Source organism: Streptomyces sp. NPDC005799, from assembly GCF_040630525.1.
Lineage (GTDB): Bacteria > Actinomycetota > Actinomycetes > Streptomycetales > Streptomycetaceae > Streptomyces > Streptomyces griseorubiginosus_B.
Map to the genome: position 1 here is coordinate 95,271 of NZ_JBEXXQ010000013.1, position 57,671 is coordinate 152,941.

Annotated in this window: 43 protein-coding genes, 1 tRNA gene and 2 pseudogenes (2 of these 46 cut by a window edge); 21 read left to right on the top strand and 25 right to left on the bottom strand. The window is 70.9% G+C overall.

Annotation, left to right across the window (positions count from 1 at the left end):
- The 4 genes from ABZ453_RS15325 to ABZ453_RS15340 all read right to left on the bottom strand — a co-directional run.
- Positions 1–1,994: the beginning of an RHS repeat-associated core domain-containing protein gene (locus ABZ453_RS15325; RefSeq protein ID WP_359015312.1), read on the bottom strand. It extends 4,909 nt beyond the left edge of the window; 1,994 of the gene's 6,903 nt are visible here — the first part of the coding sequence; it begins with the start codon at positions 1,992–1,994; its stop codon lies beyond the left edge, outside the window.
- 92 nt (positions 1,995–2,086) lie between these two features.
- Complete coding sequence (locus ABZ453_RS15330; protein WP_359015314.1) at positions 2,087–5,704, bottom strand: LamG-like jellyroll fold domain-containing protein; 3,618 nt, start codon at positions 5,702–5,704, stop codon at positions 2,087–2,089.
- A gap of 32 nt (positions 5,705–5,736) precedes the next feature.
- Positions 5,737–7,293: a VCBS repeat-containing protein gene (locus tag ABZ453_RS15335; RefSeq protein WP_359015316.1), complete on the bottom strand. Its 1,557-nt coding sequence runs from the start codon at positions 7,291–7,293 to the stop codon at positions 5,737–5,739.
- Positions 7,294–7,878: 585 nt separating this feature from the next.
- Positions 7,879–8,751 (bottom strand): NAD(P)H-binding protein, encoded by an 873-nt coding sequence (locus ABZ453_RS15340; RefSeq protein WP_359015318.1) that lies wholly within the window; start codon positions 8,749–8,751, stop codon positions 7,879–7,881.
- Between the two features lie 181 nt (positions 8,752–8,932).
- Between ABZ453_RS15340 and ABZ453_RS15345 the strand changes: the two genes are divergently transcribed.
- Positions 8,933–9,223, top strand: a complete 291-nt coding sequence (locus ABZ453_RS15345; protein WP_359015320.1) for a DUF3303 family protein — start codon at positions 8,933–8,935, stop codon at positions 9,221–9,223.
- 3 nt (positions 9,224–9,226) lie between these two features.
- On the opposite strand, the gene ABZ453_RS15350 is transcribed toward ABZ453_RS15345, so the two are convergent.
- The 4 genes from ABZ453_RS15350 to ABZ453_RS15365 form a co-directional block, all read right to left on the bottom strand.
- Positions 9,227–9,877: a hypothetical protein gene (locus ABZ453_RS15350; protein WP_208781117.1), complete on the bottom strand. Its 651-nt coding sequence runs from the start codon at positions 9,875–9,877 to the stop codon at positions 9,227–9,229.
- 86 nt (positions 9,878–9,963) lie between these two features.
- Complete coding sequence (locus ABZ453_RS15355; RefSeq protein ID WP_359015322.1) at positions 9,964–12,417, bottom strand: dolichyl-phosphate beta-glucosyltransferase; 2,454 nt, start codon at positions 12,415–12,417, stop codon at positions 9,964–9,966.
- Complete coding sequence (locus ABZ453_RS15360) at positions 12,414–13,115, bottom strand: GntR family transcriptional regulator (RefSeq protein ID WP_356772157.1); 702 nt, start codon at positions 13,113–13,115, stop codon at positions 12,414–12,416. The genes ABZ453_RS15355 and ABZ453_RS15360 overlap by 4 nt, the downstream gene beginning before the upstream one ends.
- A gap of 140 nt (positions 13,116–13,255) precedes the next feature.
- On the bottom strand, positions 13,256–14,629 hold the full coding sequence (locus ABZ453_RS15365) for an aspartate aminotransferase family protein (RefSeq protein ID WP_359015324.1): 1,374 nt from the start codon (positions 14,627–14,629) through the stop codon (positions 13,256–13,258).
- Between the two features lie 191 nt (positions 14,630–14,820).
- Between ABZ453_RS15365 and ABZ453_RS15370 the strand changes: the two genes are divergently transcribed.
- The 4 genes and pseudogenes from ABZ453_RS15370 (at position 14,821) to ABZ453_RS15385 (ending at position 19,705) form a co-directional block, all read left to right on the top strand.
- Entirely contained in the window at positions 14,821–15,426 is a 606-nt protein-coding gene (locus tag ABZ453_RS15370; RefSeq protein ID WP_359015326.1) for a type 1 glutamine amidotransferase family protein, read from the top strand.
- Complete coding sequence (locus ABZ453_RS15375) at positions 15,423–15,881, top strand: helix-turn-helix domain-containing protein (RefSeq protein ID WP_359015328.1); 459 nt, start codon at positions 15,423–15,425, stop codon at positions 15,879–15,881. The genes ABZ453_RS15370 and ABZ453_RS15375 overlap by 4 nt, the downstream gene beginning before the upstream one ends.
- 88 nt (positions 15,882–15,969) lie before the next feature.
- The gene (locus ABZ453_RS15380; protein WP_359015330.1) at positions 15,970–18,057 is read left to right on the top strand and encodes a protein kinase; all 2,088 of its coding nucleotides are present in this window, start codon (positions 15,970–15,972) and stop codon (positions 18,055–18,057) included.
- Between the two features lie 91 nt (positions 18,058–18,148).
- A pseudogene (locus tag ABZ453_RS15385) lies at positions 18,149–19,705 on the top strand (substrate-binding domain-containing protein).
- A gap of 77 nt (positions 19,706–19,782) precedes the next feature.
- Here ABZ453_RS15385 and ABZ453_RS15390 read toward each other — a convergent pair.
- The gene (locus ABZ453_RS15390; RefSeq protein ID WP_359015332.1) at positions 19,783–20,535 is read right to left on the bottom strand and encodes an SLATT domain-containing protein; all 753 of its coding nucleotides are present in this window, start codon (positions 20,533–20,535) and stop codon (positions 19,783–19,785) included.
- Positions 20,536–20,809: 274 nt separating this feature from the next.
- Here ABZ453_RS15390 and ABZ453_RS15395 point away from each other — a divergent pair, with 274 nt between their 5' ends.
- The 3 genes from ABZ453_RS15395 to ABZ453_RS15405 all read left to right on the top strand — a co-directional run bounded on the left by ABZ453_RS15395 (position 20,810) and on the right by ABZ453_RS15405 (position 22,498).
- Positions 20,810–21,154: a YbaB/EbfC family nucleoid-associated protein gene (locus ABZ453_RS15395; RefSeq protein ID WP_356772143.1), complete on the top strand. Its 345-nt coding sequence runs from the start codon at positions 20,810–20,812 to the stop codon at positions 21,152–21,154.
- Positions 21,155–21,246: 92 nt separating this feature from the next.
- Positions 21,247–21,846, top strand: a complete 600-nt coding sequence (gene recR / locus ABZ453_RS15400; RefSeq protein WP_009309432.1) for a recombination mediator RecR — start codon at positions 21,247–21,249, stop codon at positions 21,844–21,846.
- Positions 21,839–22,498, top strand: coding sequence for a DUF5063 domain-containing protein (locus tag ABZ453_RS15405; RefSeq protein ID WP_359015335.1), 660 nt, complete (start codon positions 21,839–21,841; stop codon positions 22,496–22,498). Before recR ends, ABZ453_RS15405 begins: the two co-directional genes overlap by 8 nt.
- On the opposite strand, the gene ABZ453_RS15410 is transcribed toward ABZ453_RS15405, so the two are convergent.
- The 3 genes and pseudogenes from ABZ453_RS15410 to ABZ453_RS15420 form a co-directional block, all read right to left on the bottom strand.
- Positions 22,482–23,339 carry a PhzF family phenazine biosynthesis isomerase gene (locus ABZ453_RS15410; protein WP_359015337.1) on the bottom strand — a complete coding sequence of 286 codons (858 nt, stop codon included), beginning with the start codon at positions 23,337–23,339 and terminating at the stop codon, positions 22,482–22,484. The two genes, ABZ453_RS15405 and ABZ453_RS15410, sit on opposite strands and share 17 nt — an antisense overlap.
- Positions 23,340–23,737: 398 nt before the next feature.
- Entirely contained in the window at positions 23,738–24,457 is a 720-nt protein-coding gene (locus ABZ453_RS15415; RefSeq protein WP_359015339.1) for a sulfite exporter TauE/SafE family protein, read from the bottom strand.
- A gap of 302 nt (positions 24,458–24,759) precedes the next feature.
- Positions 24,760–25,312, bottom strand: a pseudogene (locus ABZ453_RS15420) (response regulator); the annotation flags it as partial.
- A 187-nt stretch (positions 25,313–25,499) separates the two neighbouring features.
- Here ABZ453_RS15420 and ABZ453_RS15425 point away from each other — a divergent pair.
- From ABZ453_RS15425 to ABZ453_RS15440, 4 genes are all read left to right on the top strand, one after another.
- Positions 25,500–26,771, top strand: a complete 1,272-nt coding sequence (locus ABZ453_RS15425; protein ID WP_359015341.1) for an aspartate kinase — start codon at positions 25,500–25,502, stop codon at positions 26,769–26,771.
- A 40-nt stretch (positions 26,772–26,811) separates the two neighbouring features.
- The gene (locus ABZ453_RS15430; protein WP_359015343.1) at positions 26,812–27,870 is read left to right on the top strand and encodes an aspartate-semialdehyde dehydrogenase; all 1,059 of its coding nucleotides are present in this window, start codon (positions 26,812–26,814) and stop codon (positions 27,868–27,870) included.
- Between the two features lie 446 nt (positions 27,871–28,316).
- Positions 28,317–28,892 (top strand): SigE family RNA polymerase sigma factor, encoded by a 576-nt coding sequence (locus tag ABZ453_RS15435; RefSeq protein WP_133044365.1) that lies wholly within the window; start codon positions 28,317–28,319, stop codon positions 28,890–28,892.
- 113 nt (positions 28,893–29,005) lie between these two features.
- Positions 29,006–30,052, top strand: coding sequence for a hypothetical protein (locus ABZ453_RS15440; RefSeq protein ID WP_359015345.1), 1,047 nt, complete (start codon positions 29,006–29,008; stop codon positions 30,050–30,052).
- 39 nt (positions 30,053–30,091) lie between these two features.
- Here ABZ453_RS15440 and ABZ453_RS15445 read toward each other — a convergent pair whose 3' ends face one another.
- The 3 genes from ABZ453_RS15445 to ABZ453_RS15455 form a co-directional block, all read right to left on the bottom strand.
- A complete protein-coding gene (locus ABZ453_RS15445) occupies positions 30,092–30,889 on the bottom strand; it encodes an SURF1 family protein (RefSeq protein WP_359015347.1) in 798 nt (265 codons plus the stop codon).
- Positions 30,890–31,033: 144 nt separating this feature from the next.
- The gene (locus tag ABZ453_RS15450; protein WP_359015349.1) at positions 31,034–31,408 is read right to left on the bottom strand and encodes a nuclear transport factor 2 family protein; all 375 of its coding nucleotides are present in this window, start codon (positions 31,406–31,408) and stop codon (positions 31,034–31,036) included.
- Positions 31,409–31,438: 30 nt separating this feature from the next.
- The gene (locus tag ABZ453_RS15455; RefSeq protein WP_359015351.1) at positions 31,439–32,278 is read right to left on the bottom strand and encodes a class I SAM-dependent methyltransferase; all 840 of its coding nucleotides are present in this window, start codon (positions 32,276–32,278) and stop codon (positions 31,439–31,441) included.
- Between the two features lie 114 nt (positions 32,279–32,392).
- On the opposite strand from ABZ453_RS15455, the gene ABZ453_RS15460 reads away from it, so the two are divergent.
- Positions 32,393–34,213, top strand: a complete 1,821-nt coding sequence (locus ABZ453_RS15460) for a prolyl oligopeptidase family serine peptidase (protein ID WP_359015353.1) — start codon at positions 32,393–32,395, stop codon at positions 34,211–34,213.
- A 63-nt stretch (positions 34,214–34,276) separates the two neighbouring features.
- Here ABZ453_RS15460 and ABZ453_RS15465 read toward each other — a convergent pair whose 3' ends face one another.
- Complete coding sequence (locus ABZ453_RS15465) at positions 34,277–36,199, bottom strand: NAD(P)-binding protein (protein WP_359015452.1); 1,923 nt, start codon at positions 36,197–36,199, stop codon at positions 34,277–34,279.
- Between the two features lie 557 nt (positions 36,200–36,756).
- On the opposite strand from ABZ453_RS15465, the gene ABZ453_RS15470 reads away from it, so the two are divergent.
- The 4 genes from ABZ453_RS15470 to ABZ453_RS15485 all read left to right on the top strand — a co-directional run bounded on the left by ABZ453_RS15470 (position 36,757) and on the right by ABZ453_RS15485 (position 41,803).
- A complete protein-coding gene (locus tag ABZ453_RS15470; protein ID WP_359015454.1) occupies positions 36,757–37,758 on the top strand; it encodes a permease in 1,002 nt (333 codons plus the stop codon).
- Positions 37,755–38,531 (top strand): TIGR03943 family protein, encoded by a 777-nt coding sequence (locus ABZ453_RS15475; protein WP_359015355.1) that lies wholly within the window; start codon positions 37,755–37,757, stop codon positions 38,529–38,531. The genes ABZ453_RS15470 and ABZ453_RS15475 overlap by 4 nt, the downstream gene beginning before the upstream one ends.
- Positions 38,532–38,659: 128 nt before the next feature.
- A complete protein-coding gene (locus ABZ453_RS15480; protein WP_359015357.1) occupies positions 38,660–40,009 on the top strand; it encodes a hypothetical protein in 1,350 nt (449 codons plus the stop codon).
- Positions 40,010–40,153: 144 nt separating this feature from the next.
- A complete protein-coding gene (locus ABZ453_RS15485) occupies positions 40,154–41,803 on the top strand; it encodes a hypothetical protein (protein ID WP_359015358.1) in 1,650 nt (549 codons plus the stop codon).
- A 384-nt stretch (positions 41,804–42,187) separates the two neighbouring features.
- Here the strand turns inward: ABZ453_RS15485 and ABZ453_RS15490 are convergent, their stop codons facing one another.
- From ABZ453_RS15490 to ABZ453_RS15500, 3 genes are read right to left on the bottom strand one after another with little or no spacing between them, the layout of a single operon-like run.
- Complete coding sequence (locus tag ABZ453_RS15490; protein ID WP_359015360.1) at positions 42,188–43,459, bottom strand: sugar ABC transporter permease; 1,272 nt, start codon at positions 43,457–43,459, stop codon at positions 42,188–42,190.
- 5 nt (positions 43,460–43,464) lie between these two features.
- Entirely contained in the window at positions 43,465–44,247 is a 783-nt protein-coding gene (locus ABZ453_RS15495) for an ATP-binding cassette domain-containing protein (protein ID WP_359015362.1), read from the bottom strand.
- 17 nt (positions 44,248–44,264) lie between these two features.
- On the bottom strand, positions 44,265–45,353 hold the full coding sequence (locus ABZ453_RS15500; protein ID WP_359015364.1) for a substrate-binding domain-containing protein: 1,089 nt from the start codon (positions 45,351–45,353) through the stop codon (positions 44,265–44,267).
- 448 nt (positions 45,354–45,801) lie between these two features.
- On the opposite strand from ABZ453_RS15500, the gene ABZ453_RS15505 reads away from it, so the two are divergent.
- Both ABZ453_RS15505 and ABZ453_RS15510 read left to right on the top strand, forming a co-directional pair.
- Positions 45,802–48,315, top strand: a complete 2,514-nt coding sequence (locus ABZ453_RS15505; RefSeq protein ID WP_359015366.1) for a SpoIIE family protein phosphatase — start codon at positions 45,802–45,804, stop codon at positions 48,313–48,315.
- Positions 48,316–48,326: 11 nt separating this feature from the next.
- On the top strand, positions 48,327–49,409 hold the full coding sequence (locus ABZ453_RS15510) for a substrate-binding domain-containing protein (protein ID WP_359015367.1): 1,083 nt from the start codon (positions 48,327–48,329) through the stop codon (positions 49,407–49,409).
- Positions 49,410–49,688: 279 nt separating this feature from the next.
- Here the strand turns inward: ABZ453_RS15510 and ABZ453_RS15515 are convergent.
- The 3 genes from ABZ453_RS15515 to ABZ453_RS15525 all read right to left on the bottom strand — a co-directional run bounded on the left by ABZ453_RS15515 (position 49,689) and on the right by ABZ453_RS15525 (position 51,653).
- Positions 49,689–49,762 (bottom strand) — tRNA-Pro (locus ABZ453_RS15515).
- Positions 49,763–49,803: 41 nt separating this feature from the next.
- Positions 49,804–50,589 carry a Pr6Pr family membrane protein gene (locus ABZ453_RS15520; RefSeq protein ID WP_359015369.1) on the bottom strand — a complete coding sequence of 262 codons (786 nt, stop codon included), beginning with the start codon at positions 50,587–50,589 and terminating at the stop codon, positions 49,804–49,806.
- 137 nt (positions 50,590–50,726) lie between these two features.
- A complete protein-coding gene (locus ABZ453_RS15525) occupies positions 50,727–51,653 on the bottom strand; it encodes a metallophosphoesterase (protein ID WP_359015371.1) in 927 nt (308 codons plus the stop codon).
- 143 nt (positions 51,654–51,796) lie between these two features.
- On the opposite strand from ABZ453_RS15525, the gene ABZ453_RS15530 reads away from it, so the two are divergent.
- Positions 51,797–52,261: a GatB/YqeY domain-containing protein gene (locus ABZ453_RS15530; RefSeq protein WP_359015373.1), complete on the top strand. Its 465-nt coding sequence runs from the start codon at positions 51,797–51,799 to the stop codon at positions 52,259–52,261.
- A gap of 118 nt (positions 52,262–52,379) precedes the next feature.
- On the opposite strand, the gene ABZ453_RS15535 is transcribed toward ABZ453_RS15530, so the two are convergent.
- Positions 52,380–54,638 (bottom strand): transglycosylase domain-containing protein, encoded by a 2,259-nt coding sequence (locus ABZ453_RS15535; RefSeq protein WP_359015375.1) that lies wholly within the window; start codon positions 54,636–54,638, stop codon positions 52,380–52,382.
- Positions 54,639–55,046: 408 nt separating this feature from the next.
- Between ABZ453_RS15535 and wblA the strand changes: the two genes are divergently transcribed.
- Positions 55,047–55,385 (top strand): transcriptional regulator WblA, encoded by a 339-nt coding sequence (gene wblA, locus ABZ453_RS15540; RefSeq protein WP_058924101.1) that lies wholly within the window; start codon positions 55,047–55,049, stop codon positions 55,383–55,385.
- A 14-nt stretch (positions 55,386–55,399) separates the two neighbouring features.
- Here the strand turns inward: wblA and ABZ453_RS15545 are convergent, their stop codons facing one another.
- Positions 55,400–56,788: an ArsA family ATPase gene (locus ABZ453_RS15545; RefSeq protein WP_359015377.1), complete on the bottom strand. Its 1,389-nt coding sequence runs from the start codon at positions 56,786–56,788 to the stop codon at positions 55,400–55,402.
- Positions 56,789–57,028: 240 nt separating this feature from the next.
- Positions 57,029–57,671 carry the 3' portion of an ArsA-related P-loop ATPase gene (locus ABZ453_RS15550; RefSeq protein ID WP_359015378.1) on the bottom strand. 335 nt of this gene lie beyond the right edge of the window, so only the last 643 of its 978 coding nucleotides appear in the window; its start codon lies beyond the right edge, outside the window; the stop codon is at positions 57,029–57,031.

Consider the following 57,671-nt stretch of genomic DNA (forward strand, 5'->3'; position numbering starts at 1 on the left):
AAGCGGTAGAAGGGCTGAAGGTTGTCGCCGGTCTGGTCGACGCGGTTGGGCAGTTGCTTGCCGTACAGCTCGACGGACGGGACCGAGGCGTCGGTGCCGACCTTGCCCGTGTGGTCGATCTTGCTCAGCCACAGCGACTTGGAGCCGTCGCCGTTGTCGGTGAAGACGTGGGTGAGGCTCCACACGTCGACCGGGGTGTAGGCCGTGTCACCGGTGCGAATCTGCGTGGTGATCTTCGTGAGCTTCTTGCGGGTCCAGAACGTGGGCGAGTTCTGGCCCGGGCACTTGCTGTCCGCCTTGCAGTTCTGGTCCCACGGCACGTCCGGCCAGTCGGCGGCGGTGGAGTCCGTGAGCGCGCCCGCGGAACAGTCCGTCAGGGAGCCCACGCACCGCTCCGCGGTGGTGAAGACGACCTGGGCGGCCGGCTTGGTGGAGTACACCTTGCCGTCGCGCTGGCCGTAGTCGACGCGCTTGAGGTAGCCGCCGCGGACGTAGGCCTTGCCGTTCTCCGTGGTCTTCAGGCCCTGCGTGTAGTAGTTCGTCTCCGTGCCGTAGAAGTACGACATGGCGTTGCCGTGCGGATCCACGACGTAGTCGAGGTTCCAGCGCCAGGCCTGGGTGCAGTAGGCGCTCGCGAAGGTGGCGTTGTAGCAGGGCTCGCCGGAGTCGTCGCCGTAGACCGGTTCGGTCCAGGTCGAATTGGTCTCCTCGTTGCCGCTCGCGTAGCCGGTGAGGCGGTTGAGACCGAAGTAGTACTGGGTGCCGTCGGCGGTGGTGATCTTCCAGTACTCGCCGTTGTTGTCGCCGTTGGTGGTGCCGGTCAGATGCTCGACCTTGGCGTTGTCGTCGGAGCCGACCCGCCACTGGCCGGTGGTGTCGTCCTTGATCAGCTGACCGGAGGTGCCGCCGGTCAGGGACAGCGTGGCGTTGTCGAACGCCCAGCACTCGTCGCCGTTGTTCGCGTCGTGACCGTCGTCGGCGCACGCCTTGTAGCTGCGCTCGATGTAGCCCGGGTCGTAGGAGAAGCCCTGGCCGATCCACGAGCCCTGGTTGTTGGTCGCCGCCGTCTGGCCGTCGATGGACTGGGAGTTGTAGCTCAGGCCGACGGTCGGCTGGAGGCCGCCGGGGACGGGCGGCGTGGTCAGCGGGTAGTTCCAGGTGAAGGCACCGGAACTGGTGTCGACGCCCCACTGCGAGGACTGCGACAGGCTGGTCGCCTTGTAGTCACCGCCGTCACCGCTGCTGCCGGACGTGGCGGCTACGACGGTGGCCGAGGCGGTGCTCGCACCTGCCTCGAGGAGCTGGCTGGAGGGCCCGGAGGTGTCCGCGGCGGCGGTCACGGTCCCGGTCAGCGTCTGCTTCGCCGGGTTGTTGGTGCTCTTCAGGTATGTCGGGGTGGAACAGGCCTTCTTCTCCGGCGTCGTCAGCACACAGGCCGGGTAGGTGGCGAGGCGCAGCCGTGAGCCGTAGCCGCCGCCGTAGGCGTCGGCGAAGTCGGAGTAGTCCAGAGTGACTTGGGCCGGACCGCCGGTGGTTGCGCCGTCGGTGCGGGCGACGGTGAAGAGCACCCCGTCGACACCGGCGTCCTTCGCGGCCTTGCGGCCGAGCATCTCGACGCGTACGGACTCGGCCCCCTTCTTCCCGGCGGCCTTGGCGGTCATCGGGAGCCCTGCGGCGCGGATGGCCCTGTTGGTGAGGTCGACGTCCGCGCTGCCCGCCTTCGGCCAGTGCGCCTTGGCGGTCTTCTTCACCGCGGCCTTCTTGGCCTGGTCGGTCTTCTTGAAGGTCTTGGCGGTGGCGTTCCTGCCGCGCACCGGGTCATCGAGGTTGGTCTGGGTCTTCGGCCGGGTCAGACCGCCGTCGGAGGCGGTGGCCGCCGGGGCGTACTGCGGGAGCAGTCCTATGGACAGCGCCAGTCCGAGGACCACCGCGGCGCGTCTGCGGCCGCTTCGCCAGGCCGGTCGCACCGACCGGAACCAGGGAGGCGATGACATCAACTCTCCTATGGGTAGGGGTGTTTCGGGGGCGGCACGCATGCCGAGAAGGGCGGGCGGCACAGTGGCCGCCCGCCTGGGTGGGGAAGGGACTACGAGGTCTCGTCGATGCTGGCGCCGCCCGGCAGGACCGCCACGGTCGCCACCAGGGAGGCGTCCAGCGGCCCCTGGTACATGCGCACCTCGTCGACGGCACCGGAGAAGTACTCGCTCGCCGTCTTGCCGGTCAGCGTGCGGCCGACCTGGAGGCTCGTCGTGCTGAAGTCCCAGGTGTTGTCCCAGGCCGCGTCGGCGACGGCGGTGCCGTTGACGTAGAGCAGAACGTCACCGAAGACCGCGTTGTAGACCAGCGCCAGGTGATCGCCGTCGCCCTCCGAGCTCGGCGGGTCGGCGGCATCGAGGAGCGTGGTCGTCACCGGGGCGGCCGAGTCCGTACCGGTCACCACCAGCTGCCAACGACCGCTGGACGCCTGGTACTTGACCTTGATCGCGGAGTTGTTGGCGCCGGTGAGTGACAGCACCGTCTCGTCCGTCGTCGGGTTCGCCGAGGCGAGCCGGGCACGCGCCGTCAGGGTGAAGCTGTCCTGGGCGGTGAGCGGTCCGGTGGCGGCTCGGGTGGCGTAGGCGTTGGTGCCGTTGAGGGCGAGGTGCCCGTCGCCCCACAGCGGCGCGGCCGGAGTGGTGCAGTCGGGGTCGGCCTCGGGGTCGCAGGACTCGTCCGGTACGTAGATCGAGGCGCCGCCGCCGAGGGTCAGTCCGGTACCGCCGCCCGTCTCCGGGGAGATGCCGGACGTCGCCCCGTCGAGCTGCCAGTAGGCCAGCTGGTGCGGCTGGATGCCGCCGAGCTCCTGGCCCTCGGTGGGCGGGATGACCCGGTCGTGGATCTTGACGTCGGCGACGCTGCCCTTGAGGTTTCCGGTGTAACCGTCGAGGTCGAGCCGACGGCCGATCTGGACGGCCCCGGTGGCGCTCCATGTGGTGTGCCGCGCCTGTACGTCGCCGGCGACGAGCACGCCGTTGACGTACAGCATCATCTTGCCGAGCTCGGCGTCGTACACCCCGATCAGGTGGGTCCAGCTGCCGGCGACGGCCGCCGCGCCGGAGACCTTCCAAGTGCCGAGCGACTCCATGTCGCTGATCGGGATGCGGAAGGTCCAGGAGGCGGAGTCGACGTCGTAGCCGAGCTCGAAGCCGGGCTGTGCGGTGCCGTCCTGGCTGACCACGGTCATGCTCTGGGTGGGCAGCGTCGGCAACATCACCCAGGCGCTGACCGAGAACGTCTTGCCGGTGTCGACCGTCGCCGTGCCCGAGTCGAGGTAGGCGTTGTCGGTGCCGTCGAAGGAGGCCGCGGTGTCGGTGGACCCGAGCGGGCCCCCGGCGCCGAACGCCACCCCGGAACCGGCGCTCGCCGCGGGCGTGCCGCTCGCGCCGGCCGCCTTCGTCGAGCCCTTGGCGTCGCCGAGCGTCCACGCGGCCTTCGGGGCGCGCCCGTCACTGACCAGGAAGACATGGACGGTCGGTGTCTTCTGCGCGTTTCCGGCCCCGTCGACCGCGGTCACGTGGAGGGTGTAGGTGCCCTCGCTCGGCGGCATCCAGCGGATGGTCGCCGGACCGCCGGTGGACTCGGCGGCCACCGTCTTCTTGCCGTTGTCGGCCTGCGGACCGGTGAAGTAGTACGTGTACTTCGTGACGTCGGTCGACGGCGAGTCCATGGTGAAGTCGCCGTAGTCGCCGACGCCCGTGTGCCAGGTCTCGTCGTCGGGGTACTGGGCCGAGGTGATGGTGGCCGACTTGGGCTTGCTGGTGTCGTAGATGAACTCGCAGCGGGTCTGGTTCCCGTCGCTGGACCAGGCGCCGTACGACTGCTGGTCGTAGCCGCGGACGGCCCAGCCGATGGTGGTGTTCTGCGGGATGCTGAAGCCCGGCTCGCCGTCCCCGGCGACATCGCTGCCGACGGTGTAGAAGAACGTGGCCACGCCGGTCTGGTCGCTCCAACTGGAGTCCACCGTGGTCTTCTTGGGGGTGGTCGCGTAGTGCGTGACCGTGGTGCCGCCGGAGGTCCACCAGACCTTGAACTGGGCCTGCAGCGTCTCGGAGTTGGAGCCGGTGTCGCCGTGGTCGTAGTCCCGGATCACCGCGGACAGGCGTGGGGCGTCGGTGACGTAGTGCTCGGTGGCACTGCCGTATTCGCAGGTGCCGCCCGGCTTCATCTGCAGGTCACTCTGGACGGGCTCCAACGGCGGCCGGTTGTACGTCACTTCGAGGTGCGCGTTGCCGCAGAACCGCTTCCAGTACGACGTGTCGGACTCGCTGCCCGCCTTGAGGCGGAAGGTGGTGGTGTCCCAGCCGTTGTCGGCGGCCTTCTGGATGGTGCCCGTCACGCCGAAGCGCACGTTCTGGTTGGTGGACGTGCACGAACCCGCGGTTTCCGTGGGGGACTTGGTGGCGATGGTCTCCTTGGAGGAGGGCTGGTTCGACCAGTTCGTGCCGGAGCTGATCGCGCTCGCGCCGGTGCTGTTGACCCGGGCGAGCTGCACCTCGCGCGCGGCGGAGCTGTAGGTGAAGACCTGGGTCACCGCGAACTCGGCGCTGACGATGTCCTTCCCCTCGAAGCTCCCCGTGGGGATCGCGAAGAACTGCCGCTTGACGTCGTCGGAGCTGGAGCAGCGGTACGACACGTCGGACGGGCAGCGGCCCACGCCCTCGTCGTCGTCGAACTTCCAGAACTCGGCGGTCGAGTAGTGCGAGGACACCATGGTCCAGGAACTGCGGTTGGCGGTCTTGACCACCGGGTCGATGTAGACCGGGTAGACGGTGTCCTGGTCGTTGAGCAGGCCCGTGTCGGGGCTGAGGGTCATCCTGCCCGGCCCGAGGTCCACACCGACGTCCGCGACCTGTGCGCCCTCGGGTGGTGTCTGGGTGCTCTCCTCGGCTGCCTTCTCACCGTCCGCCGTCGCGTGGCTGGAGTCCCACATCACCGGCTGGGGCGCCTCGAAGACCGTGCCGCCGGAGCCGGTGTCGGTGGCGGTCAGCCCGCCGTCCCCCGTCTCCTTCAGCTTCACCGAGGAAGTGTCGAGCGGGAGTTGCAGCTTGGCCAGCTCGGGGTTGGCGGCGGCCTTCGCGTCCTTGACGACCAGCACGTGCGAGAAGCCGTCGGCGCTCGCGGTGACCTTGAGGTCGACGCCGTCGAGGACGTTCGCGTAGGTGGCGGTGGAGCCGTCGACCCTGGGCTTCGGCAGCTTGTCCGGCCAGTCGAGGGAGAGCGAGCGCCCGTCCTTCTCGATCTCGGCGAAGGTCGTGTCACCGCCACCGGAGAAGGACATGGCGGCCAGGGCCGCCTTCGGGGCGAGCGTGCCGTTCTTCCGCCTGACCAGCGTGGTGTCGATGTCCGTCCACTTCCCGTCGACACGGGTGCGGACGGGCTGGACGTACTCGCTGGTGGTGAAGGTACCGTCGGGGTTGGCGACGGTGGTGCTGCGCTCGTCGCGCAGGCTCTGGATCTCGACCGGCTTGCCGGACTTCTTCGCCTTGATCTGGGCGCCGTTCGGCGAGAGCGAGGCGCTGCTGCCGTCGCTCGTGCTCTTCTCCCCCTTCACCTGCTCGGCGGCCGGCGCGGGGGCGACGCTCATTCCGGTCGTCAGCAGGGCCGCGACGGCGGCGGCCGCGACGAGGGAACGGCGGCGGGGTCTCGTTTGCGTACGACTGTGCATGACGCTGTGTCTTCTTCTCCTCGGCCCGCCGCTCATCCGATTGCTCCGAAGGCCGAGCCCGCGTCGGGCAGACCGCCGGCTCCGGGCCGGTAGGTGGTGGTGCCGGTGCTCGTGGTGCCGTCGACGTCCGTCCACGGCTGGACGTAGAGGACGCCCTTGTTGGTGGCCGGTTCCTTGCTGTAGGGGATGCCTACGTAGAGGTTGGTGGAGCCGGCGACGAGCGAGACTCCGGTGTAGTCACGGGCGGTCGCTGTGCCGGGCAGCCCCGAACCTCGTGTCAGCTCTTTGTCGTTGGTGCCGAGGGCGGCGTCGAGCGGCCGGAAGATGTGCACGGCGCCGGCGTCCTTGACCGTCGCCGTGTCCTTGCCGGGTTCGCCGACCGCGAGGCGGACGTTGGCGGAAGTGGTCACGACGTTGGCGTCGGTGTTGGTGATCGCGACGCGCTGGCCCATGAAGTCGTCGGCCACCGCGCCACCCTCGACACCCGCGACGCTGTTGTCGAACGCCGCGATCTGGGTGTACGCGCCGGACGGCTGGATACGGATGACGGCGACGCCACCCGCGTCCGGAATGCTGCCGATGTCCTCACCGGGGATGCCGACGGCCAGCAGTACGTCGGAGTTGTACGTCTGGTCGCTGGGCCGGTAGCCGGTCATGGAGACCGAGAAGCCGAAGCGGTCGCCCGCCTCCGACGCGCCGCCGATGCCGTCCGTGTCCTGCGCCAGCCCCACGAGTGGCGTGGGCATGCCACCGGAGAGGATGTGGCTGAAGACCGTGACCCCGCCCGCGAACTCCTTGTCCCCGATGGCCTCGCCCGGGGTGCCCACGGCGAAGTAGCGGTTGGTGCCGGCGAGCGAGTACCCGAAGCGGTCGTTCACCTCGGGGTCGCCCGGGACGCCGGTGGAGTACTGGCTCACGGAGACCTTGGTGCTGCCCTGCACATACTCGATGCAGCCGGCGTCGGCGTACGTCGTCCCCCCGAAGGTGACTCCCTCACCGGGCACCCCGATCACCAGGTACGGCGTTCCGCTCGCGGTCGTGCCCGCCTTCAGCGCGAAGCCGAACCAGTCGTACGCCTCGGTTGTGGAGTTGGAGTCGAACCCCGCCTGGCTGTATCCGTCGATCGCGGAGCCCGTGCCGATGCCGGTCGGCGTGCCGTGGACGATGTGGATCACCCCGGCGTCGACGAGGTTCTTGCCGTCCTTGACGACGTCCTCGTACGGCGTACCGACCACCAGGTCGCTGCAGCCGTCGCCGTCGGCGTCGTAGGCGGCGTAGGAGGTGCCGAAGCCGTCACCCGCCTCGGGCGCGGCGTTCATGCCCGCGGTGGCCTGGGAGATCTCGGTGACCCCCTTCCCGCCGCCGAGGACCACTCGCACGAGCCCGGCCCGCTTGGCCCCGTTCACCGTGGCGTTCGGGTCCGCGATCACCGTGTCCTGCACACCGTCGCCGTTGAAGTCGTTCGCCGTTCCCGCCGTGCAGGTGGCTGCCGCCGCCTGCGGTGACGTCAGCGTCACGCCCCCCGTAGTGGCCAGGAAAAGGCCGGCCAACATGGCGAGCCCCCCGGCCAGATGTGTACGCGTACGCACACCCACCCCTTGTTGTCTCTTCGGGTGCACCAGGTAAGTCCACCCTATGAATGACGTAAGGGAAAACTAAATACGAGCCCATTGGAAGACGTCAAGGCTGAGGTGGATAATTCGCCGCACCAGGTCATCTTCGACTTTACGGGTTGTAATGAACGAGAAGAGGATGGTTAGTGCATTAACCAGGCAAAACGGCCACACCTTCACTGGACCCTCACATGACAGGTGCGGGAAGCACGTGCTAAGTTCATGAAAAGCAGAGGATTTGTTGGCGCTGACTTTAACTTCGATGGGGCGGTCGATTGAATCCTTGGCGCCCTCGGGGTGGTCGCGCTCGCTAAATAGCATGGTAAGAGCTCCGTGCTGGCTGGACCGTCCAGTTCCGCTAATGAATAGCCCGATCGCTGTATGTGTGTGGGGTCCCTGGAATAACGAGAATTAAAGTCGGCGTCATTTATCTACCCCGATCGTCTACGCCGTCGTCCGCAACGACGCCCTCCTCTGACTGGAGGCCCCGCCTACGAGGCGACCACCGGCTGCCGCCGTTCGTGGCTCAGCAAGGGTGAGCGCGCGGTTCCGGCATCCGGGTCACCCCTCGAACGCCCCCGTATGGGCCCTCGCCCATTCGCCGAACGTCCGCGCCGGGCGTCCCAGCACCTTCTCCACCGTCGGCAGTACCTCCGCGCCCCGGTCGCTCTCCAGGGTGCGGTGCATGATCGCGTTGATGACCTCGGGCGGGAAGCCGTAGCGCCGCATGCTGGACCGGGCGGCTTCTGGGGGGAGGCCGACAGCGTGCAGGTCGCGGCCCAGTGTCTCGCCCAGGAGCGCCAGTTCATCGAGCGGTGTGAGGGACTGGGGCCCGCTCAACTCGTAGGTCCCGCCCGCGTGTTCGGTGGAGTGGGTGGTCAGGGCGCGGGCCGCGATCTCCGCCACGTCCGCCGGGTCGATGCTCGCCGCCGGGCGGTCGGCGAAGGGGAGGGACACCGTGTCGCCCGACCGCAACTGCGCCGTCCACTGCAGCGCGTTGGACATGAAGCGGCCGGGGCGCAGGAGGGTCCACGTCCAGTCGTGGGACGTCACCGCGGCCTCCGCCGCCGCGTGCCAGCGGGCGATCACGTCCGTGCCCGTGCCGCCGTCCAGGACCGACAGCTTCACCACGCGCCGGACCCCGGCTCGCGCCGCCGCCTCCGCGAGGGCGAGGGCGAGGGCGAGGTCGGGGGTCGGGCCGGGCGGGGTCGTGCCGACGCCCTGTGCCGACATCAGGAAGGCCCCGGAGGCGTCCGTGAACGCCGCCGAAAGGGTCGAGGGGTCGTCCGCGTCGCCGTACACCGCCTCCGCCCCGGACGGCAGCCGGGCCTCGGACGGGCGGCGGGTCGTCGCCCGGACGGGATGGCCGGCGGCCGTCAGTCGCCGTACCAGCTCGCCGCCCACGTGGCCCGTCGCACCGGTCACCAGGATCATCGCCGCCTCCTCTCGTCGGTGGTCCCAGCCTGCGCGGGCCGGTCGACCGGCGCGTCGCCCCCGTGGAGGTACCGGCCCTGCTCCCCCGGGAGTAGCGAAGGTCCACGAGAGGGCGATCTGTATATATCGGGCATACCGTGGACTCGTGCAGCTGTGCGTCGATCAGAAGAAGGTGAGTGCGATGCGCGTACTGCTCAAGGCGTCCATGAACACGGAGAAGACGAACGAGGCCATCCGGAACGGCACCATGGCCAAGCTGGTCCAGGAGGCCGTCGAGCACGTCAGGCCCGAGGCGGCCTACTTCACCACCGACCACGGCAAGCGCACCATGTTCCTGGTCTTCGACATGCAGGACAGCGCGCAGATGCCGGCGATCGCCGAGCCGTTCTTCCTCGACATGGAGGCCGAGATCAGCTACACCCCGGTCATGAACGCCGAGGACCTGAAGCGGGGCCTGGCGCAGCTCGGCTGAGCCTCAGCTGAAGACGATCATCGACCCCTGCGCCAGACTCCGCGTCGCCGCCGCGTGCAGGCCGAGCCACACGTGCCGCTCCCGGGCGAAGGGGCTCGGGTCGTACGGCGCCGGGACGGCCGGCTCCTCCAACTCCGTGGGGGCGCGTGGCGGTTCCGGCGCCGCAGGGGGGTTGGCCGGGTCGATGCCGATGGCCGGGGCGACGTACTCCAGCTCGCGGAGCAGGGCCTGGGAGGAGCCCAGGGGGCCGCCGCCGGCCAGCAGGTCGTCGTTGGAGAGGGGGTGGGGGAAGTCGACGGGGACGTAGGCGCCGGCGTGGTCGTAGTGCCACACCAGGTGCGACTGCTGGGCCGTCGACTCGAACATCTCCAGCAACTGCTCGTAGTCGCCGCCCAGTTCGTCGACGGGCGTCATCGGCAGGCCGCAGACCTGCAGCAGATAGACACGGCGCAGGAAGTGCAGGGCGTCGTAGTCGAAGCCGGCCACCGGGGCGACCTCGCCGGACAGGCCCGGCATGTACTGGTACACCGGAACCGGGGGAAGCCCGGCCGCGGCGAGCACGCTGTTGTACTGCGCGAGCTCGTCGGCGAAGGGATTGTCGGGGGTGTGGCACAAAACGTCGACGAGCGGTACCAGCCACAGGTCACAGGCCAAAGAGGGCTCCCTAGCGAGGTGGTCAGTCATGGCAGGGTAGTCGGTGCGGCTCGGGGAGTGCCCCGTTCGGACAGTTCGGCTCAGGGTCAGCTCCCCTTGTGCAGGTCCCATACCCATACGCCGTCCACCCACTTCCCGCCATGGCCGACCAGTTCGGTGACGGCCGTGCGCAGGGCGCCGTCGTTGGGCTGCGGGGCCACCACCAGCGCTCCCGCCTTCCAGAAGGCGAAGTCGCGCCGGGCCTGGGCCCGCCAGTTCTTGCCGATCGTGGGGATCTGCCCGCTGTAGCGGACGTCACGGAGCATGTTGGAGGTGTAGCGGGGGGACGCGGTGTAGATGCCGATACGGTCCGGGCCGTAGGGGCCGTTGAAGTAGCCGCCGGGCATTCTGAAGCCGAGACCCGCCTCGACCTGCCAGTGCAGCTGCTCGGCGTACCCGGAGTCGGGCAGCGGGACGATCACCAGGGACTCGTCCCTGCCCACGTACGCCTTCCACGCCCCGTCGGTGAAGAAGGCCGGTGTCTGCGGGCGCTCCACCGCCTTGAGCGGGGCCGCGATCAGCGGGATCAGGGCGAGGCTGATCCCGAGCAGACCGATGTACTGGGTGCCGATCTTCTTCGTCGCCGCCAGCCGTTCCAGCGCCAGGGCGAGCAGCATGCCGAGCACGGGCGCGCAGATCATCGCGACCCGGCCCTCGATCACCGACTCGAACAGCGGCATCTTGGCGAGCAGCGCCCACGGGCCCGGATAGACGTCGTCCGTCATCGGAATGCGGATCTTCGGGCCGAGGGAGAGAAGCGCCGCGCCCACCGCGGTGAACGCCAGCACTCTGACCAGGGCCCGCTCCCACAGTCGTACGACGATCGCGAACGCCGCCAGGACCAGTGGCCAGCCGTAGAAGGCGTTCTGCTCGGTCGGATTCAGGGACAGGGAGTTCGCCCGCAGCTCGTCGCCCGCGACCAGCGAGCGCTCCGCGAAGGAGAGCAGGGAGAGGGGGCTGTTGCCCGCGTTGTCGCCGTGCAGGATGCTCTTGTAGCTCTGCGGACCGGCGAACTGCCAGGTCAGCGCATAGGCGACCAGGGGGAGACAGACCGCGCCCGCGATCGCCAGTCCCGTCAGCAGCGGCCGCCAGGCGTTCCGGGCCACGTCCGGCCGGGCGACGGCGTAGGCACCCGCGAACAGGAGCATGCCGAGCGCCGCGAGCAGCAGTGGCTCCTCGCCGAGGAAGATCTGGTACGTCGCCATCAGGCCCAGCACCACGCCGTCCCGCCCGACCCGGGTGCCCTCGCACAGACGCAGGGCGCGCTCCACGATCAGCGGGATCATGAACAGGATCACGAAGTTGGGGTGCGCGTTGGCATGGCTGATCATGGGCGGTGCGAAGGCGGCCAGTGAGGCGCCGACGAAGGCCGCGGGGCGGTGCCGTACGACCCGCTTCACGATCAGCCGGTACCAGGCGACCGCGGTCGCGGCGAGGCCCAGGGCCATGCAGACGCTGAGGGAGACCGCCGGGCCGGCCAGCAGGGTGAGGGGCGCGAAGGGGACGGTGAGGCCCAGCATGACCGTGTTGGCCATGAGGTTGACGCCGTCGGGGAAGCCCTGCAGGTCGGAGAAGAACGGGTTGTCCAGGTGGGCGAGGTTGTGAGCGGTGACCGCGAAGAACCACTCCCACTGGTTCTGGTCCTGGAGGGAGTCGGGGAGATAGCGGTGGTTCGGGTCGAAGAGACGGCCCGAGTACAGGGCCGCCGACATCAGCAGGAAGACGAGGGCGACGAACAGGTCCGCCGGGCGCACCGTGCGGGCACGCAGCCGGGCCAGTTCGGTCAGGACCCGGGCGTAGTCGAGGGTGCGGACCTTGGAGCCGGGCTGGTGGGACCAGCGGACGGGGACCTCGGCGATCCGCCAGTCGGCGCGGTGGAAGTGGCGCAGGACCTCGACGTCGATGCCCCAGCCGTTGAGCCGGGAGGCGGCGAAGGCCTCGCGGACCCGGTCGCCGTCGAAGAGCTTGAAGCCGCACTGGGTGTCGCGTATCCCCGGCACGGCGATCCCGCGTATGAGTAAGTTTCCGGCGCGGCCGAGGAGTTCACGTATGCGGTGCTGGCGGCCCTCGATCGTGGCGCCGGGCACGGAACGCGAGCCGATCGCCGCCGAGCCGCCCTCGCCGAGCGCCTTGTCGAGCTGCTCCAGCTCCTCTATCGGCGCCGCCAGGTCGGCGTCCGTGACCAGCACCCGGCGGCCGCGGGTGGCGGCGACCCCCAGGCGCAGGGCGTTGCCCTTGCCGCGGTTGCGGGGGCTGGTGACCAGCTGGATCCGGGGGTCCTGGCGGGCGGTGACCAGCGCGCCGGTGCCGTCGGTGGATCCGTCGTCGGCGACGACCACCTCCCACGTGCCCCAGCGGCCCTCGTTGTCGCGCAGATAGCCGGTGACCGCGTCCAGGGTGGGGCCGAGCCGCAGTTCCTCGTTGAAGGCCGGTATGACGACGGAGAGGTTCACCGGCGGGCCGACGGGGAGGCCCACGGCCTCCGTGTCCAGGGCGCTCACCGGTCGGCCAGCCCCTCGATGAGGGCCAGCGCGTGGTCGTTGTACCCGGCGACGATCGACCGCGCCGCCTTGGTGTCCCGGCGGGCGAGGGCGTCGACCAGATCGGTGTGGCCGGACCACAGGGCGCCGCGCAGATCCTTCAGCCGCCGTAGATGCTGCACCGCGCACACCCAGGACTGCACGCGCAGCCGGTGCAGGAAGTCGGCGAGATAGGGGTTGCCGAACATGACGCCGAGCTCGTGCCAGAAGCGCAGGTCGTAACCGATGAGCACGGTGAGATCACCGGCCAGCGAGGCCCGCCGCGCCTCCTCGCCGCGCCGCCGGACCCCGGCGAGGGAGGCGTTGGCGCGGGCGTCGTCGGGGGGTGGGAGCCGGTCGGCGCCGGTCTCCAGGGCGTGGAACATGCCGTCGGTGATCAGGCTGCGGGCCTCGACGATGCCCCGGAAGTCGGCGGTCGAGTACTCGTGGACGTGGAAGCCGCGGTGCTGGTCGGCGTCGAGCAGCCCCTGCGCGGACAGGTCGACCAGCGCCTCGCGCACGGGGGTCGCGGAGACGCCGTACTGCTCGGCGATCTCCTTGACGGTGAACTCCTGGCCCGGTTGGAGCCGGCCCGCCAGCACCTCGTCGCGAAGCGCGTCGGCGATCTGCTGCCGCAGGGTGCTGCGGGTCACGGAGCCGTTGCCGCTGCTGCCGGGCATGGTCGGGGCGTCTCCTCGAAAACGTCGGATGGCGTACTCGTCCCTATCTACGAGCACGCCACCTTACGCGTTCGGGTTCCCTCGGTGTTTACCCGCGTAGCTGTACGCGGCCGGTGCGGCACCTGAGGGCGAGCGATCGACTACCCGCGGTAACTCGCCTGCGCGGTGTACTCGTCGGCGACCGACAGCGCCGCGTCCAGTGCCGCGAAGCCCTCCTTCAGTTCCGCCTCGCTGACGTTGCACGGCGGGACCACATGGGTGCGGTTCATGTTCACGAAGGGCCACAGACCGTGCTTCTTGGCGGCGGCGGCGAAGGCGGCCATCGGCGCGTTGGCCTCGCCGGTCGCGTTGTACGGCACCAGCGGTTCGCGCGTCTCGCGGTCCTTCACCAGCTCCAGCGCCCAGAACATGCCGACCCCGCGCACCTCGCCGACGCTGGGGTGCCGCTCGGCCAGCTCGCGCAGCGCGGGCGCCACGACGCCCTCGCCGAGCCGCCGCGCGTTGTCGACGACCCCTTCCTCCGCCATCACGTTGATCGTCGCGACGGCGGCGGCGCAGGCGAGCGGGTGCCCGGAATAGGTCAGTCCGCCGGGGTAGGGCCGCCGGGCGAAGGTCTCGGCGATCGCCCCCGAGATCGCGACACCGCCGAGCGGCACATACCCGCTGTTCACGCCCTTGGCGAAGGTCATCAGGTCCGGCGTGACACCGGTCAGGCCGGCCGCGAACCACTCACCGGTGCGCCCGAACCCGGCCATGACCTCGTCCAGGACGAAGACGATCCCGTGCCGGTCGCAGATCTCCCGCACCCCGGCGAGATACCCCGGCGGCGGAACCATGATCCCGGCCGTTCCCGGCACGGTCTCCAGGACGATCGCGGCGACCGTGCCTGGCCCCTCGAAGGCGATGGTCGTCTCCAGGTGCTCCAGCGCCCGCGCGCACTCCTGCTCCTCGGTCTCGGCGTAGAAGCGGGAGCGGTAGAGGTACGGCGCCCAGAAGTGCACGACCCCGGCGGCGGCGCTGTCGGAGGCCCAACGGCGCGGATCCCCGGTGATGTTGACGGCCTGCTGGGTACCGCCGTGGTACGACCGGTACGCCGAGAGGACCTTGGGGCGCCCGGTGTGCAGCCGGGCCATCCGCACCGCGTGCTCGACGGCGTCGGCGCCGCCGTTGGTGAAGAAGATCTTGTCCAGGTCGCCCGGGGTCCGCTCGGCGATCAGCCGTGCCGCCTCCGAACGGGCCTCGATCGCGAAGGCCGGCGCGAAGGTGGACAGGTGTGCGGCCTGTTCCTGGATCGCGGCGACGACCTTCGGGTGCTGGTAGCCGATGTTGGTGTAGACGAGCCCGCTGCTGAAGTCGAGATACCGCTTCCCGTCGTAGTCCCAGAAGTACGACCCCTCCGCACCGGCGACGGCGAGCGGGTCGATGAGCTCCTGCGCGGACCAGGAGTGGAAGACGTGCGCACGGTCCGCGGCCTTCACGGCGGCGCCGGCCTCGGGGTTTGGCTGAGGGGTCATGGCGGCGAGCGTAGGGGCGGGTTGGGAGGGGGCGATATCGGCGACCTGTCTGCGGTGCGGAGGTTTCCACGACAGGTTGTCGACGGTGGGGCGGCGACGGGGCCGGCGATGGGGTCGACGACGGGAGACATTGACGGGGTGCTGTCGAAGTGACAGCCTGCTGTCATATGGCCTCGCTCGGAGGAGACGTCATGAGCCGCAAGCCAGTGCATCTCGCCGTCTACGACACGCTCGCCGACTGGGAGACGGGACACACCACCGCGTACCTCGCCCGCGCCGGGTACGAGATCCGGACGGTGGGCCCGACACGCGAGCCCGTCCGGTCCATCGGGGGACTGCGCGTCCAGCCGGACCTCGCACTCGAGGACGTACGCCCCGAGGACAGCTCCCTGCTGATCCTCCCGGGCGCCGACGCCTGGGACGAAGGCGACGAGCTCGCGCCCTTCGCCCGCAAGGCGCGGGAGTTCCTGGCCGCCGGGACGCCCGTCGCCGCGATCTGCGGGGCCACCGCCGGGCTCGCGCGGGAGGGTCTGCTCGACGACCGCGACCACACCAGCGCGGTCTCCTTCTACCTCGCCGCGACCGGCTACCGGGGCGGCGAGCGGTACGTCGACGCGGACGCCGTCACCGACGGGCACCTGGTCACCGCCGGACCCACCGAGCCCGTCGCCTTCGCCCGGGAGGTCTTCCGGCTGCTCGGGGTGTACGAGGGCGAGGTGCTCGACGCCTGGTACCGGCTCCACCACGACTCGGACGCCGAGGCGTTCGCCGTGCTGCAGCAGGCGGCCGCGGGGTGAGCCGGGAGCGACAGGACCTGCTCAGCCGCGGCGCCCTCGGGGTCTTCCGGCTCAACGGTCAGTTCCTCGGGGTGGCCGAGGAGTTGGCCAGGCCCTCCGGGCTCACCGCGGCCTGGTGGCAGGTGCTCGGCGCGGTGCTGGGGGAGCCGCTGACCGTCGCCGGGATCGCACGGGCGATGGGCATCACCCGGCAGAGCGTGCAGCGCATCGCCGACCTGCTGGTGGAGCGCGGGCTCGCCGAGTACCGGCCCAACCCGGCCCACCGCCGTGCCAAACTCCTCGCGCCGACGGAGGAGGGACGCGCGGCGAACCACCGGATCAACCCCGGTCACGCCGCCTTCGCCGACCGGCTCGCGGAGGCCTTCGGAGAAGCCGAACTGGCGCAGGCCGTGCAGGCCCTGGAACGGCTGTCCAAGGTGCTGGAGGAGCTGGGACCCCCCGTTACGGAACCGTAGACACCGCTCCCGTCCTCCTCCCCCCGTGCCCGCACTATCGTGGGGCTGTCGTACAGGGGCGTATCGGGGGATTTCGGGGGGACCTGCGATGGAGAAGCTCGGGGCCGGGGATCCGCAGCGGATCGGGGCGTACCGGCTGCTGGCGCGGCTCGGGGCCGGCGGGATGGGGTTCGTGTACCTCGCCCGGTCGGACCGGGGGCGGACCGTCGCGGTCAAGCTGGTGCGGCGGGAGCTGGCCGCGCAGGAGGAGTTCCGGGCGCGGTTCCGGCAGGAGGTGCGGGCCGCGCGGCAGGTCGGCGGGTACTGGACGGCACCGGTCCTGGACGCCGACACGGAGGCCGCGGTGCCATGGGTCGCCACCGGGTACGTCGCCGGGCCGACCCTGCAGCAGGTCGTGGGGCACGACCACGGCGCGCTGCCGGAGCGTTCCGTGCGCATCCTGGCCGCGGGGCTCGCGCAGGCTCTCAAGGACATCCACGCCGCCGGGATCATCCACCGCGACCTCAAGCCGTCCAACGTCCTCGTCACCATCGACGGGCCCCGGGTCATCGACTTCGGCATCGCGCGGGCGCTGGAGACGGTGACGGACGGGGGACTGACGCGCACCGGAGCGCTGGTCGGCTCGCCGGGGTTCATGGCGCCGGAACAGGTGCGCGGCGACCGGATCACCCCGGCCTGCGACGTCTTCTGCCTGGGCTCCGTGCTGGCGTACGCCGCCACGGGCGCCCTGCCCTTCGGCACCGCGAACAGCGGTGTGCACGCGCTGATGTTCCGCATCGCCCAGGAGGAACCCGACCTCGAGGGCGTGCCGGAGGGGATCGCCGACCTCGTACGCGACTGCCTGAGGAAGGACCCGGCCGCCCGCCCGACGCTGGACCAGGTCCTGGAACGCACGGGCGCCGAGGACACCGTCCAGGACGGCCGCTCCCGGGACCCGTGGCTGCCGAGCGCCCTGGTGGCCCAACTGGGGCGGCACGCCGTGCGGTTGCTGGACACGGAGGATCCGGAGCGGACGGCGGGGGAGGGGATCGCGACGGGCGGCGGCTCCGGCGGGGGTGTCGGGGCCGGAACGTCCGGAGAGCCGGCCGGGGCGTTCGGGGCGCCCGCCGGGGCCGGAGGATCGGCGGGGCCGTCGTTCGAGAAGCGCGGGGCATCGCCCGAGCATGCGGCGGCCGCCGATGACACCTCGCGGGGACCGCACGCCGGTCCGGGGGCGGGGCCCGGCGCCGGTGGCGGCGTGGGTGCCGGAGTCGGTTCGGGTGCCGACCCGGGTGCGCGGACGCCCGTCCCCCCTGCGCCTCCCGGTCAGCCGGGCGGCGGCGCGCCGCTGAATCATCTGCCGACCGTCGTCGGGGGGCAGGGCGGTGCCCAGACGCCCCCGCCGAGCCATGGCCAGACCCCGCCGCCCGGCCACCCCGCCTACGGGTACCCGCAGCAGCATCCTCAGCCGCAGCCCGGGTACGGGTACCCCCAGCAGCAGGCCGCCTACGGGTACCCCCAGGCCGGTCCCTACGGCGCCCTCGGTTCCACCCCGCCGTACGGTCCCTCCTCCTACGCCGGACCGGTCACCGCGCCGCCCGACCCGCCCGGCAGGAACGGCCGTTCCACGGCGCTGCTGGTCGGTGTCGCCCTCGTCGTCGCGCTCGGTGCCGGCGGTTCCGTGTACGCGCTCATGAACGGCGGCGGCAGCGACCAGGGCGACGACAAGCCGAGCCCGGGCCCCACCACCAGCGCACCCCCGAGCCCCGGCCCGACCACCGGGCAGCCGTCCCCGACCACCGCCTCCCCGACCACCGCCTCCCCGACGACCTCCGCGCCGACGGACGGAGCGGTCCCGGCCGGCTACCTCGGTACCTGGACCGCCACCATCACCAACAAGGACGGCGAGAACACCCGCCAACTCACCATCCGACAGGGGCAGGTGGGCGACGCCGTACTGACCCTCACCGCGGACGGCCCCACCACCAGCGGCGACTACCACTGCGTCTTCCAGGCCCAGCTCACCGCCGCCCCGAGCGGCAACGGCCCGCTGGAGATCGGCCCGTCCAACGTCACCGAGGGCGACTCGGGTTACTGCAAACCGGGCGGCGCCACCGAGATCGCCCTGCTCCCCGACGGCACCCTCCAGCGCGTCAACACCAGCAACGGCGAGAAGCTGGACTACACCCGACAGTAACCTCAAGTACCGGTGCTCTTAAGGAAGTTGAACTCGCACGGACGTACGGTGACCTCCCTGATCCGGCTCGGGGAGTTGCGGGGGCACCCAAGTGCAGTGGTTCAGCCCGGAGAACGTCGTCGCGGTCGGCACGGCCGTGCTCGGCATCGCCGCGTCCGGCGTCATGGTCTGGTACGAGCGCCGGGTGCCGCGCCGCTGGGGGCACCGCCCACGCCATTAAGGCAGTGGGGGAGGATCGGCTACCGCGTCCAAATGGACAACCCCATCGGCGACGACGTACGCCTGGGCAGAGCCAACGTCAGACTCGGCCTCTTCGACGAGGCCCCCGAAATGCGCCACCCTGGTGCTGATCCGGGTCGAGAACGACGGCTCCCAGGGCATCGACCGTGACGACTACACCAGCCCCGAGGTCCACGGCCTGACCGCGGTGTTCAACGACCGCACCATCCGCGGTGTCTCGGTCACCCAGCCCTCCGACACCGACCATCTGATGGACCACTTCACCCCGGCCCGGGGCTTCGGTTACGAGGGCAACACCCTGCGGATCCCGCGCGTCCCGCTCAACCGGGGCGACCACTACAAGCTGCTGGTGCTGCTCTCCGGCGGCGACGTCGGCCGCGAGATCCGGCTGTTCGGCGGCATCCGGGAAGGCGAGGTGCACCCCAACCGCAGCGCCACGCCCGACGAGAAACCGCCCCTGTTCAGCCGTGCCGCCCGGCTGATCACCATCATGCTGACGGTCAGTGTCCTCACCCTCGCGGTGATCGTCGTGGCCCGCGACGACCACCCGGTCCCGATCGGCTGCGAGAAGGGCCGTCTCACGGTCACCGGCTCGACCGCCTTCGCGCCCGTCGTACGGGAGCTGGCGAAGGACTACCAGCGCAAGTGCCCGGACTCCGCCATCACCGTGGACGCGCGTGGCAGCTCCGCGGGCGTCAACGCGCTCTTCGCGGACAGCCGTTCGGTCGTCGCCTTCTCCGACGGCCCGGCGATCGGCGGACCGGACAAACTGGTCGGCCGGCGCATCGCCCTGTCCGTCTTCACCCTCGTCGTCAACGACGGCGTCCGGCTGCCGGCCAAGGGCCTGTCGGTGCAGGACGTGCGCCGCGTCTACCGGGGCGAGGTGACCCGCTGGAAGCAGCTGGACGCCTCGCTGCCCGACCTGCCCATCGTCCTGGTCAGCCGCAACGCCGACTCCGGGACCCGGCAGATCTTCCAGCGCCGGGTGCTCGGCACCTGGGAGCGGGTGCCCAGCACCTCCCTGGACTGCGTGCACAAGGACGACACGTCCGCGCCGGTCATGCGCTGCGAACTCGACTCCACCGAGGACGTGCTGGCCACCGTGGCCCGGATCCCGGGCGCGCTCGGCTACTCCGAGTTCACCCTGGCCTCCTCCGGACACCGCGGACTGCGCACCGTCCCGCTCGACGGCGCCGCCCCTTCCGTGGAGGACATCGAGTACGGCAGGAGCGAGTACCCCTACCGGGGCGTGGAGTACGCCTACACCTACGGCACCCCCTCCTCCGGCTCCCTGGCCGCCGCCTTCCTCGCCTACATCGGCGATACCGCCAACGAGAACGTCATCCGCGCCCACGGCCATCTCCCGTGCTCGGCGACGGTGGCCACGGGGCTGTGCTCCGCGGACTGACCGCGGACTGACCGGGGATTGACTGAGGACTGACGGGAGACTGACGGGAGTCCTCGTCCTGCCGTGCGGCCGCGAGGTCACCTGGGCTCGGGCGGGCGCTGACGGGGCATGTTGGGGCGGGAGTTGGGTCCCGGGGGCAGGGGGAAACGGCCGTTGAGGCCGGCGCCGTCCGTGCCGCGCGCCGGGGACGCCACCGCCGACTGGATCCCCATCGGCGCCGACCCGGTCCGGAACTCCACCATCCAGTCGGCCGTCTCGGTCCGCACCAGCTCGGTCACGTCCTCCGAGAACCGCCGCAGCACCCCGAGGCACCGCTCGGCGGCCTCCCCGGCCGTCCCCTCCGCCGGCCCCAGGACCTCCCGCACGCTCTCCGACGCCCAGTCGAACTGCAGCGCCTGCAGCCGCCGCTGCACGGCCTGCGCGGTGGCCACGTCCCTTATCCAGCCGGACGTCACCCCGAAGAACCGGTCCACCGCCACACACGCGACGGCGAGCAGCAGCGCCAGATACCCCCAGGCCGCCGCCCCGCCGAGCACCCCGGTCAGGTCCAGCAACGGCATCGCGGCCCCGGTGACCGCCCCTGCGGCGGCCCCGGCCCGCAGCGCCCGCGCGCCCCGCCGCTTCCACACCCGGTCCGCGAGATACCAGGCCGCCGTCTCCAGCGCCCCGCGCTCCACCCACCGGTACAGCTCGTGCAGCCGCTCGGCCGGCTCGCCCCAGTCCCCGAGCGGAAAGGACCGCCCGGCCAGATCCCCCGGCCGCAGTCCGGCCGCGCCCTCGCCCCGCTCGTCCTGAGGGGGACCCTCGGGCTGCATCTCCGGCTGACCCACCCGGCACTCCCTACTGATCACGGCCGCTCACGTTGCGTGACATCGCATGCCGACGCGGACCCCTTCCTACCGCTCAGCGGGACCCTTCCTACCGCCCAATGGGTGGCGCGGGCGTGCCTTTCGCCGCTTTTCCGCCCGCAAGAGGGCCTTGATCAGGTATGGCAGTCACGGCGATGTCACTCGAAAGAGTGGCGGGGCGATGGCTGCGCGGACCACGTAGGCTCGTGCCCAACGGAAACACAACGGATGAAACGACGAATCCAGGAGCTGAATCGTGATTCCCGGTGGTGGCCAGCCCAATATGCAGCAGCTGCTCCAGCAGGCCCAGAAGATGCAGCAGGACCTGCAGAAGGCGCAGGAGGAGCTGGCGCGGACGGAGGTCGACGGGCAGGCGGGCGGAGGCCTGGTCAGGGCGACCGTCACCGGCGCCGGTGAGCTGCGCGCCCTGCGGATCGACCCCAAGGCGGTGGACCCCGAGGACACCGAGACCCTCGCCGACCTGATCGTCGCGGCCGTCCAGGCGGCCAACGAGAACGCCCAGAACCTCCAGCAGCAGAAGCTCGGCCCGCTGGCCCAGGGCCTCGGCGGCGGCAGCGGCATCCCGGGCCTGCCCTTCTGAGCCGTTGTCGAGACCCGGCCCGCCTTTCTAAGAGGGGCGTCCGCCAACTACCGTACGTACGTGTAAGGAACCCCCGGGAAGGACGGCAGTCCGTGTACGAAGGCGTGGTGCAGGACCTCATCGACGAGCTGGGGCGGCTGCCCGGCGTCGGTCCCAAGAGCGCCCAGCGGATCGCCTTCCACATCCTGCAGGCGGAACCGACGGACGTACGACGCCTCGCCCAGGCCCTGATGGAGGTCAAGGCGAAGGTCCGCTTCTGCGCGACGTGCGGCAACATCGCGCAGGAGGAGCTGTGCAACATCTGCCGTGACACCCGCCGCGACCCCTCGGTCATCTGCGTGGTGGAGGAGCCGAAGGACGTCGTGGCGATCGAGCGGACCCGGGAGTTCCGGGGCCGCTACCACGTCCTCGGCGGCGCCATCAGCCCGATCGAGGGTGTCGGCCCCGACGACCTGCGTATACGAGAACTTCTCGCGCGGTTGGCCGACGGGACGGTCACGGAACTGATCCTGGCCACGGACCCGAATCTGGAGGGCGAGGCGACGGCGACGTACCTCGCCCGGATGATCAAGCCCATGGGCCTCAAGGTCACCCGCCTGGCCAGCGGCCTCCCGGTGGGCGGCGACCTGGAATACGCGGACGAGGTCACCCTCGGCCGCGCCTTCGAGGGGAGACGACTCCTAGATGTCTGACGCCACGCTGCATGCCACGACGCGGGACCCGGACGACTTCGCGGTCCAGATCGCGGACCAGGTGGAGAGCTTCCTGGTGGCGGTGACGGAGGTCGCGAAGGGCGACGAGCCGGGTTCCGCCGTGCCCTTCCTGCTGCTGGAGGTCTCCCAGCTCCTCCTGGCCGGCGGCCGGCTCGGCGCGCACGAGGACTTCGTCCCCGACGAGCGCTACGAGCCGGACACGGGCCCGGACGCCGACGTCGACGAACTGCGCGAGAACCTCGCCCGTCTGCTGGACCCGGTCGACGTCTACTCGGAGGTCTTCGACCCCTACGAGCCGCGTACGGCCCCGGTTCCGGCCCGGCTCTCCGACGACATCGCCGACGTCGTCACCGACCTCCGCCACGGCATGGCCCACTACCGCGCCGGCCGGGTGACGGAGGCCCTGTGGTGGTGGCAGTTCTCCTACTTCTCCAACTGGGGTCCCACCGCCTCCGCCGCCCTGCGCGCCCTGCAGTCCGTCCTCATCCACGTCCGCCTCAACCAGCCCCTGGAGGAGCTGGACGGGCTGGACACGGACCAGAGCATGGGCGACGAGACGCTGGAGTTCGAGGCGGGCAAGGTGATGGCGCAGGAGATCGCCGGACCGCTCGGGATCAGGCGGGGTCAGTAGCCGGCCGGATCGGTACGGCCGCTCCGGCCACGCCGATCCCGGTGTCCGCTCCTTCCGGAACGGTCACGGTGATCGTGCTCGGCCGCCCCATGTCCGCGCCCTGGTGGACGGTCACGGTGGCGGGTGTCGCCACGAGGCCCAGCTCCCGCAGGTAGCCGCCGAGAGCGGCCGCCGCCGCGCCGGTCGCCGGGTCCTCGACGACCCCGCCGGGCGGGAACGGGTCGCGGGCGTGGAAGACGGTCGGGGACTCCCGCCAGACCAGGTCGACGGTGGTCCAGCCCCTGCGGTCCATGAGGGCGCCGAGCGCGTCCATGTCGTAGTCCAGGTCGGCCAGCCGTTCCCGGGTCGCGGCGGCGATCACCGGATGCCAGGCGCCCGCGAAGGCCGCGCGCGGCGGCAGCGCCGGGTCCAGGTCGGTGTCGGACCAGCGCAGGGCGGCCAGCAGCTCGGCGAGGTCGGCCTCGGGGAGCGGTGCGGTGCGCGGGGGGACACTCACCAGGGTCGCCATGACCGTGCCGTCCGCCGTCCGTTCGGTGCTCACCGTGACCGGGCCCGCCTGGGTGCGCAGCAGCAGCCGTCCGGTGCCGTGCCGCTCCGCGTGCGCGACCGCCGTCGCGATCGTCGCGTGCCCGCAGAACGGCACCTCGGCGAGTGGGCTGAAGTAGCGGACGTCCAGGGCGCCGTCCGCCGACGGCACCACGAACGCCGTCTCCGAGTAGCCGACCTCGGCCGCCGTCGCCAGCATCGTCGCGTCGTCGGCCCCGGTGGCGTCGAGCACCACGCCCGCGGGGTTGCCTCCCGCCGGGTCGGTGCTGAAGGCCACGTAGCGCAGAATCTCCATCCGCCGACCGTATCCGAACCGCCGCACACCGACCGCAGTCCCAGCACCCGCAGACTCTCGGTCTGCTGTCGTCGCGGTGCCCGCGGGTTGTTCGCCCGCTGTCGTTGCGGTGCCCGCGGGTTGTTCGTCCGCCCCCGTCGCGGTGCCTGCGGGCTCTTCGTCCGCTGTCGTCACAGTGCCCGCGGCGCCTTGTCCGCCCCTGTCGCGGTGCTTGCGGGTTGTTGGCTGCGGTCGTCGCGGTGCCCGCGGGCTCTTCGTCCGCCCCCGTCGCGGTGCCTGCGGGCTCTTCGTCCGCTGTCGTCACAGTGCCCGCGGCGCCTTGTCCGCCCCCGTCGCGGTGCCCGCAGGCTCTTCGGCCGCCGTCGTCACCGTGCCCGCGGGCTCTTCGTCCGCCCCCGTCACAGCCCCCACAGCCCCTTCGTCACCGCTGTCACCCCGCCCGCCAGGGCCAGTACCAGCACCAGCAGCCGGGCCCGCTTCTCGGGTATCCGGGCGGCGAGTGCCCGGCCGGCGAGGGCGCCCGCCAGCATGGCCCCGGCGACGGCGCCCCACTGGTCCGCGCTCAGTCGCGGCACCCCGTTCACCGCGACCGAGAAGGCGTTGACGACGACGCCGTAGAACTGGGCGTTGGGCACGAACTCCCGTACCGTCCAGCCCGCGTTGAGCGCGTACAGGGAGACCGGCGGACCGCCCACCCCCGCCGCCGAGTTCATGAACCCGCCCACCGCACCGGCGGCCACCGCGCCCCTCGTGCCCCGCAGCGCCGGCACCTTCAGGCCCCGCATCACCAGCAGCACCGCGACGGTCACGAGAGAGCCCATCACCAAGAGCAGGGCCGGTTCGGGGAGTTGGCGGGTCACCCAGGCACCGGCCGGGACCGTGCAGGCCGCGGCCACGCACAGCGGCACCATCGCGGCGGGCCGCACCCGCCGCCACCCGCCCGCCAGCCCCACGACACTGATGGCCCCCGCGGCGCAGTTGGCGAGCACCACCCCGTCCACCGGCCCCAGCAGCAACACCAGCGCAGGCACGGCCACCAGAGCGAAGCCCATGCCGGTGAGCCACTGCACCGACGAGCCGAGCAGCACGGTGCCGGCCAGCAGAACCTCTGTGAACACGCGGGCACTCCCCGTGAATTGGACGTGTCCTGGATCTGCGTTGTACATCGCCTGCACGGGCCCTAACCAGTGAACAGCGATTCTTGAGTCATCCCGACAGGCACCAGCCGCACAGGAGTTGCGATGACCCGAAAGACCCGTCTGCGCGCCGCCCTCGTCACCGCCACCGCCGTTGTCACCGCCGCCACCGTGACGGCCGGGGTCAGTGCGGCCGGACCCGAGAAGAGTGCAGATCGCCCAGCTCTTCGACCGCTGGAACGCCGCGCTGCGGACCGGCGACCCGGAGAAGGTCGCCGACCTGTCGCGTCCCAGACGGCCTCCATGGTCTGCTTCCGGGACATCAGCGCGCCCGGCTCCTCGGTGAGGAAGGCCGGCAGGTCGTACTCCTTGTTGGGCGAGCGCCACTTCCTCGCCGTCCAGCCGGACCCGCGCCGCCTTGCGGTCGACGGTGAGCCGGGGGGCCGTAGCGGTCGGGGCCGGGCGGCGGGACGGCGAGACCGGCGGGCTGGACACGCCGCATCACCGCCCGTATCCGCGCGATGACCTCCCGCACCCCGAACGGCTTGGAGACGTAGTCGTCCGCGCCGAGCTCCAGACCGACCACCCGGTCCGTCTCGTCGCTGCGTGCGCTGATCACGATGATCGGCACGTCACCGCGCCCGCGCAGCGCCTTGCAGACGTCCAGGCCATCGGCGTCGGGCAGCCCGAGATCGAGGAGTACGACGTCGTAGGGGCCCTCGTGGGCGAGGGCCGCGCCGCCCGTGGTGACCCACTCCACCTCGAAGCCGTGGTGGATCAGGCCGCGGCGCAGGGACTCGGCGACCGGCTCACGTCGTCCGCCAGCAGTACGCGCACGCGACGAACACTAGTGCTTGAACTTTAATTCACAGCCGTCCCTTGTGACGCGCTGCACTTTTCCCCGGACGGTTCTGTGGGCATGCGCTGACCTGGGCGCGCGAATCTCACCATGCGATACCGCGGGGGCGGATTTCGGGCGCTCGTTAAACTGAGCCGACACACACGGACTGAGCGAGGAGCGCACGTGGGCCTTGTCGTGCAGAAGTACGGAGGCTCCTCCGTAGCCGATGCCGAGGGCATCAAGCGCGTCGCCAAGCGGATCGTGGAAGCGAAGAAGAACGGCAACCAGGTGGTTGTCGTCGTTTCCGCGATGGGCGACACGACGGACGAGCTGATCGATCTCGCCGAGCAGGTATCCCCGATGCCTGCCGGGCGTGAGTTCGACATGCTGCTGACCGCCGGAGAGCGTATCTCCATGGCGCTGCTGGCCATGGCGATCAAAAACCTGGGCCACGAGGCCCAGTCCTTCACCGGCAGCCAGGCCGGCGTCATCACCGACTCGGTCCACAACAAAGCCCGGATCATCGACGTGACGCCGGGGCGGATCCGGACGGCGCTGGACGAGGGCAACATCGCCATCGTCGCCGGGTTCCAGGGTGTCTCGCAGGACAAGAAGGACATCACCACGCTGGGGCGCGGTGGGTCCGACACGACCGCCGTCGCGCTGGCCGCCGCCCTCGACGCCGAGGTGTGCGAGATCTACACCGACGTCGACGGTGTGTTCACCGCCGACCCGCGGGTGGTCAAGAAGGCCAGGAAGATCGACTGGATCTCGTTCGAGGACATGCTGGAACTCGCCTCGTCCGGGTCCAAGGTGCTGCTCCACCGGTGCGTGGAGTACGCCCGCCGCTACGACATCCCGATCCATGTCCGGTCCAGCTTCAGCGGGCTGCAGGGCACCTGGGTCAGCAGTGAGCCGATTGGGGACCAGAAGGTGGAGCAGGCCATCATCTCCGGTGTCGCACACGACACCTCCGAGGCCAAGATCACGGTCGTCGGCGTGCCGGACAAGCCGGGCGAGGCCGCCGTCATCTTCCGCGCGATCGCCGACGCCGAGATCAACATCGACATGGTCGTGCAGAACGTGTCGGCCGCGTCCACGGGGCTGACCGACATCTCCTTCACCCTCCCGAAGTCCGAGGGCCGCAAGGCCATCGACGCCCTGGAGAAGGCGAAGGGCGGCATCGGCTTCGACTCGCTGCGCTACGACGACCAGATCGGCAAGATCTCCCTGGTCGGCGCCGGCATGAAGACCAACCCGGGCGTCACCGCGTCCTTCTTCGAGGCGTTGTCCGACGCGGGCGTGAACATCGAGCTGATCTCGACCTCCGAGATCCGTATCTCGGTCGTCACCCGCGCCGACGACGTCACGGAGGCGGTCCGCGCCGTCCACTCCGCCTTCGGCCTCGACTCCGACACCGCCGAGGCGGTCGTCTACGGGGGCACCGGGCGATGACGAGGCCGTGCCTGCCGGGCGTCGCGCGGCAGGCGGGAAAGTGACGGCAAGGCCTGGTCCGACGCTCGCGGTCGTGGGGGCGACCGGGGCCGTCGGTACCGTCATGCTGCAGATCCTGTCCCAGCACGCGGACATCTGGGGCGAGATCCGGCTCATCGCCTCCCCGCGCTCGGCCGGCCGCAAGCTGGCCGTGCGCGGCACGGAGACCGAGGTGGTGGCCCTGTCGGAGGAGGCCTTCGACGGGGTCGACGTCGCCATGTTCGACGTGCCGGACGAGGTCTCCGCGCACTGGGCGCCGATCGCCGCCGCCAAGGGCGCGGTCGTGGTGGACAACTCGGGCGCCTTCCGGATGGACCCGGAGGTGCCGCTGGTGGTGCCCGAGGTCAATCCGCACTGCGTGCGCCGCCGGCCGCGCGGGATCATCGCCAACCCCAACTGCACCACGCTGTCGATGATCGTCGCGCTGGGCGCGCTGCACGCCGAGTTCGGGCTGCGCGAGCTGGTGGTCTCCTCGTACCAGGCGGTGAGCGGTGCCGGGCGGGCCGGTGTCGACACGCTCAGGCGCCAGCTCGAACTGGTCGCCGGCACCGAGCTCGGGACCAGCCCCGGTGATCTGCGCCGGGCCGTGGGCGACAACACCGGACCGTTCCCGGAGCCGGTCGCGCTGAACGTCGTCCCGTGGGCCGGGTCGCTGCGCGAGGACGGCTGGTCCTCGGAGGAGATGAAGGTACGGGACGAGACCCGCAAGATCCTCGGGCTGCCCGATCTCCCGGTCGCCGTCACCTGCGTCCGGGTGCCGGTCGTCACCACGCACTCCCTGACCGTCCACGCCCGTTTCCAGGGCGAGGTCAGTGTGGACGGCGCCCGCGAGATCCTCGCCACCGCGCCCGGGGTGGTCCTGTTCGACAACCCGGCCGCCGGTGAGTTCCCCACCCCCGCCGACGTGGTGGGCACCGACCCGACCTGGGTGGGCCGGGTGCGGCGCGCGCTCGACGACCCCACGGCGCTCGAACTCTTCGTCTGCGGCGACAACCTGCGCAAGGGCGCGGCCCTCAACACCGCCCAGATCGCCGAGCTGCTGGCGGCCGAGCTGGCCTGACACCTGGGTCGCTGGGCCACCGGGCCACTTCGGGGTCAGTTTGTATGATCTATAAACGAAGTGTGAGCCGGTCGATGGTCCGGACCACTTGCTGTGGACCCGCTTGGCGTCCGAAGATTTTTCTCCCCGCTCTCCGCAACCGCGCGAAGGGCGGGGAGCGTCTTTGCGAACGCCCTTCGGGGGGTCGGCGGGGATGCGGCCCGAGGCGTGGGGACGTCTCGGTCATTTCAGGACACAGGGGAAGAGCGGGTACGCATGAGGGCGTTTGACGCACGGTCAGTTGTACCGCCTGAAGCGAGACGGCCGATTGCGGCACATGACGCGAAAGTGACGGCCGGCACGTACAACCCTCCCGGGGGGAAGCGTGTCCAACTGGCGTGGCTCAGGTTCTCGACTTCTCCGCTGCGACCCGCAGCCGACCCCGGATGCCCGGCGCGCCCGGCGGCATGCCGGTGATCGCGCCCATGCCCGCGGCGCGGCCCACCCGCATACCGAACCAGCGCGACGGCGTCGAGGACGTGACGGCCGCCGGGACCACCGTCGACCACCTCACCGAGACCTACCGCGCGCACTACCGCTCGCTGCTGGGCCTCGCCGCCCTCCTGCTCGACGACACAGCCTCCTGCGAGGACGTCGTCCAGGAGGCGTTCATCCGGGTGCACTCCGCGCGCAAACGCGTCCGCGACCCCGAGAAGACACTCGCCTACCTGCGGCAGACGGTCGTCAACCTCTCCCGCTCCGCCCTGCGCCGCCGCATCCTCGGCCTCAAGCTGCTGTCCAAGCCGATGCCGGACATGGCGAGCGCCGAGGAGGGCGCGTACGACCAGCTGGAGCGCGACTCCCTCATCAAGGCGATGAAGGGGTTGCAGCGCCGCCAGCGCGAGGTCCTGGTGCTGCGCTACTTCGCGGACATGACCGAGGCGCAGGTCGCCGAGACGCTCGGCATCTCGCTGGGCTCGGTCAAGGCGTACGGCTCCCGGGGCATCGCGGCTCTCCGCCTCGCGATGGAGGCGCCGGCATGAGCAAGGACGGCGAGTCCCATGACTCCCACGAGCGCCATGAACCCTTCGCGTGGCACGAGCCGACGCGCACGAACGAGCAAGAACACAGGCAATCGCACGCTGGGAACGGAACTGTGAACGACGGCCTCGAGGACCGGAGCGCCGAAGGGCTCGACCCGGACGAACTGGCCCTGCGCAGGATGCTGCACCAGGCGGTGCAGACGGTCGAGCCGCGCGACGGCACCCTGGACCATCTGCGCCGTGCCGTGCCCGCCCGGCGGGCACGCAAGCGGCAGGCCATGGTCGGCATGGCCGCGGCGGCCCTGTTCATCGGCACCGCCGTGCCGGCCCTGGTGCACGTCTCCAACTCCACCGGCTCCGACGTCAACCCCTCCGTCGCCGGCCAGGCCTCCCAGGCGCAGGGCGGGGCGAGCCAGGGGAAGAACGCGGACGGCAGTGAGAGCACCGCGGGCGGCGGCTCCGGGACCTCCCCGGGCCACGGCAAGGGCGACACGAAGGGCGACGGCAAGGGCAAGAACAACGGCGCCGGCACGGGCGGCAGCGCCGGTACCGGCCCCTCGTCGACCAGCGCGTCCGCCGCGGTGTGCGCCGCGGCCCAGCTGGGCTCGGCCACCGGGACGACCGCCGCGCCCGACTCCACCGGCGCGGTGTACGGCACCTTCCGCGTCGTCAACGTCTCCTCCGCCTCCTGCACCGTCGGCGGCCCCGGCTCGGTGCGCACGCTCGCCCAGGGCGCGGCCGACGCCACGAAGATCACCACGGCCCGGCATGTCTCCGGGGACGCGGCGGCCGCGCTGCCCGACCCCGCGACCGAGGTCACCTCGCTGCTGCTCGCGCCGGGCGCCTCCTACGAGGTGAAGTTCGCCTGGGTGCCCACGGAGACCTGTCCCACCACCGGCACGGGCAACGGCGGCACCACGGACGGCGGTTCGACCGCGAGCCCCACGCCCACACCGGATGCGGGCACCACCTCCGGCTCCGCGTCCAGCGGCACGGACAGCGGGGTGACGACCCAGATGTTCACCGAGGACGGGGGCACGGCGGACGGGTCCGTCGTCATCTCCCACACCGCGGAGGCGGGCTCGCCGACGGTCTCGGCGACGGTGTCCGGCGCGTGCGCGGGTGTCGTCTACTACACCGGGCTACTGGCCGGGTCCTGACACTTCGCGTCAGACGCCTGGCCGTTGGACGCCTGGTCGTCAGACGCCGGACGGGCTGGCCTGGGAAACGGTCTCCTCATCGGGGACCAGACCCATCCGCGCGTCCCGCGCGAACTCGATCTCGCGGCGCAGCAGACGGAACCACATGAAGACGACGAAGCCTGCGAAGACGAACCACTCGCCGGTGTAGCCGAGGTTCTGGAAGGCCTTGAGGTCGAGACCGGAGTCCGGCGGCGCCGCCGCGGGCACGGCCCTCATCCCGGAGCCGGCCTTGTCGAGCGTGATCCACGCGTCCTCCACGCCGTACGGCACCAGGTTCACCAGCGAGGCCGCGCTGATCGCCGCGGTCTGCCCGGCAGGCAGCCCGCCCTGCGCACTGACGCCGTTGTCGCCCGGTGTCTCGGAGGCCTGCAGCGCGCCGGTGACGGTGACCTCGCCGGTGGGTGCGGCGGGTGCCTTCGCCGGATCGGCGGCGCCCGGCAGCCAGCCACGGACCACGGGCAGCGCCTCGCCGCCGTCCATCCGCAGCAGTGTCAGCACGTAGAAGCCCTGCTTGCCGTCCAGTTGGCGGTTCGGGACGAGCAGTTGCTTGTCGTACCGGCCGGTCGCGGTGGCCTGTCTGCCGGAGGTCGCCTTGTTCACCGGCAGCAGCTCGCGCAGCGGCCGGGGCGCCTCGTGCCGGTCCGTCGTGACCCGCTCGGTCGCCTCGCGGTGGTCCTGCACCCGGCCCTCGAACCGGCTCAGCTGCCAGGACCCCATGAAGATGCAGAAGGGGATGGCGAGCAGCACGAAGACGTTGATCCCCCACCACCGGGGCGTCAGCAGAAACCGGTACACGCCATCAACGGTACGGTGTCGTTCCGGTGAGCCGGGACGGGGGGTTCGCAGCTGCTCCCAGCCGACCGCGCGGGAACTGCGTTGCTGATCTTCGGGCCCTCCCGTGGCGACGCGACTCACGAGCGCTCAGTCTCCCGGCACGGTTCAGTACCGCTCGGCGAGGTGGTCCCGTCCGGCCGGAGGCTCGTACGGCTCCGGCCAGAAGTCGGTGATCGCGGATATACGGCCGTCCTCGTCCCCGGTGAAGAAGGAGATGCCGTACATCTCCTCCAGTCCCACCGCGAAGTGCGTCCAGCTGACCACCTGCCCCGGCTCGGCGACCAGGCGCTCGATCCGCAGATGCCAGTCACCCGGGTACTCCCGGTTGAACCGCACGTACCGCTCCCGGCCGCTGATCCTCTCGCGGGTCTGCGGCAGGGTGTAGACGACGTCCTCGGCGAGCGTGCCCGCGAAGGCGTCCCAGTCCCGGGCCTCGGCGGCGGCCCAGAACCTCTCGACTGTTTCGCGCAGATCGGTCATGCCGAAGAGTGTGCACGCCGCCACTGACAATCAGACTCTGCGCGCCTTCAAGGAGTACATCAGCGGGATGCCCGGGCGGGTCGGGGGGAAGCGGTAGTAGCCGTCGTCGTGGCGCTCGAACGTCTCGAAGCGCTGGAAGACGGAGACGTCGTGCTCGTGCAGGAACTCGATGCGCAGACCCGTCGCGGCCAGGGCGGAGACGACCTCGCCGAGCGGGTGCTGCCACTCCACGGTCCGGTTGTGGACGGTGTCGGTACTGTCCGCCGCGTACGTGCCGGGGTAGTCGTACACCTGCGCGGCCCGGTCGAAGTAGTCCCGCACCACCCGCGAACCGGTCTCGTCGTCGAGGACGTCGGTGAGCGGATGGAACTCGCAGAGATACAGGAATCCGCCGGGCGCGACCAGCGCGGCCGCCGTCTCGGCCCACCGCCGGATGTCCGGCAGCCAGCACAACGCTCCGACCCCGGTGTAGACGACGTCGTACGACGGCTCCGGCACCGCGCTCGCCGCGTCGTACACGTCCGCCGCCACGAACTCCGCCCGCTCCGGCCCGAACCCGAGGCCGGCGGCGAGGCCCCGGGCCACCTCGACGGCCGGTGCGGAGAAGTCGAGGCCGACGACGCGGGCCGCGCCGTGCCGGGCCCAGGAGAGGGTGTCGGTGCCGATGTGGCACTGCAGATGGAGCAGGGTCCTGCCGGTCACGTCGCCGACCTCGGCCAGTTCGAAGGAGCGCAGGGCCTCCTTGCCGGCCCGGAAACCGTCGAGGTCGTAGAAGTCGCCGGTGGCGTGCAGCGGGACCCTCTCGTCCCAGTTGGCCCGGTTGGTCTCACGCCAGTCGGAGGGGACCCCGGCGGGGACGGTGGGGGACATGATCGCGCCTTCCTGACCTGCTTGGACGGGTGTTCGGTAAGTGCCGGGTAGAAGTTATCCACAGCCTGGGTCCCGGGCCAGCGAATTGTCGGCGAGGACGGGCACTATGGGGCCATGACTGAGAGCAACGGGTCCGACGCCCCGGATCAGGTACAGAACGAGAACATGCCGGACTGGGAGAAGCGCTTCCGGGCGCCACGGGTGTCGCTGCCCGACTGGGCGGAGGACGCACCGGACCGCTCCCTGTTCGTGTCGAACGCGACGGGGACCTACGAGCTGTACGCCTGGGACCGCTCGACCGGCGTCCAGCGCCAGGTCACCGACCGGCCGAACGGCACGACGGACGGCGTGCTCTCCCCGGACGGCGCCTGGATCTGGTGGTTCGACGACAAGGACGGCGACGAGTTCGGCGTCTGGCGCAGACAACCCTTCACGGGCGGCGCGGACGAACCCGCAGCCCCGGGCCTGGACGCCTCCTATCCGGCGGGCCTGGCCCTGGGGCGCGACGGCCGCACCGCCGTCGTGGGGCGCTCCACGGACGAGGACGGTACGACGATCCACCTCGTGCGCACCGGCGAGGACCCCGTGGAGATCTACCGCCACCGCGAGTCCGCGGGCGTCGGCGACCTCTCCCACGACGGCTCGCTGATCGCGATCGAGCACACCGAGCACGGAGACGCGATGCACTCCGCGCTGCGCGTCCTGCGCCCCGACGGCACGGCGGTCGCCGAGCTCGACGACACCCGCGGCGGCACCGAGGAGCTCGGCCTGGAGGTCCTCGGCTTCGCCCCCGTCGAGGGCGACACCCGTCTGCTCGTCGGACACCAGCGCCGGGGCCGCTGGGAGCCGGCGGTGTGGGACGTGGCCACCGGCGAGGAGACCGACCTCGCCCTGGACCTGCCCGGCGACGTCAGCGCCGAGTGGTACCCGGACGGCACGGGCCTGCTCATCGCCCACAGCTTCGAGGCGCGCAGCGAACTCTTCCGGTACGACCTGGCCGAACGCGCCCTGGAGCGGATCCCGACCCCGCCCGGCACGGTCTCCGGTGCGACGGCCCGCCCCGACGGCGCCGTGGAGTACCTGTGGTCGTCGGCCGCCCAGCCGTCGGCGGTCCGCTCCACCACGGGCGAGATGGTCCTCGACCCGCCCGGCATGAAGTCCCCCGGCTCGGTCCCGGTGGAGGACGTGTGGGTGGAGGGCCCGGGCGGCCGCATCCACGCCCTGGTGCAGAAGCCGGCGGGCGCCACCAGCCCCCTGCCCACGGTGTTCGACATCCACGGCGGCCCCACCTGGCACGACAGCGACTCCTTCGCGGCGGGCCCGGCGGCCTGGGTCGACCACGGCTACGCGGTGGTCCGTGTCAACTACCGCGGCTCGACCGGTTACGGCCGCGCCTGGACGGACGCCCTCAAGCACCGGGTCGGTCTGATCGAGCTGGAGGACATCGCGGCGGTCCGCGAATGGGCGGTGACCTCGGGCCTCGCCGACCCCGCCCGGCTGATCCTCACCGGCGGCTCCTGGGGCGGCTACCTCACCCTCCTCGGCCTCGGCACCCAGCCGGACGCGTGGACGCTGGGCATCGCGGCGGTCCCCGTCGCCGACTACGTCACGGCGTACCACGACGAGATGGAGGCGCTGAAGGCCATGGACAGGACCCTCCTGGGCGGCACCCCGGAGGAGGTCCCCGACCGCTTCGAGGCGTCCTCCCCGATCACCTACGTCGACAAGGTCACGGCCCCGGTCTACATCTCGGCCGGCGTCAACGACCCGCGCTGCCCCATCCGCCAGATCGAGAACTACGTCAAACGCCTGGAGGCGAGAGGGGCGACCCACGAGGTGTACCGCTACGACGCCGGGCACGGCTCACTGGTGGTGGACGAACGGATCAAACAGGTCCGCCTGGAGCTGGACTTCGCGGACCGGCATCTGGGCTGACGGGAGGTTCCCGGCCCCGGGCGTGTGCTGTCGGCCCGTCCGGCGGTCGCGGACGAGGTCCGTTCAGGGCCGGAGCGGGCGTCCGGGGGCGGTGGCCCCCGGCACCGCTCGCTCCGGGGGACGGCGGCCCAGCAGTTCCGCCAACCCCCGCCGCGTGGCAGCGAGGACCACCCGGTCCGTCCCGCTCAGCACATACGCGTCGGGCAGGTCCCACACCAGCCCCGAGTTCCGCCCGTCCTCGTACGCCTCCTCCGCGGCCGACTCCTCCCGCCTGCCGGCGGAAGCCCCCGTGTCCAGCGCCAGCACCCGCCAGGAACCCGCCCGGAAGGCCTCCGCGACGGTCTTCCCCTCCAGCTGCGGATGCCCGGCCACCTCCACCGCGGCGAACAGCAGCACCCGCCGCTCGACCGGAATGGCGCCCAGGATCTGGCGCCCCATCATCGCCCCGGCGAACGCGGGAGCCGCCAGGTGCGACACGCTCCGGCTTCGGGTGGACGCCCGGGGATGGGCGGCCCTGAGCGTCCGGTACACGGCCGTCGAGAAGTCGTCGTCGTACAGCCGCAGTACCACCCGCAGATCCGGCCGCACGGACCGCGCGTACAGCGCGGCCTCCAGATTCGTCGTGTCGGCGCTGGTCACCGCGAGCAGCGCATGCGCCCGATGGATCTTCGCGGCCTCCAGCACCCCCTCCTGTGTGACGTCCCCGAGCACCACCGGCACCCGTAGCCGACGGGCCGTGGCCAGCCCCCGCGCCTCGGGATCGGACTCCACGCAGACCACGGGGATGCTCAGTTCCCGCAGCCGCGTCAGAACCCGCGTACCGATCTTGCCGAGCCCGAGGAGGACGACATGACCGCCCATCCCCCGAGGCGGCTTGCGCAGCGCGGAGGCGCTCCGGAAGGTGCCCAGCGCCTCGAGCACCGCGGCCAGCAGCACCGGCAGCAGCAGCAACCCGACCAGTCCGGAGAGAAGTTGGAGAATCTGCCGCCCCACGGAGGCGCCGATGGCCGGGTCGTCGATGGCGAACAGATCGAGCAGCGTCAGATAGAAGGCCTTCAGCGGATGGATCCCGGTCACCAGCCACAGGGCGACCGCGAGCGCGACCACGCAGGCGACCATCCCGGCCAGCGACCACCGCAGCCGCCGCGAGAACAGCGAGGCGAACGGCACGGCACCGCGCGCCGGCGGCAGCGAGGGGCCGGCGTAGGAGACCTGTTCCAGGACGACCGTCCCGCGCCCGGTCGCGCCGCGCACCGCCTCCGCGTCGGGCAGCAGCGACGGCCCCTCGTCGCCGGGTCCGGAGCCTTCCGGGACGCCCGAGCCGTTGCCGGTCGGGGACAGCAGCGCGAGCGTGGCCAGCCCCGGCTCGGCCATCTGCCCGGGCCGCGGCGTCCGCTCCACCGCCCGCAGCAGCAGCCCGTCGGTCTGTACGACCTTGCTGGTGCCGGCGACGGCGGTGGCGACCAGCGCCGGCGCGGCCGTGTCGGCGTCGGAGAGCACGGTCGTGGAGGCGTCGACGCCGGCTCCGTCGTCGTTGCCGTCGCCCGCGGCCAACGCGGCCGCCTGGTCGAGGAGTTCCTCGATGTGCTGGCCGAGTCGCCGGTTGTACAGGCGCAGCACGAGCCGCAGCCGGGGGTTGAGGCGGCGGGCGGTGAGCGCGGCGCGGATGTTGGTCTCGTCGTCGTCGTACACGAGCGCCAGCGCGGCGGCCCGTTCGACGCCGGCGGCGGCGAGCACCGCCTCGTTCGGCTCGGTGGCCTCCATGACGGGGGCGCCGGCGGCGGGCTCACCGTTGCCGCCCGCGCGGTTGACCGCCGCGCTCACCCGGTCGAGCAGCGCCGCCGTGGTCGCCCGGGCCCGCCCCACCACCGGCGGGCGCACACTCCGCTCGGAGGGCGGCACGACGAGCGTGACCTGTTCGCCGTACACACCGCGCAGTTCGGCGGCCAGGCGGTGTGCCAGGCCGTCGTCGCCGCAGACCACCATGTGCCCGGAGGGGTCACCACTCGGCACACCTTGACTCGGAACGCTCCCCACGAGGTCAAAGAGTGCCCCAAAGAGGCAGGTGGTTCCAGCAGCCACTGAACGTTCACCGTCCTCCCGCCGTAGTGAAGGGGAGGGAACCAGCGCCCTGCCGCAACACCGGAGGTACCTCGCCCGTGGCCATCACCGAAGAAGCCCCCAGAGGGCCGAACAGCCACGCCCCGGCTCCGCCGACAGAGACGCCGCCGAAACCCGCCGCTACGAAGTCGCCGGACACGAAGCCCGCCGACGCGAAGCCCGCTTACCGAAAGCCGCCGGACGCGAAGCCCGCCGACCCGAAGCCGTTCGATCCGAAGACACCGGACGCGAGGCCCCGGGACGCGAGGCCCCGGGACGCGAGGCCTGGGGGCACGAGGTCTGGGGGCGCGAGGTCTGCGGACGTGACGCCCGCCGACTCCGAGCCGCCGGACGCGAAGCCCGCCGACGCCAAGTCGCTGGACAAGCGACTCGCTGACCCGAAGTCGCCGGACGTGAAGTCCGCCAACGCGCAGTCGCCCGACGTGAAGGCCGTCGACGCGCAGTCGCCCGACGCGAAGGCCGCCAACGCGAAGTCTCCCGACTCGAAGTCGCCCCTAATCCTCACGCTGCTGCTGCTCTCCGTGGTGCTGTTGCAGGGGCCCATCCGTGGGGCCCTGTCCGCGCCGGTGATGCAGAGCTGGATGACGGTGTTCGTGGCCGTGCTGGTGCAGGCGCTGCCCTTCCTGGTGCTCGGTGTGCTGCTCTCGGCGGCGATCGCGGTGTTCGTGCCGCCGTCGTTCTTCGCCCGCGCGCTGCCGAGCCGCCCGGCGCTGGCGGTGCCGGTGGCCGGGATGGCGGGCGCCATGCTGCCGGGCTGTGAGTGCGCGTCGGTCCCGGTGGCCGGAGCACTGGTACGCAGGGGTGTGACCCCGGCCGCGGCTCTCGCCTTCCTGCTCTCCGCCCCGGCGATCAACCCGATCGTGCTGACGGCGACCGCGGTGGCCTTCCCCCGCAACCCCGAGATGGTCCTCGCCCGGTTCCTCGCCAGCCTGCTGGTGTCCTGCGTGATGGGCTGGCTGTGGCAGCGCCTCGGCCGCACGGACTGGCTGCGCACACCGGAGCGTTCGCACTACGAGGGTCCCAGCAAGGGCGCCGCCTTCTGGAACTCGGTGCGGCACGACGTGATGCACGCGGGCGGCTTCCTGGTCGTCGGCGCGATGGCCGCGGCGACGCTGAAGGCGCTGGCCCCGGCGAGCTGGCTGCGCACGGCCGCGGAGAACCCCCTGGTCGCGATCCTCGCCCTCGCCGTCCTCGCCGTACTGCTGTCGATCTGCTCGGAGGCGGACGCGTTCGTGGCGGCCTCGCTGACCCAGTTCTCCCTGACGGCCAAACTCGCGTTCCTGGTGGTGGGACCGATGATCGACCTCAAGCTGTTCGCGATGCAGGCCGGCACCTTCGGCCGCGGCTTCGCCCTGCGGTTCGCGCCCGCCACCTTCGCCCTGGCGATCGTCGGCGCGGTCCTGACCGGGGCGGTGCTCCTGTGAACCGACAGGCCCAGGCGGCGATCCTGTTCCTGACCGGCGCGGCCCTGCTGCACGCCGGCCTCACCAACCTCTACCTGCGCTACGTCAAGGCGGGCCTGCAACCCCTGCTGCTGGCGTCGGGAGCGCTCCTGATCCTCACCTCGCTGGCGACGGTCTGGTACGAGTGGCGGGGCCGCAGGCCCAAGGCAACGGAAGCCCACGACCACGACCACGGCCATGACCGTGAGCACACGCCGGAAGACGCCCACGACCACGAGCACACGCATCGCGAACCCCGCATCTCCTGGCTCCTGGTCCTCCCCCTCCTCGCCCTCATCCTCGTCGCCCCGCCGGCCCTCGGCTCGTACAGCGCGATGCGCACCGGTACGGCCCTGCAGCAGCCCTACGGCTACAACAAGCTGCCCGCGACCGGCCCGCTGAACCTCACCGTGGTCGACTACGCGGGCCGCGCCGTCTACGACCACGGCCGCACCCTGGCGGGCCGCCAGATACGCGTGACCGGCTTCGTCGCCCTGGACCACGCGGGCGCCCCCTACCTGGTCCGCATGGCCCTCAACTGCTGCGCCGCGGACGCCCAGCCGGTCAAGATCGCCCTGACCGGCAAGGTCCCGCCGGTCCTGGAGCCGGACAAGTGGCTGGAGGTGACCGGCACTTACACCACCCAGCAGATCAAGGACCCGGTGAACAACGGCCCGATCCCGTACCTGAAGATCACGTCGGCCAAACCGGTACCGACGCCGTCGGACCCGTACGACGAGAGCTGGAACCAGTAACCGCGCTCAACGCGCCGCACAAGGACGGATCTCCCCCCTACAACCTTCCGCGGCACCGGCCCGTCCAATGTGTGTCCGGCGCCGGTCCGTGCGCCGGAGTCCGCTTTCCTGTCCACCTGGGGGATGTCATGAGTCCTGTCTCCGTCGGGCGCGTGCTGCGCCGCGGGGCATGTGCCGCAGCCGTGGGCGCGCTGGTCGTCGCCGGTCTGGGGAGCGGGGTCGCGCTCGCCGACGACACAGCGCAGTCCGACCAGCTGTGGATCCAGGCACCGTACGACCAGTCGGTCACCGTCGCGCCGGACGGCGGCACGGCGCAGTACCGGTCACTCGCGCTCGGCCTCTACCACGACAACGACAACTTCACCGTGACCGACGGCCGGCTGACGGTCGACGTCTCCGGGCTCGCCGGGGTCGCGGACGTGTCCTGGCCCGACAACTGCACGCCGAACGACGCGGGCACCGTCGCGGTGTGCGACACCGGGGACGTGCCGACCCGCTACAGCGCGCAGGTCCGGCTGAGGGTACGGGCCGCGGTGGGCGCCGTGGTCGGAGCACAGGGCGCGATCGAGTACTCGGCCACGGCGACCGGCGGCCCCGACGGCACGCTCACCGCGCCGGAGGGCTCGGCGGAAACCTTCGTCACGGTTGGCTCCGGCCCGGACCTGGGCATCAGCGCCCCGACGGACGTCAGCGGCATCGCACCCGGAACCACCCTGACCGTGCCGTCCGCCGTCACCAACACCGGCAACGAGACCGCGCACGGCTTCACGGTCAAGATGTGGGCGACATACGGCCTTCGCATCACCACCCGCTACCCGCAGTGCACCTACACGGAGCCGGACCCGAACGGCGAGTACACGCCGATGACGGTGGCGAGCTGCACCTTCAACACGGAGGTGCCCCCGGGTGCGACAGTGAACCTCCCCGAGCCCCTCCGCCTCACCCTGACCCGCCACGCCCTCTACGAGCGCTTCGACTACGAGGTAGAGCCCGCAGGCGACACCGCCGACCTCGACACCTCGGACAACGGCCGCTCCTGGCACATCAACGCCGACAACACGGCCGACTTCGCCGTCCACGGCACCGCGGCGACGGGCGCCGCCGGCGACACGGTCACCGCCGGCTTCCGCTTCGTCAACCACGGCCCGGCCTGGGTCGGCAACGTCGCCTCGGGCGACCCGGTGGCGGTGATCGACTACTACCTCCCCGAGGGCACGACCGCCACGTCGGTCCCCAGCACCTGCCACCTCACCTCGACGTCCGGCGACGACCCGACGATCGGCCACTACGCCTGCACGCTCCCCCTGTGGGCCAAGCCGAACCTGAAAGTGGCCTTCCCCTTCAAACTCCACATCGACCGTTTCGTCCCCAACGCGACGGGCCACGTCACGGTCCACCCCCACTCCGACACGTCCTCGAACTTCGACCCGAAGCCGAAGAACAACACGACGAGGGTGGTACTGAACCCGACGACCTGACACGAGATCCCGCCGGACCTTCCTTACCGGGCAAGGCCGCACAATGTTCACGGATCGGTAATCGGAGTGACACCGATCCAGCCATCCTGTGACGGTGGCTGTGTCTTGACTGTGTGCCCTCGCTCACCTGGAAGGTGCTGGCACATGGTCAAGAAGAGACGTCTCAGAGTTGTCGCGATATCGGTGGCGGCGTGTGGGATCGGGATCGGCCTCGCGCTGTCCGCCGGCGCGGCCGACGCCAGTGGCGGCGTCGCCGCGTGGTCGTCGGTGCCGGCGGTCACCGACGCCCGCGGCGTCACCGCCCCGAACGTCCTGTCGCCCGGGCTCGCCGAGCACCCCGTCGCGCAGGGCTCCCTGAAGCTGGAGAACCCGACCGTCGAGGTCCCGTACTACGGCTACCTCGGCGACGGCACGCTGCTGCCCGACCCCGCCGTCAAGCAGGCCCCGGGCGTGAAGATCGAGGCGAGCAAGACCGAGCCCGACAAGAACACCTACCTGCGGATGTCCGGCCTGCACGGCGCCGACCCGTCGTACCCGTACGGCAAGCACTTCCTCTTCCAGGGCCACGAGGGCGGCGAGGCCGGGTACATCACCCGCGTCAACCTCGACGCCGACCAGGCCCACCGTGTGACCCTGCTGGCCACCAAGGAGACCGACGGCACGAGCATTCCCGCCATCGACGGCTCCACCTGGGACCCCTGGGCCAAGCGGCTGCTGTTCACCTCCGAGGAGGGCGCCGAGGGCGCCGTGCTCCAGGCCACCCCGGACATCGACTCGAAGGTCGAGGACATCTCCTCCGTCACCGGGCGGGCCGGCTTCGAGGGCGTGCAGAACGACTCCGCCGGCAACATCTGGCTGGTCGAGGACAGCGGCGGAGCCACGGTCGCCACCAAGGCGAAGATCCCCAACAGCTTCGTCTACCGGCTGATCCCCTACGACAAGCACGACCTCACCAAGGGCGGCAGGCTCCAGGCTCTGCAGGTGGTCTCCCGCCGCAGCGGCTCGCCCATCGCGTACCAGGGCGTCGACAGCGCGCACCCCACCGGCGGAGCGTTCACCGACGACGAGAAGGACCTGACCAACTACGGCCCGGCCCTGAGCACCCACTGGGTGACCATCCACGACACCAGGACCGACACCAGCGGCAAGGCGTTCGACGCGAACGCCCTGGCGAAGGCGGCCAAGGCCACCCCGTTCAAGCGTCCGGAGAACGGACAGTTCCGCCCCGGCACGGACTTCCGCGAGTTCTACTTCGACGCCACCGGCGACACCAACACCACCAGCACCGCCAACGACGGCTACGGCGGCTGGGGCACCCTCTACAAGCTCACCCAGAGCGACCCGCGCTCCGACAACGGCAAGCTCAGCGTCTTCTACACCGGCGACCAGGCGCACACCGGCATCGACAACGTCACCTTCCTCGACCGCACGCACGTCGCCTTCGTCGAGGACGCCAGCGACACCGTGCACACCCAGCGGGGCGCCTTCGACTCCGGGTACGTCTTCGCCACCACGACCGACTACTCGCGCGGCGAGCAGCCGGTGCGCTTCCTCGCCGAGGGCCGCGACCCCTCGGCGACCCTGGACAACATGCTGTCCTCGGTGAACGGCGGCATCCAGAACGACGGTGACAACGAGATCACCGGCATCCACGCCTCCGACGGCGACCCGGGCACGCACGGCATCCTCGGCGCCAAGGTGCCGACACTGTTCCGCGACGGCTGGCGGCTGTTCTGGACCCAGCAGCACGGCGACAACACCACCTGGGAGATCACCACTCAGGCCGCCAAGTAGCACCGGCCGCCTGAGCGAGCCGGCAACACTCCTCATCCAGGACCCCACCGGCCACCTCGAGGCCGGGCCGCGGAGGGTACATCCCGTCGCCGGCCCGGCCTTCAGGGGCGAGCACGCATGATGATCAGGAAGAGGGAGCCGGGGAGGGCGGTCACTCGAAGAAGTAACGAGGACAGCCTTTCGTACGGAACGCCTGGAAGCGGTGCTCGCAGCCACGGGGGGTATCAGCGAGTGGCGCGTCGGTGAATCATTGGCCGAGTATCACCTCACGAGCCGGCATTCATGCGTTTTCCCTTGGCCGTCCGGCCGTGATCTGAAGAATTTCAGTCGGCTTCACTGGCTCTTGGTGAAGTGAAAGCAGGTGTGACGGACTGGCAACGGCCGTCAGGCACGTCCGTGTGCCTCCTGTGAGCGTCGTGCCAGGGCGTCGATGAGTACGGCGACGAACAGGACGCCGCCCGTGATGACGAACTGGATCGCGGTGGGGGTGTCCGTGATCGCCATGCCCGAGGCGATGGACTGGATGACCAGCATTCCGAGCACCGCGGACCAGGTCGTACCGCGCCCGCCGAACAGGCTCGTGCCGCCGATGACCGCCGCCGCGATGGCGTTGAGGAGCAGCACGCCGGAGCCCGAGCTCTGGCTCACCGAAGTGATACGCGAGGCCAGGAACAGGCCGCCGACCGCGGCCATGGTGCCCGACACCGCGAGCACCGCCGTCTGGACCCCGGTCACGTTGAGGCTGGCGCGCCGGGCCGCCTCGACGCCGCCGCCGAGGGCGTACACCTGCCGTCCGTAGTGTGTGCGGCGCAGCAGGATGTCGAGCCCCGTCACCACCACGAGGAAGATCAGCAGGGCCAGCGGCAGCCCCTGGAACCGGTTGAGCAGATACGCCGAGGCGAACGCGACCACCGCGAGTGCCCCCGTGCGTACGGCGATCTCGCTCAGCGAGCGGTGCGGCATGTTCGCCGCCGTGCGGCGGCGCAGGTCCAGGTACGACACCAGGAAGACCGAGCCCGCCGCGAGCGCCGCCAAGCTGTAGGCGACGGCGTCGTTGGTGAAGTAGTAGCTGGTCAGATTGGCGAGGAAGCCGTTCTCGGCGAGGTTGATCGTGCCGCTGGTGCCGAGGATGTAGAGCATCAGTCCGTTCCAGGTGAGCAGTCCCGCGAGCGAGACGACGAACACCGGCACCCGGGTCTTGGCGCAGGAGAAGCCCTGCACGGCTCCCGCCGCCGTGCCGGTGAGCACCGCGAGGATCAGGGCCAGCCATTCGGGCACACCGTTGTTCACGTTCAGCACCGCGAAGACGGCCGCCGCGAGGCCGCTGATCGAGCCGACCGACAGGTCGAGTTCACCGATCAGCAGCACGAAGACGATGCCGACCGCGATCAGCCCCGTGCCCACGATGTCCACGCTGAGGTTGGACAGGTTCCGCGGCGAGAGGAAGTTCGTGTTGAGGGACTGGAAGATGATCCACACCGTGGCGAGCACGAGGACCACGGGGAGCGAGCCCGTCTCCCCGGCCCGCAGCCTGCTCCGGAAGGAGGCCGCGCCTCCCTTCGCGGCGTGGGCGACGGCATGGCGCAGCCGCGGCCGGCGCGTCGTGGCGGCGGGTGCGGCGGACTCCGCCGGCTGGTTGTCCTCCATACGGCGCATCCCCCTCACCATCCCGCCTCGTGAGCGGGCGGCCGGCGCGGCATGTTCTCCGTGGCGCCCGTGATGGACGAGATGATCTGTTCCTGGGAGGTGGTGTTGACGTTGAAGAAGCCGTTGTTGCGGCCGAGCCGCAGCACCGCGGCCCGGTCCGCCAGCGCCTTCACGTCACCCATGTTGTGGCTGATCAGCAGCACGCCCATACCGCGGTCGCGCAGCGCGTCGACGAGATCCAGGACCTCGGTGGTCTGCTCGAATCCCAGCGCCGCGGTCGGTTCGTCCAGCAGCAGCACCCGGGGCTCGCCGAGCAGCGAGCGGGCGATGGCGACCGTCTGCCGCTGGCCGCTGGAGAGCGACACCACCGGGGCGCGCAGATTGGGGACGGTCCTGGTCAGGCGTTTGAGCAGTTCGAGGGTACGGCTCTCCATCTCCATCTCGTTGAGGAACCCGAACCTGCGGATCTCCCGGCCGAGGAACAGATTGCCGACGACATCGAGGTTCCCGCACAGCGCGAGGTCCTGGTAGACGGTGGCGATGCCGAGGTCCCGGGCGTCGTGCGGGCGTCTGATGTGGACCGGTCGGCCCTCCCACTCGATGACGCCCCGGTCCGCGGGGGCCACGCCGGAGATCACCTTGACGAGGGTGGACTTGCCGGCACCGTTGTCGCCGAGCAGGGCGACCACCTGCCCGGCCTTGATCTCCAGCTCGACGTCCCGCAGGACCTCGACGACACCGAAGCGCTTGCACACCCCGCGCAGCGCCAGCAAGGGGGGAGCCGACACGGGCATCATCTCCTTCCCGGGGCTTGTCAGGTCAGTCCGGCCTTGCTGCAGGCGCTCGCCAGCCGGGGCACACAGATCTGCCCGACGGTGTAGACGCCGTCCTTCACCAGCGTGTCCTTGATGTTGCCGACGGTCACCGAGACGGGCGTGAGCATGACGGCCGGAACCTGTTTGCCGCCGGTCGGCCGCACGGTGTCCTTGGCGACCCGGTCGAGGGCGGCACCATGGGCCGCGGTCACGGCCATGGTGGCCCCGGCCGAGGCCTCGGGACCGAAGGGCTTGTACACGGTCATGTACTGCTCGCCGCCGACGATGCGCTGCACAGCCCCGAGTTCGGCGTCCTGCCCGGTGACCGGGGGCAGCGGGTCGACCTTGTTCGCCTTGAGCGCGGAGATGCTCCCGGCGGCCAGCCCGTCGTTGGCGGCGTACACGCCGTGGATGTTGGCGACCCCGAGGGCGGAGAGCGCGCCGGACATGTTCATGTTCGCGGTCTCCGGCCGCCACTGCAGCGTGTCGTAGGCCTTGCCGATCTTCACCCGGCCCGCGAGCACGGACAGGGCGCCCTTTTTGAACTGTGCCGCGTTGGGGTCGCTGGGATCGCCGTTCATCATGACGATCTGCCGCTTGCCCGCGCTGTCGTCACGCATCGCCCTCAGCAGGGCCCGGCCCTGGAGTCTGCCGACCTCCTGGCCGTCGAAGGAGACGAAGCCGGAGATCGGGCCCTCAGCGAGGCGGTCGTAGGCGATGACCGGGATGTCCGCCTGGGCCGCGTCCCTGACCTCGTTGGCGAGCGATCGGGCGTCCACGGCCACGAGCACGATGGCGTCGACCCCCTTGGTGATCATCGAGTCCATCTGCTCCTGCTGGATCGCCACATCGTTCTTGGCGTTGGCGTGCTCGACCACGCAGTCGGCGCACAGCTGTCTGATCTTCTTCTCCAGCAGGGGCCTGTCCTGTGCCTCCCAGCGGGCCGTGGTGGCGTCCGGCAGCAGCAGACCGATCCGCGGCGCGCTCTGGCCGTCGGGGTCGCCGCCACCCGACCCGCAGGCGGCGAGAGCCACGGCCATCGGGATCACGCCCAACGTCAGCACCACGTGCCGTATGCCGGCCCTCATCCGAAAGACCTCCTTCGCCGGCGTCGTACGCGTGGGGCGAAGGAGCGCGTGCAGAGCGGCGACCCGGATTCGTGCGTGGTCCGGTCGGCCCGTACGCACGACGACCGATGCCCTGCGACGGTACGAGCCCGTATGGGCCGGGCGGCCACGTCGGCACGGACGGCCGCCCCAGGCGATGCGGGGCCTGCGCCCGGCCGGCCCGGTACCGGTGGCGATGTCGTCGAGCATGGCGATACCCGGCCTCCTCACACTCCACGGGTACGGCCGGGCGCCGACGCTAGGGGTCCGCCAGGAACGTGCCGCGTGGACGCGGCGAGACGACCATGTCGCCAGTGTGGCACCGGGCGGGGCGATCGGCGACTCTGTGGGTTTGCCCGTATATGCAATTCTGGTGTGGGGGCCCGATCTCAGTCGCGTCTGTGGTACGGACGGGAAGTAGGTTGCGGACATGCCTCATGACGGCGCCATCCGGGCCGCAGTGTCCGGACCGGGTGTATCCGGGGCCGACACCGCGGACACCGGTGCGCCGCCTCCGGTTCCGCGGGCGGTGGGCGAGCGAGCCCTGGCCTTCGCCGGGGTGGCCCTGGCCGCGGTGTACGTATCCGGCGGCGCCGACAAGCGGGAGCTACGGCTGGCCGAGACGGCCCGGTGGGCCGCCTCCGACTACCGGCTGCCCGAGCATCTGCACCTGCCCGGAGGCTCACCGGCGGAGCACGCCCTGCGCGCCGACCGGCCGCTGTGGCTGGCTCCGGCCGCACTGGCCGCCTACCCCGAGGGCGGGCCCACGCCGCGAGCGGACGCGTCGCTCGGCGCGCTGCCCCTCAGGAGCGAGGGCGAGCGGCTCGGCTGCCTCGTCGTGGTGGGGACCGGGCCGGACGGCTTCTCCGCCGAACAACGGCACTTCCTCGAGCGGTACGCCGACGCGGTCGCCCACCTGCTGCCCTCCGCCGTCGGCCGGCCCGAGCCGTGGGCGCTGCTGGACACCGCCCTGCGCAGTCTGCGCGTCGGCTCCTTCGTGCTGCTGCCGGACACCGGCCGGATCGAGGCGGACCGGACCCTCCTCGACCTCGTCGGCATCACCCCGGACGACTTCGACGGCAAGGCGGACACCCTGCTCGCGCACGCCCTTCCGGAGGACATGCACGCCTTGGTGTCGGTCCTGGAGCCGGCCACCCAGACGTTCGGCCGGCGTGAGCTGGAGTTCCGCGTCCGTGGTCCCACCGGTGAGATGCGCTGGCTGAGCCTGAGCTGCCGAGTGGTGGAGGCCACCGAGGACCGGCCTGAGCTGGTGCTGGGCGTGGTGACGGCCACCTCGGTGCTGCGCCGCAGCGCGGACGAGGTCTCCAGGATCCAGTGGCTCACGGCCGCCCTGGACGACGCCGACACCGTCCGCGACGTCAGCCGCGTCGTGGTCGCCGCGCTGCGCGAGCCGCTGGGCGCCGACCGGGTGGCGCTGGCCGAACTGCAGGGCGAGCGGCTCATGGTCACCGTGCTGGACCCGCCGCAGCCCGACGCCTGGCCCAAGGCCTGGCGCGACGAGTGGCGCACGGAGTGGCCCGACGCGCCCCTGGGCGCCTTGCCCACCCTGCAACTGGCCCTGCAGGACGGGCGGATGGACCTGTGGCCCGCCGGCACCGCCTTCGAACCTGGCCTCGAGGACATCGGTACCGGAGGCCTGGCCGTACTGCCCCTGCCGGCCAGGGGCCAGGTGGCCGGGGTGTGCCTGGTCGGCTGGGACGAGCGGCATGAGTTCGAGCCCGACGAGCGGTCCCTGCTGACCGCCACCGCGGCCCTGGCCGGACAGGCCCTCAAGCGGGCCCACGAGCACGACGCCGAGCAGCAGCTCGCCACCATGCTCCAGCGCAGCTTGCTGCCCCGCCGCCTGCCCGAACTGCCCGGCGGACTGGCCGTGGCCCGTTATCTGCCCGCCCGGCGGGGCCTGCAGGTGGGCGGCGACTGGTACGACGTCATCGCCCTGTCCGAGGACCGGGTGGCGCTGGTCATCGGGGACGTACAGGGACACAGCGCCGGAGCCGCGACGATCATGGGCCAGATGCGTACGGCGGTCCGGGCCTACGCGGTGGAGGGGCACCCGCCCGACGTGGTCGTCAGCCACGCCAACCGCCTCCTCGTCGGCATGGAGACCGATCTCTTCGCCACCTGCTGCTATGCCGAACTGGACATGGAGGAGGGCAACACCCTGTTCGTACGGGCCGGGCACCTCGCACCGCTGGTGCGGCTCCCCGACGGCAGCACCGAGGAGATCGAGGTCGAGGGCGGACTCCCGCTCGGCATCCTCGAGGACGCGGAGTTCCCCATGACCGCGGTCGCACTGTCGCCCGGCACCGTGCTGGCCCTGGTCACCGACGGCTTGGTCGAGGCCGTCGGCCTGCCCGTGGACGAGGGCATGGACCTCACCCGGGGCGCACTCGCCGCGGCCAATCCGACGGACCTCGGCCGCATGGCCGATGAGCTGCTCGGCGACGTCGGCCGCCGCGAGGACGACGTGGCGCTGCTGCTGCTGCGCTACGACGGCATGGGGACCCGCCCCACCCGGGCCGGCTGGGTGGTGTGGCGGCTGCCCGACGCCGTCATGCACGCCCGCCGCTTCACGGCGCGCACCCTTCGCAGCTGGCAGGCCGAGGAAGTGGCCGACGCGGTGCTGCTGGTCGTGTCCGAACTGGTCACCAACGCTCTGGTGTACACCCAAGGCCCGGTCCGCCTCGATGTGGTCCTGCGCGGGGACCGGATCCGGGTCGCCGTCAGCGACTCCTCGCCGCGGGCGCCCGCCAAGCCGGTGATCATGGACTGGGAGTCCACCGGCGGCCGGGGCCTGATGCTGGTCGAGGCGATGTCGGAGTCCTTCGGCACGACGCCGGTGGCGGGCGGCAAGCAGGTGTGGAGCGAGATCGTCGTACCGCACGAGCCGGATCCCGGGGTCTCCGGGACCGGAACGCTTTGAGGGGGCCAGCCGTGACCTTCCGCAGAGCCCATTTCCTCGCGGTGCTCCTCGCCGTACTCCTGACGCTGTCCCAGGCGGCTTGCGGGGACGAGGGCGATGGCAAGGCGGGCGCGAACGGCTTCGCCGTGGGCCTGCTGCTGCCGAGCCGGTCGCTGCCCCGCTGGGAGCACTCCGACAAACCACTGATCGAGCAGCGGGTGAAGGAGCTGTGCCCGCACTGCACCCTGGAGTACGCCAACGCCGACGACGACGTGGCCCGGCAGCGAGCACAGATGGACTCCATGATCACCAAGGGGGTCAAGGTCCTGATCCTCGATGCCGCGGACACCAAGGCCGTGCGTTCCTCGATCCGCGAGGCCCGCGCCGCGGGCGTACCGGTCGTCGCCTACGACCGGCTCGCGGAAGGCCCGATCTCCGGCTTCGTCAGCTTCGACGGCGGCGAGGTCGGCAGGCTCCAGGGCGAGGCGCTCCTCAACGCCATGGGCACTGCCAAGGCACGGCAGATCGTGATGCTCAACGGAGACCCGACCAGCCCCAACGCGGCCTGGTACCGCCAGGGCGCGCTCTCCGTCCTCGCGGGCAGGGTGCGCATCGGCAGGGCCTACGACACCCAGGGATGGAGCACGGAGAACGCCCACGCCCATATGTCCGCCGCCATCGCCGAGCTCGGCCCGAACGGGATCGACGGCGTCCTCTCGGCCAACGACGCCATGGCCGCGGGCGCCATCGCCGCACTCAAGAGCGCCGGCGTCACGGCTCTCCCGCCGGTCACCGGCCAGGACGCCGACCTCGACGCCGTACGCCGTATCGTCAAGGGCGAGCAGTACATGACGGTCTACAAGCCGTTCCGCACGGAAGCGGCCGCGGCCGCCGAGCTGGCCGTCGCGCTGGGCCGCGGCCACGATCTGCGCACCGTCGCCCCGACGACCACGGACAGTCCCACCACCCGGAACATTCCCTCGGTCCTGCTCACCCCGCGCGCGGTGACGAAGGACAACATCGAGCAGACCCTGGTCAAGGACCACGTCTACACGATCGACCAGATCTGCGGCGGCCTCCGGACGGCCTGCGCCCGCATTGGTCTCACCGGGTAGAGGACCCTCGGCTCCGGGCGGGCCGCTGTTCCCTTGAGGGCTCGTCCTGAATGCAGGCCTGGGACCCACGATCGACTGGCCGTCGGGCTCAGGGTGTGTGCAGGTTGGCGGCGCCGCGCTCCTGCTCTATTGCCGGTTCGGCTCAGTGCATGTCAGGAGGTCTGTCTGGTGAGCAGGATTCCAAGATCTTCTCCCAGATTTCTCCCAGCAGCCCCCCGAAAACCACTCAGGGACCCGACCCGCCCTGCGGATCAAGCCCCTGACCTGGTGTTTCGGCTGTCGGGGTGGCGGGATTTGAACCCACGACCTCTTCGTCCCGAACGAAGCGCGCTGCCAAGCTGCGCTACACCCCGATGTCGCTGCAGTCCTGCTCGTCGCGGCGACGTCGTTTACTTTAGCCCACCGGTGGCTGTAGACGAAATCCGGTTTTCGCGCGGTGGCGGACGGGGTTCGGGCGGGCGTGGTCGAGGGCGACGAGGAGGACGGCGAGGACGTAGAAGGCGAGGCCCAGGAGGAGGGCGTTGCCGAGGACGCCCTTGTAGCCGTGCAGGTCGACGTCCAAGAAGGGGTAGAGGTAGCGGCCCCGAGTTCCGGGGAGGATCAGTTCGCCTCGGATGAAGGAGAGGGCCAGGTAGGTCAGGGGGTAGAGGAGCCACGGTGCCGCCTGGCGCAGGTGCAGGCGGCCGGGGGATGTGAGGAGCAGCCAGTCCAGGACCGCGGCCGCCGGGACCGCCGTGTGGAGGAGCTGGTTGGTCAGCCACTGCCGGCCCGTTGGCGCCGTTGTACCGCCCGTCAGGGAGAAGGGGGGCGAGGCGTGGGTCAGGAGCAGGTGGTAGACCAGGGCCGCGATCACGACGTACAGCAGTGCCGCGCCCGTGACGGCGGACGGCACCGGGCGGCGGGCCGTCCAGGCTCGGCGGGCCGAGAGGGTGAGGACGGCGGCCAGGAACAGGCTGCTCTGGATCGTGAAGTGGCTCAGGACCCGGATCGGGCTGCCGAGGAACAGGTCGACGGTGACGGCCGCCACCGCCACCAGGGCCACGAGCAGGCGGTACACGGCGGTGAGAGGGCGGCGGACCGGGGTCACCACCGCCGTGGCGGGGACGGCGGAGGGCATCAGCACGGGCACGCCCGGGACCGCGGGGAGGTCCGGGATGTCCCTGGGTATGGGGGCGGTCATGCCCCCAAGCTAGGGAGGGGGGACGAAAGGGGCTATCCGGACGGGCCGTATGGGGTACGGCCGACGGCGGACGCCTTCGGCCCGGCCCTGTCTATGGCCCGGCCCTGCCTTCGGCCCGGCCGAAAGCAGGGCCCCGCCTACTCCCGGCCCACCAATGTCAGCAGCGTGACCTCCGGTGGGCACGCGAACCGTACCGGCGTGTAGCGGTTCGTGCCGCAGCCCGCCGACACGTGCAGATACGACGTACGGCCCTCCGCCCGGTGCGAGGACAGGCCCTTCACCCGGTCCGCGTCCAGGTCGCAGTTGGTGACCAGGGCGCCGTAGAAGGGGACGCAGAGCTGCCCGCCGTGGGTGTGGCCGGCCAGGATCAAGGGGTACGAGTCCGCCGTGAAGGCGTCCAGGACGCGCAGGTACGGCGCGTGGACGACGCCCATCGAGAAGTCCGCCGAGGGTGAGGGGCCGCCGGCCACCTGGACGTAGCGGTCGCGCTTGATGTGTGGGTCGTCCAGGCCCGTCAGCTCGACCGAGACTCCCTCGATCTTCAGCTGACCGCGCGTGTTGGTGAGGTTCAGCCAGCCCGCCGCGTCGAAACCGTCCCGCAGATCCTCCCACGGGTTGTGGATCGCGCCGACGACCGGCGGGTTGCCGTTCAGACCGTGCCGGCCCTGCACCTTCTCCAGCAGATAGCGGGCGGGGTTGCGGGGCCTGGGGCCGTAGTAGTCGTTGGAGCCGAAGACATAGGCGCCGGGGAACTCCATCAGCGGGCCCAGCGCGTCCAGGACCTCCGGCACGGCCTCCGGGTCGGACAGGTTGTCACCCGTGTTGATCACGAAGTCGGGGCGCAGGCCGGCCAGCGAGCGCAGCCAGCGCTGCTTCTTGCGCTGGCCGCCGACCATGTGGATGTCGGAGACCTGCAGGACGCGCAGGGGGCGCATGCCGGACGGCAGGACGGGCACCGTCACCCTTCGCAGGCGGAAGGAGCGGGCCTCGAACCCCGCCGCGTAGGCCACACCGGCGGCGCCTGCCGCCGCGATCCCCAGAGGTACTCCGTATCGAGCGCGCATACCTCCATCGTGACAGACCCGGCACGGCACCCGAGCCACCCCGGTCCGTGACCGCACGATCCTCACCGCCCCTTAAGTGACAGGGCGTCGGGCCGTCCAAATGGAAGGGCGTCGGGGTGTCGGTACCTGCCACAATCAAACCCATGACCACGCTCAAGTCGAAGCTGCAGGAAGACCTCACGGCCGCGATCAGGGGGCACGACGAGCTCCGCTCCTCGACGCTCCGGCTGACGCTCGCCGCGATCACCAAGGAGGAGGTCGCGGGCAAGCAGAAGCGCGAGCTCTCCGACGACGAGGTGCAGAAGGTGATCACCCGCGAGGCGAAGAAGCGCCGGGAGGCGGCCGAGGCCTTCGCGCAGGGTGGCCGCGCCGAGTCCGCCGAGCGGGAGAAGGCGGAGGGCGAGGTCCTCGCCGCGTACCTGCCGAAGCAGCTCAGCGACGAAGAGCTGAACACCATCGTCGCCCAGGCCGTCGAGGAGGCGAAGGCGGCCGGCGCCGAGGGTCCGCGTGCCATGGGCGCCGTCATGAAGATCGTCAACCCGAAGGTCGCGGGCCTGGCCGAGGGCGGCCGGGTCGCCGCGGAGGTGAAGCGCCTCCTCGCCGGCTGACCGCAACCGCGGCACGCAACGGAAACGGCCCCTGATCGTCGTACCGGAGAAGTCCGGTCACATACCGGAGAGATCCGGTTACGACGGTCAGGGGCCTCGGCGTGCTCAGGCCACGGCGTCAGCCGCGGCGGCCGCCATTTCCGTTGCCGTTGCTCTGGCCCTGGAAGAGGTTGTCCGGGAACGAGAACGTCGGCGTCGGGAAGGTGCCACCGTTGTTGCCGCCCGAGTCCTGGCCGCCGTTGGTCAGGCCGCCGTTGTCGTTGCCGCCGTTCTTCCCGTCGCCGTTTCCCTTGTCCTTGCCCTTGTCGGGATTGGGGATGTAGACGAGGTGGAACTGCTCCACCGGCTTGCCGTCCAGCGCGCCGTCCATCATGTCGCGCCAGATCGGTCCGGGGACCTGGCCGCCGTAGACCTTCTCGTTCCAGACGCCGCCGATGGTGATGTTCTTCATCTGGCGCTCGTGGGCCGGGTCGCCGACCCAGACCGCGCCCGCCATGTTCGGGGTGAAGCCGACGAACCAGGCCGCGTAGCGGTTGTCCGTGGTACCGGTCTTGCCCGCGCTCGGGCGGCTGTCGAGGCCCGCCGCCTTACCGGTGCCGTCCTCGACCACGCCCTTCAGCAGCGTCGTCACGGTGTCGGCGGTCTTCTCCGACATCGCGCGCGAGCAGGTCGACTTCGGCACCTCCAGCGACTTCTTCTGGGTGCCCACGGTCTGGGCGATCGACTCGATGGCGACCGGCGTGCAGTACATGCCGCGCGCGGCGAAGGTGGCGTAGGCGTTCGCCATGGTCAGCGGCGACATCTCCTGCGTGCCGAGCGCGATCGACGGGGCCTGCTGGATCTTCCTGCCGTCGGCCCGATCCACGCCCATCTTCTGCGCCATCGTCGTCACCGGGCAGATGCCGATGTCGCTGATCAGCTGCACGTAGTAGGTGTTGACCGACTTGGCGGTCGCCTCCTTCATGGAGTACGGGCCGTGTTCGTCGGGGTTCTCGTTGGTGAGCTTGACGCCCTTCTCGTCCCAGGTCCTGCCGTCGCAGGCGGAGACGGGGGCGGGGTAGTCCATCTCGTACGGCGAGGAGTACTCCTGCGTCGCCGGCGTACCGCCCTCTATGGCGGCCGCGGCCACGATCGGCTTGAACGTCGAACCGGGCTGATAGCCCGCGCCGCCGCCCATGTCCTTGTCCACGGACAGGTTGATCGAGGTCTCGTGGTCCTTGATGTTGATGCCGTACGGCCGTGACTGGCCCATCGCCAGGATCTTGCCGGTGCCGGGCTCCACGATGGTCGCGGCGGTGGCGACCTGGTCGCTCTTGTAGACGTGCTCCTTGATGGAGCGCTGGACGGATTTCTGGGACTGCGGGTCCAGCGTCGTGCGGATCGTCAGACCGCCCTGGTTCCAGACCTTGGCCCGGGCCTCCTGGGTCTTGCCGAACATCGGGTTGGTCAGGAAGACCTCGCGCACGTAGTCGCAGAAGAAGCCCGCGCCCTTGACGGCCGTGATGCAGCCGTTCTTGGGCTTGCTGGGGTCGAGGCCCAGCGGCGTCTTCTTGGCCGCGTTGGCCTCCGCCTGCGAGACGTCACCCATGTCGGCCATGCGCTGCAGCACGACGTTGCGGCGCAGGGTGGCCTCCGTCGCGTCGTTGACCGGGTCGTACCGGGTCGGCGACTGGACGATGCCCGCGAGCAGCGCGGCCTGCTGGAGGTTGAGGTCCTTGGCGTGCTTGGAGAAGTAGCGCTGGGAGGCTGCCTCGACGCCGTAGGCCTGCTCGCCGAAGAACGTGATGTTCAGGTAGTTCTCGAGGATCCTCTTCTTGCCGAGTTCCTCCTCCACCTGGATCGCGTACTTCAGTTCCTTGATCTTGCGGCCGATGGTCTGCTGGGTGGCCTCGGCGACCTTGGTGGGGTCGTCGCCGGCCTCCTCCACGAAGACGTTCTTGACGTACTGCTGGGTGAGCGTGGAGGCGCCCTGGGCGACCCCGCTGCTCTGCACGTTCTTGTTGAGGGCGCGCAGGACGCCCTTCAGGTCGACCGCGCCGTGCTGGTAGAAGCGCGAGTCCTCGATCGCGACGATCGCCTTCTGCATGTACGGCGAGATGTCCTTGAGCTGGACGACCGTACGGTCGCGCGAGTACACGGTGGCGATCTGGCCGCCGTCGGCGTCGAGGATGGTGGTGCGCTGGCTGAGCGGAGGCGTCTTCAGATTGGCCGGCAGCTCGTCGAAGCTCTCCACCGATCCCTTGGCGGCCAGGCCCAGCGCGCCCACGGCGGGCAGCGCGATGCCGGCCATGACGGCTCCCGCGAGCACACTGACACCGAGGAACTTGGCGGCCTGCTGCGTTGGGGACAGGCCACCGCCCGAGCGCTTCTTTGGCATGAGGGCAGCCTACGTTCTCAATCGCCGGACACGCGTATATGCCTTGGCCTAAGCTGCTCTCAACTGTCACAGCAGTAGGGCCACGTATCAATACGTCCGGCGACCCCGAATCGTTCCGGAAGTTCCCCGACTTTTTTGGTGGGGGCGTGTCCGAATCCGCCTTGTGTGTCGGGCGGTGTCCGTTGTGACTCCATGGAACTGTCCCGCTTTGCCGGGAAAGTCACGTATGTCACCAGCTCACTCCCCCGGGTGATCTGCCGCTTACCCATAGTCCGTTCGGGCCATTCAAGATTGGGCCCGAAGGGGGTGTTGCGGTGTGCCCGCCTTCCGTAACGTCCTCAACTGGCGGCGGTGAATATGCCGCTGCCGCCGTGGGGGAGCCTCGATTCGGGAGAGGACGGCGCCGGTATGGGCTGGGTAACCGACTGGAGTGCGCAGGCCGCCTGCCGCACTACCGATCCGGATGAACTGTTCGTTCAGGGAGCAGCGCAGAACAGGGCCAAGGCGGTGTGCACCGGATGCCCGGTACGCACCGAATGCCTGGCTGACGCGCTGGACAACCGCGTCGAGTTCGGCGTGTGGGGAGGCATGACGGAGCGGGAGCGCCGCGCGCTGTTGCGCAGGCGGCCCACCGTGACCTCCTGGCGCCGGCTGCTCGAGACGGCACGTGTGGAGTACGAGCGGGGCGTGGGCATCCTGCCGCTCGACGACGACGAGGTGTACGAGAACTACGCGGCGGTGAGCTGAGGGCACCCCTCGGCTCAGTCGACGGCGGTCTCGGGCAGCTCCGGCCGGTTGGCCGCGAGCCGGTCACCGATGTCCCTGAGGCCCGCGAGGTCGTGCACATCGCCGGGCAGCGCGGCCACTTCGGCCACCGCCACCTCGGGGTGGAGCGCGGTGAAACGGTCGCGCGTGCGCTGCTCGCGGGAGAGCAGTTGCATACGTTCGGCGTGCAGCCTCAGCAGGCCCGCGGTGAGCCGCTCGACGCCCTGGGTGCCCTCGGCGCCCTCGTCCTCCTGATCCGGACCGGGGGAGTTGGTCCTGGACACGGGAGGGTCGGAGGGCCGGGTCGCCCCGGACGCGGCGGGCCCGGATGCGGGAGATTCTGAACTGCCGTACGTGTCGGGAGAGTTACGAAGTCCAGCTTTCCCGCCGTCCTGATCGACAATGCGGGGCTCCACAAGATTTTCCGCGGCGCCGAGCGCGCGCTCGGCCGACAGCCGGTCGGCGCCGCTGCCGTGGACCCGGTTGAGCACCAGTCCGGCCAGCGGCATGTTCTCGGCCGCCAGCCGCTCCACGAAGTACGCGGCCTCGCGCAGCGCGTCGCGCTCCGGGGCCGCCACCACCAGGAACGCCGTCCCGGGCGCCTGCAGCAGCTTGTACGTGGCGTCGGCGCGGGTGCGGAACCCGCCGAAGGTCGTGTCCATCGCCGCGACGAACGTCTGGACGTCCTTGAGGAGCTGACCGCCCAGCAGTTTGCCCAGCGTGCCGGTCATCATCGACATCCCGACGTTCAGGAACTTCATCCCCGCCCGTCCGCCCAGCTTGGCCGGCGCGGTCAGCAGCCGGATCAGCCGGCCGTCGAGGAACGACCCGAGCCGCTTGGGCGCGTCCAGGAAGTCCAGCGCCGAGCGGGAGGGCGGGGTGTCGACGACGATCAGGTCCCACTCGTCCCGGGCCCGCAACTGCCCCAGCTTCTCCATCGCCATGTACTCCTGCGTGCCGGCGAAGCCCGCGGACAGCGACTGGTAGAAGGGGTTCGACAGGATCGTGGCCGCGCGCTCGGGGTCCGCGTGCGCCTCGACGATCTCGTCGAAGGTGCGCTTCATGTCGAGCATCATCGCGTGCAGTTCGCCGTCGCCCTCGACGCCCTTCACGCGGCGTGGCGTGTTGTCCAGGGAGTCGATGCCCATGGACTGGGCGAGCCTGCGCGCCGGGTCGATGGTCAGCACGACCACCTTGCGTCCGCGCTCGGCGGCCCTGAGGCCGAGTGCCGCCGCCGTCGTCGTCTTGCCGACCCCGCCCGAGCCGCAGCACACCACGATCCGCGTCGCCGGGTCGTCCAGCAGCGGGTCGACGTCGAGCACCCGCGCGGGGGAGAGGCGGTGGGGTCGGACGCTCTCCTGGGCGCTTGCCGAATCCGGACTCATGACATCCCCTGCTTCCGACTTGTGCCCCGGTTCATGACGGGCGCTGCCTGTGATACGTGCCCCGGTTCATGACGGGCGCTGCCTGTGATACGTGCCGCGGTTCATGACGGGCCCTGTTTCTGACCTGGGCCCGCTTTCGACCTGGCCCCGCTTCCGACCTGGGCCCCCCGTTCATGACCGGCCCGCTTCCCACTCGTGGCCCGGTTCATGACGGCCCCCACTTCCCACTCGTGCCGCCGGTCATGACAGGTTCTGCTTCCGCAGCTCCCTGGCCAGCTCGTACAGGCCCGCCAGGTCCATGCCCTCGGCGAGCAGCGGCAGTTCGTGCAGCGGCAGGCCCAGTTCGGTGAGGACTGAGCGCTGTTCGTGCTCCAGCGCGTACCGCTCGGCGTACTCCTCCGCCTGCCGCAGCAGCGGGTCGACCAGCTTCTCGGCGTTCCCGCCGCGCCGCGCGCCGCCGAGACCCGCCGCCGACAGCGCCTTCGCGACGGAGGAACGCGGCACGCTGCGGACGAGTTCCAGGTCCGGGCCGTCCAACACCTCCGGGCGCACCATGTTGACGATGATCCGGCCCACCGGCAGCTTCGCGGCGCGCAGTTCGGCGATCCCGTCCGCGGTCTCCTGGACGGGCATCTCCTCCAGCAGCGTCACCAGGTGCACGGCCGTCTCCGGCGACTTCAGCACCCGCATCACGGCCTGCGCCTGATTGTGTATCGGCCCTATCTTCGCCAGGCCCGCCACCTCGTCGTTGACGTTCAGGAAGCGGGTGATGCGGCCGGTGGGGGGTGCGTCCATGACGACGTAGTCGTAGGTGAAGCGCCCGCTCTTCTCCTTGCGCCGCACCGCCTCGCACGCCTTGCCGGTCAGGAGCACGTCCCTGAGG

Coding starts and splice junctions, on each gene's coding strand:
- ABZ453_RS15330 (WP_359015314.1), bottom strand. CDS start 5,704: ATGCACAGTCGTACGCAAACGAGACCCCGCCGCCGTTCCCTCGTCGCG.
- ABZ453_RS15340 (WP_359015318.1), bottom strand. CDS start 8,751: ATGATCCTGGTGACCGGTGCGACGGGCCACGTGGGCGGCGAGCTGGTA.
- ABZ453_RS15345 (WP_359015320.1), top strand. CDS start 8,933: ATGCGCGTACTGCTCAAGGCGTCCATGAACACGGAGAAGACGAACGAG.
- ABZ453_RS15360 (WP_356772157.1), bottom strand. CDS start 13,115: ATGCCCGGCAGCAGCGGCAACGGCTCCGTGACCCGCAGCACCCTGCGG.
- ABZ453_RS15365 (WP_359015324.1), bottom strand. CDS start 14,629: ATGACCCCTCAGCCAAACCCCGAGGCCGGCGCCGCCGTGAAGGCCGCG.
- ABZ453_RS15370 (WP_359015326.1), top strand. CDS start 14,821: ATGAGCCGCAAGCCAGTGCATCTCGCCGTCTACGACACGCTCGCCGAC.
- ABZ453_RS15380 (WP_359015330.1), top strand. CDS start 15,970: ATGGAGAAGCTCGGGGCCGGGGATCCGCAGCGGATCGGGGCGTACCGG.
- ABZ453_RS15405 (WP_359015335.1), top strand. CDS start 21,839: ATGTCTGACGCCACGCTGCATGCCACGACGCGGGACCCGGACGACTTC.
- ABZ453_RS15410 (WP_359015337.1), bottom strand. CDS start 23,339: ATGGAGATTCTGCGCTACGTGGCCTTCAGCACCGACCCGGCGGGAGGC.
- ABZ453_RS15435 (WP_133044365.1), top strand. CDS start 28,317: ATGCCGGTGATCGCGCCCATGCCCGCGGCGCGGCCCACCCGCATACCG.
- ABZ453_RS15450 (WP_359015349.1), bottom strand. CDS start 31,408: ATGACCGATCTGCGCGAAACAGTCGAGAGGTTCTGGGCCGCCGCCGAG.
- ABZ453_RS15455 (WP_359015351.1), bottom strand. CDS start 32,278: ATGTCCCCCACCGTCCCCGCCGGGGTCCCCTCCGACTGGCGTGAGACC.
- ABZ453_RS15460 (WP_359015353.1), top strand. CDS start 32,393: ATGACTGAGAGCAACGGGTCCGACGCCCCGGATCAGGTACAGAACGAG.
- ABZ453_RS15465 (WP_359015452.1), bottom strand. CDS start 36,199: ATGGTGGTCTGCGGCGACGACGGCCTGGCACACCGCCTGGCCGCCGAA.
- ABZ453_RS15480 (WP_359015357.1), top strand. CDS start 38,660: ATGAGTCCTGTCTCCGTCGGGCGCGTGCTGCGCCGCGGGGCATGTGCC.
- ABZ453_RS15485 (WP_359015358.1), top strand. CDS start 40,154: ATGGTCAAGAAGAGACGTCTCAGAGTTGTCGCGATATCGGTGGCGGCG.
- ABZ453_RS15490 (WP_359015360.1), bottom strand. CDS start 43,459: ATGCGCCGTATGGAGGACAACCAGCCGGCGGAGTCCGCCGCACCCGCC.
- ABZ453_RS15495 (WP_359015362.1), bottom strand. CDS start 44,247: ATGATGCCCGTGTCGGCTCCCCCCTTGCTGGCGCTGCGCGGGGTGTGC.
- ABZ453_RS15500 (WP_359015364.1), bottom strand. CDS start 45,353: ATGAGGGCCGGCATACGGCACGTGGTGCTGACGTTGGGCGTGATCCCG.
- ABZ453_RS15505 (WP_359015366.1), top strand. CDS start 45,802: ATGCCTCATGACGGCGCCATCCGGGCCGCAGTGTCCGGACCGGGTGTA.
- ABZ453_RS15520 (WP_359015369.1), bottom strand. CDS start 50,589: ATGACCGCCCCCATACCCAGGGACATCCCGGACCTCCCCGCGGTCCCG.
- ABZ453_RS15525 (WP_359015371.1), bottom strand. CDS start 51,653: ATGCGCGCTCGATACGGAGTACCTCTGGGGATCGCGGCGGCAGGCGCC.
- ABZ453_RS15530 (WP_359015373.1), top strand. CDS start 51,797: ATGACCACGCTCAAGTCGAAGCTGCAGGAAGACCTCACGGCCGCGATC.
- ABZ453_RS15535 (WP_359015375.1), bottom strand. CDS start 54,638: ATGCCAAAGAAGCGCTCGGGCGGTGGCCTGTCCCCAACGCAGCAGGCC.
- wblA (WP_058924101.1), top strand. CDS start 55,047: ATGGGCTGGGTAACCGACTGGAGTGCGCAGGCCGCCTGCCGCACTACC.
- ABZ453_RS15545 (WP_359015377.1), bottom strand. CDS start 56,788: ATGAGTCCGGATTCGGCAAGCGCCCAGGAGAGCGTCCGACCCCACCGC.